This window comes from Microbacterium jejuense, from assembly GCF_019511665.1.
Taxonomy (GTDB): Bacteria; Actinomycetota; Actinomycetes; order Actinomycetales; family Microbacteriaceae; genus Microbacterium; species Microbacterium jejuense_A.
Genome location: NZ_JAEUAW010000001.1, coordinates 1 through 57,671 on the forward strand (window position 1 = coordinate 1; position 57,671 = coordinate 57,671).

Here is a 57,671-nt window from a genome sequence, read left to right on the forward strand (position 1 = left end):
GCCCCGCCCCCGTTCGCCCCGCCCGCGTCCGTGCGGCTGCAGCCCGGCGTCGACCTCGACGCGCAGCGTACGGTCACCGCGACGCTCCTGTGCCTCGACCCCGATCGCCTGCTGGCGCCGTTCCGCCGCGAGGCGGGTCTCCCGCACGCCGGGACGTACCCGGGCTGGGAGTCCGACGGCCTGGATGGCCATACCGCCGGCCATGTCCTCTCTGCCGCGAGCACGCTGGCCGCGGCAGGCGACGCCCCATCGGCCGAGCTTGTGCGGACCCTGGTGCGCGGTCTGCGCGAGTGTCAGCTCGCACGCGGCACGGGCTACATCGGCGGCGTCCGCGACGGCGAGGCGCGCTGGGACGGACTGCGCGCCGGCCGTATCGATGTGGACGCCTTCCTCGACGGCCGCTGGGTGCCGCTGTACAACCTGCACAAGGTGCTCGCCGGGCTCGTCGACGCGGTCGAGCTCACCTCGGTCCCGCTTGCCCGCGAGACGCTCGACGACCTCGGCACATGGTGGCTGGGCGCGGCCGCCGACCTCGACGACGCCACCTTCGACCGTTTGATCGAGTGCGAGTTCGGCGGCATGACCGAGGCGTTCGCACGGCTCGCCCTGATCACGCACGACACGGCGTACCTGCGCCTCGCGCGGCGGTTCGCGCGCCGCGGACTCGTCGAGCCCCTCGCGTCCGGGCGCGACGAGCTGGACGGCCTGCACGCGAACACCCAGATCCCCGTGGTGGTGGGCTTCGCGACGATCGAGCGGGCGGCGCGCGAGCTGGCGCCCGAGCTGCTTCCCGAGGTCGAGGCGCGCGAGGGGGCTGCCGCTCGCGTGTTCTTCGATCGCGTCGCACGGCACCGCAGCGTCGCGATCGGCGGCGACAGCGTGCGCGAGCACTTCGCGTCGGACTTCGCGAGCATGTTCATCGCGCGCGAGGGTCCCGAATCGTGCAACACCCACAACATGGTGAAGCTCGCCGCCGAGCTCCACCTGCTGACCGGCGACGACGCATATCTGCTGTGGGCCGAACGGGCGCGGACGAACCATCTGCGTTCTGCGCAGCATCCCGAACACGGCGGCCTCGTCTACTTCACGCCGCAGCGTCCCGCGCACTACCGCGTGTACTCGCCGGGGACCCAGGGCTTCTGGTGCTGCATGGGCTCGGGGTTCGAAGCGCAGGCGCGGCACGCGGCGCTCGTGTACGCCGTGGGCGCCGACGCGCTGCATGTCAACGCGTTCGTGCCCTCGCGGATCGAGCTCGAGGGAGCCACGGTCACGCTCGGGGTCGACACGGCGTCCGACGCGGCTGTCGTGCACGCGGCGCTCGAGGTCGCCGCAGCGCGGCCGGCGCGGGTTGCGGTGCTGATCCCGGACTGGGTCGACGGCGAGGCGGTCGTGATTGAGGATGCCGCGACCCGGCGCGTCCCGTCCGGCACGCGGGCGACGCTCGAGGTCGATTCCGGGTCCACGGTCGTGCGCTTCTCGCTGCCGCGCCGGCTGCGCTTCGAGCACCCGGCCGACGGCTCGGACTGGGCGTGGATCGTCGACGGACCCGATGTGCTCGCGCAGCGCATCCCCGACGACGACCTCGCGTACCGGGGGAGTGGCGCGCGCATGGGGCACATCGCCACCGGGCCGCTCCGCCCGCTCGCCCAGACGCCGGTGCTCGCTCCCGACGCGCTCGACACCGCGGTGCGGACGGCACCGGGGCGCGTCCGGGTGCCGACCGCCGACGGAGGCTCGGTCGAGCTGGAGCCGTTCGCGGGCATCCACGACGCCCGCTACACCGTGTCGTGGCCGATCGCCGTCACGTCGGTGGGCGAGCGCCGGGCCGCGCTCGAGGCGATCGACGCGGCATCCCTCGGCCTCGAGGCGCGCACGCGCGACGTCATGACCTTCGGCGAGCAGCAGCCGGAGTCCGACCACGGCCTGACGGCGCCGGACGAGCAGATCGGCGTCGACGGCGACACCCGATGGCGCCGCACGCACGGCACCATCGCCCTCACGCTGCGCGACTGGAGCGCCACCGCCGAGTCGTTGCGGGTGTCGTGGCTGGCGACCGACGGTGCCGCGCACATCCGTGTGACGGTGGGGGATGCCGTCGTCCTCGACGAGCCCGTCCCGCCCGGGTCGCCCGCACTCATGCTCGAGGTGCCGCTGCACCTCGAGCCGGGCACCGTGGAGTTGCAGGTACGCATCGACGGCGCCGGCGGAGCGACGCCGCCGCTGCGGGAGCTGCGGCTGCTGGCCGCGGCGTCCGACCGCTGATCAGATCGACGACGGCGGAGCGGTCGATGCGCGCAGGATGAGCCGCGGCTCGACCTGAAGCTGCAACGGCGGCTCCGCGCTGGGTTCGCGGATGAGCTCCAGCAGCATGCGGGTGGCGTGGGCGCCCACGCGCCGCCGGTCGGGTGCGACGGCCGAGATCGGGGGATCGGCATGCGCCGACACATCGTCGTCGTACGCGACGATCGACAGCTGCTCGGGCACCGACAGGCCGCGACCGCGCGCGTTCTGAACGAGGCCGAACAGCGAGTTCTCGTCGCCGTGACTGAAGACCGCCGTCGCTCCGATGCGCTGGACGGTGTCGAGCACGACGTCCGCGCTGCCGCGCTCCCATGTCGGACCGGCACCGAGCTCGTTCGGGCCGAGAATCGTGCTCGCCGAGTCCAGACCCAGCCGGCCGACCGCGTCAGCCCATCCGCGACGGACGAACTCGGCACTCTGAGACCTGCCCCGGCTCACCATCACGAGGCGTCGGTGGCCGAGGTCGCGCAGGTGGCGCAGTGCGCTCATGGCGCCGCGCTCGTGCGCGGAGCGGACCGACGACACCGACCCGAGTCCGCCGCCCGGGGTCTCGCGCTCGACGAAGACGACCGGCACGCTCAGGTCGCCCACGAAGGTGTCGAAGTCGGCGGACTCCTCGCGCTCAGAGATCGAGGGGACCCATAGCAGGCCGTCCACGCCGCTGTCGATGAGTTCGCGGACGAGACGGTACTCCTCAGACAGGTCGTATTCCGAGATCGCCAGCTTCATCTCGCCGCGCCCGCGCAGGGCGTCGCCGATGCCGTCGACCACGAACCGGTAGTAGTACGACGTCGGGATGACCACGCCGATCGTCACAGTGGTCGTGAGGTCGGGCAGGTCGCCCGGTTCGGCAGCGATGATCGCACCGCCGCGGACCTTGGCGAGCAGGCGGTCGGCCACAAGAGCGTCCAGGTCGCGGCGCACGGTCACATGCGAGACGCCGAGGTCGGTCACCAGGCGAGTGACGCTGACAGCGCCATCCTGACGCGCGAGGTCGAGGATGCGAGCGCGCCGCTCCGCTGCGAGCATGTGTCCCCTCCGTTCCCGCCGCGCGCCCAGACTAACGAACTCGGCGCGCTCGCTCATCGTCGTGCCCTCCCACCGCGGGTCACGCGATGAACTCCAGGCTTCTGCGGTCGACGGGGTGACGCGGAGGACGGCCCTGCCCGATGCGTTCCAGCTCGTCCAGCACGGTGTCGGCCAGCCGGTGCGTCTCGGCGTGCATGGCGCCGGCGATATGGGGAGTCAGCACGATACCGGGCGTCGTGAACAGGGCCGAGTCGGGCGGCAGAGGCTCCGGTTCGGTGACGTCGAGGATCGCTCGCAGACCTCCGGCGCGGCAGCGCGCCACGAGCGCCTCGCCGTCGATGAGCGACCCGCGCGCGGTGTTCACCAGCACCGCATCGTCGCGGAGGAGCGACAGTCGGCGCGCGTCGAGCAGGTGCCGGGTCTCGGGCAGCTCTGGAGCGTGCAGCGTCACGATGTCGCTGCGTCGGAGCAGGTCGTCGAGCCCGACCAGCTCGGCGCCCAGGAGCGCGGCCTGGCGCGCGCCCACGAGGGGATCGCTTGCGAGCACATCGACGTCGAACTGTCGCAGCAGCGCGGCGACGCGACGGCCGACTCGCGACAGTCCGACGATGCCGACCGTGCCGCCGAAGTTGACCGACGGTGGGATCCGCTCGCGCCACGGGCCGTCGACGGTTCGCTGCTGCGCGTAGCCCTCCGCATACCGCGCGGTGCGCTTGCCTTCGAGGAGGATGGTGGCGACCGTGAACTCGGCAACGGGGATCGCGTTGGCCTCGGCCGCGCTCGTGACCAGTATCCCGGCATCCCAGAACGCTTGACTGACGTGCCCTTTCACGGAGCCGCCGGCATGCACCACCGCGCGCAGCCGCGGCGCGGCCGCGATCACCTCGGCGCCGAGGTGCGGCGTTCCCCATCCCGTGACGAGCACCTCGACATCGCGCAACCGTGCGATCGCGCCCTCGGAGGCGAGCTCCTCCAGCCGAACCGGTTCCTCGAGGCGCACGAGCGCGCGCAGACGATCGAGGCGCGACGGGTCGAACAAGTCCCCGAACGAAGCGCGGCTCATGGTGAGCAGAGCCCTCGGGCGCCCGGTGTCCGGCGAAGGTGTCATGCGCCGATCTCACCATAAAGGAACAAAAAAGCACAACTCTGAAACCTCAAGTTGAGAAAAGATGAAAAAAGCTTGCGTATCGACTCTCCGGTCCGCATACTGACGGACGAACACACGACGACGTGTCACCGAGGTTCACGGTCTCGCCGTCTGTGCAAGCCGCGGCGCAGCCGCACCACCCCACCTCGGAGGCATCATGCATCAGCGAAAGCGTCGCCTGGCCGCGGCGTTCGTCCTCGTTCCCGCCCTGGCAGGCAGTGCGGTCGCCTGCAGCAGCGCCGGTCCGACCCCGCAGCAGACGGAGTCCGATCAGCCGCAGGCCGTCACCATAACCGTCATGGGAAAGCCCGCGGCGACGAACACCGCCGCGGTCGCCCTCTTCGAGCGGCAGGTCGCCGAGTTCGAGAAGGCCAATCCCGAGATCACGATCGAGGCCTCGGATGTGCCGTGGGATGCCAAGACCTTCGCCACCCGTCTGGCCGGCGGCAACGCACCCACCCTCCTGCGCATCCCGCTGACCGAGCCGCCCGCGCTCATCGAACGCGAGCAGGTCGCCGACCTGTCGGACGTCGTAGACGAGATCGACGGCTTCGACGAACTCAACCCACGGGTGATGCAGTTCCTCGAGCGCGACGGTGCGGTCTACGGGATACCGGAGAAGAGCTACGCCTTCGGGCTCGTCTACAACCGCGACCTGTTCCAGCAGGCCGGGCTCGACCCGGACGAACCGCCGACGACGTGGGACGAGGTGCGCGAATATGCGGCGCAGATCGCCGAGAAGACGGGCAAGACAGGGTTCGGTGAGATCAGCACCAACAACAGCGGCGGCTGGCACTTGACGGGGTACACGTACACGAACGGCGGGCAGATGATCGAACAGGAGCCTGACGGCACGTGGGTCGCTGCCTTCAATGACGACCCCGCCCGCGAGGTGCTCGAGACGTGGCAGAAGATGCGGTGGGACGACGATTCGCTCGGCGACAACGTCCTCGGCAAGCAGGAGGACCTCGTCGCGGAGTTCACAGCCGGCAACGTCGGCATGTGGGTCTCGGCGCCGCCGGACGTGTACCCCAACTACATCGCGCAGGGCGGCGATCCCGACGCGTTCGGTGCGGGGCCGATGCCGCAGGGCGGGGCTGACGCGACCCTTGCGGGAGCGACAGTGCTCATGGTGAGCGCCGATGCCACCGAGGCCGAGAAGCGCGCCGCGGTCAAGTGGATGGAGTATCGCGCGCTGCGCCCGAACTACGACCTCGAGGTCGCCGCCGAGACGGCTGAGGCGTCGGCGGCCGACGGGCTGCCGGTCGGCGTCCCGGTGCTGCCGATCTTCAGCGACGAGACGTACGCCGCCTATCGCGAGGCCATCGACGAATACGTCAATGTGCCGGTCGAGAACTTCGATCCGTATGTCGCGTCGCTCTCGGAGTTCGAGTACGTGCCGGAACCGCCGGTCGCCTCGCAGGAGATCTACGCGGCGCTCGACCCGCTGGTGCAGGCGGTGCTGACCGATCCGAACGCGGATATCGATGCGCTGCTCGATGACGCCGAGAGCCGCGTGAACACCATCCTCGCCCAATACGCCTCATGACGATCGCTCCCGAGCGCCTGGACGACGCGGCCGCCGGCCGCGTCGTCCAGGCGACGCCTGTCAGGCGGCGCGAGGGCAGACGGTCGGGCATGCGGCGACGCGCCGCTGTCGCGGGGCTGCTGTTCCTGCTGCCGTCTCTGCTGATCTTCGCGTACTTCGCGTGGTGGCCGATCCTGCAGAGCTTCACGCTCGCGTTCCAGCAGACGAACCTCGTCGAGCCCGCGGTATGGGTCGGCTGGCGCAACTTCGAGGTGCTGTTCGCCGATCCGCTGCTGCCGAAGGCTGCCGCGAACACTCTGTGGTTCACGGTTCTGTCGCTCGCGATCGGGCTGCCTGTACCGCTCGTGTGCGCCGTCCTCATGTCGGAGCTGCGTCACGGCGGCGCCGTCGCACGGGTCCTCGCGTACCTGCCGGTCGTCATCCCGCCGGTCGTCGCGGTGCTGCTCTTCAAGGTGTTCTTCGCCCCCGGCGAGTCGGGCGTGGCCAACAGCCTGCTGGGCATCGTCGGCATCGGCCCGCTGCCATGGCTGCAGTCCGCGGAGCTCGCGATGCCGAGCCTGGTGATCGCAGCGACATGGTCGGGCGCCGGCACGGCCGTGCTCATCTACCTCGCCGCGCTCACCGGCGTGAGCACCGAGCTCTACGAGGCGTCGGAGCTCGACGGCGCGTCCGTGTGGCGCCGAGTGTGGCACATCACGCTCCCGCAGATGCGCGGGGTCATCCTCGTGCTGCTCCTGCTGCAGATCATCGGGGCGATCCAGGTGTTCACCGAGCCGTACGTCATGACCGACGGCGGGCCCGCCAACGCCACGGTGACGATCATGCTGATGATCTATCGCTACGCCTTTCTCTTCGGAAACTACGGAGTCGCCACGGCCCTCAGCGTCCTGCTGGCGATGGTGCTCGTCATCGTCTCGGCGGTGTATCTGCGCCTGACCAGATCCTGGAGCACGCGATGACCACGACACGCGCCCCTCTTCGCGCCAGGAAGGCTTCGCGCTCCGGTCGGCCGCGGGAACGCGGCATCCTCTCACCCCACGACTGGAAGCGGCCCGGCGTGCGTGGAGGCTGGACGCTCCTTCACGTCGTGCTGGTGGCCGGTCTCGTCGGGTTCGGAGCCGTCCCCGTGGTGTGGATGCTGCGCGCGGCGATCTCGACCCCCACCGATCTGGTGCTGCGGCCCCTGAGCCTGATCCCCGAACCGGCGATGTGGGAGAACATCCCGGTCGCATGGGAGCTTCTCGACATCGGCCACTACCTGTGGAACACGGTCATCCTGGTGCTCGGGTCATGGGTCGTGCAGCTCCTCGTCTCGACCACAGCAGGATTCGCGCTCGCGGTGATCCGCCCCTGGTACGGCGGAATCGTCTACGGCGCCTTCCTCGTGACGCTCTTCGTACCGGCGACCGTGACCCTCATCGCCCTGTACCTGACGGTGCTGGACCTGCCGCTGATCGGGGTGAGCATCACCGACACGCCGTGGGCGGTCTGGCTGCCGGCGGGGGCGAACGCTTTCACGATCCTGCTCGTGAAGCAGTTCTTCGACGAGATCCCACGCGACCTGTTCGAGGCTGCGCAGATCGACGGCGCCGGCTGGTTCACGATCTTCTGGCGCATCGTGCTGCCGATGTCGCGTCCCATTCTGGCCGTCGTGTCGCTGCTGGCCATCATGTCGGCGTGGAAGGAGTTCCTGTGGCCGCTCATCGTGCTGACCGATCCCGGAGCGCAGCCGCTGTCAGTGGCGCTTCCGCGCCTGGCGCAGGCGACGAGCCCGGCCTATCTGATCGCCGGGCTGCTGATCGCCAGCATCCCGCCCATCCTGGTGTTCCTCATCTTCCAGCGCTCGATCGTCCGGGGTATCGGCTTCACCGGGTTGAAGGGCTGAGCGGGCGAGGCGCCTCCACCCGGTCGTTGAGCGAGCGAAGCCAGACGAAAAGCGGTGAGCGCCCGTCCATCCGCGCGACTCGCGGCGTTCCGTCTTCGCTCGTTCCTCGCTGGCTCAACGACCAGGGGGAACGACGGAGCGCCCGCGGGGGCCAAGAACCCCGCGGGCGCTCCGCGTCGTGGCGCGGCGCCTCAGTTCGTGACGCGCGCGCGGAGGTGGGGAGACACGGATGCCGCGAACCCCGCGGCGGTGCGCTCCACGACGGTGCGCGGGTCGGTGTCCCAGACCTCCTGGTTGAAGATCTCGACCTCGATGTCGCGGTCGTAGCCGGTCGCCTCGACGGCGGCGGTCAGCGATGCGAAGTCGATGACGCCGTCGCCCGGGTAGTGACGGCTGAGCAGGGCGTCCGCGGCGAGTGGCGTCTTCCAGTCGCACACCTGGTACGTGGCGATGCGGCCCTCGCGGCCCGCACGCTCGATCGAGGCGAGCACGTCGGGATCCCACCAGATGTGGAAGGTATCGACGGTCGCGCCGACGACGGCGGGATCGAAGTCGGCCGCGATGTCGAGCGCCTGGCCGAGCGTCGAGACGACGCAGCGGTCCGACGCGTACATGGGATGCAGCGGCTCGATCGCGAGGGTGACGCCTGCGGCGGCGGCATCCGGAACCAGCTCTCCGATCGCGTCGCGCACGCGCTCACGCGCACCGATCAGGTCGCGCGAGCCCTCGGGAAGGCCGCCGGCCACCAGCACCAGAATGGCGGTCGACCCGGTCGCGCCCGCGGCGGCGAGCGTCGCGGTCTCTTCGATCGCGACGCGGTTGTCATCGATCGACGCGCGGCGGGCCGGACCCTCGGGCACCGTGAAGAAGCCCCCGCGGCAGTGCGTCGTGAAGCGCAGACCGGAGTCGGCGAGTATCGACGCGGCGGTCTGCAGGCCCACCTCGTTCACGGGCTCGCGCCACAGGCCGATGCCCTGCACGCCGGCCTCGGCCGTCACGCGCAGCGCGGTGGCGAGGTCGGCGTACTTGATGGTCGCCTGGTTGATCGACAGGCGCGGGTCGACGAAGCCGGTCATCCCAGCACCCCCGGAACCTCGATGCCGTTGTGACGCAGCATGCCGTGCCAGCGGATCGCGGCCAGCTCGGGCTGCTCCAGTGCCAGGGACGCGTTCGCGAGCTCGACGATGCGCGACAGGTGCGGCAGGCTCCGCGCCGAGTGCAGCCCGCCGACCATCTGGAACGCGGGCTGGTGGCCGTTGAGCCACGAGAGGAACGCGACGCCCGTCTTGTAGTAGAACGTCGGCGCGGCGAACACCTGGCGGCTGAGCTCCTCGGTAGGGCCGAGGATCTCGAGGTACCCCGCCGGGTCGCCGGCGTCGAGCGCCTGGATCGCCGCCGACGCGACCGGCGTGATGGCCGCGAACGCGCCGAGCAGCGCGTCCGAGTGCCGGCGAGGGGATGCCGCATCCCGAGCGGGCTGGGTCGCGTCGGGCACGTCGGCACCGCCGATGAGGCCGACGTAGTTGAAGTCGTCGCCGGTGAACATGCGCACGGACTCGGGGAGCCGTTCGCGCACCGACACCTCGGAGGCGGCATCCAGCAGGCTCATCTTGACGCCCGCGACCTTGTCGACATTCTCGCCGATGATGTCGAGCAGCACCGCCGACGCCTCGCGCCAGTCCGACGAGCCGAAGTAGCCCTCGAGCACCGGGTCGAACGCCGTGCCGAGCCAGTGCAGCACGACCGGGGTGGTCGCCGACTGCAGCACCTCGCGGTACACGCGGCGGTAGTCGTCGGCCGACTCGGCGACGCGCGCCAGGTGGCGCGACGCCATCAGCACGGGACCCGCGCCCTGCTCTTCGGTGAAGTGCAGCTGCTGCTTGTACGCGTCGATCACCTGCGACACAGAGATGCGCTCGTCGTCGACGTGGTCGGTGTTGACGCCGACGACGACCGAGCCGCCCTCCTCGCGGGCGACCTGCGCCGAACGCGCGATGAGGTCGCGCGTCGCGGCGGCGTCGAGGCCCATGTTGCGCTGCGCGGTGTCCATGGCGTCGGCGACGCCCAGGCCCCACGAGTACACCGCGCGGCGGAAATCGAGCGTGGCATCCCAGTCGACCTCGGCCGGCCGGCCCGGGGTGTTGTCGGCCCACGTCCGGGGCACCACGTGCGCGGCGGCGTACGCCACGCGCGAGCGCAGCGGGCCGTCGGGGCGCGTGTAGCCCGGGGCGTCGTTCAGCTCGGCGGTGGAGAGCACCCCGTCGGACGAGATGAGGGTGAGGTGCGGCATCCCGATCACTCCAGGGTGAGCGCCGGCAGCTCGACCTTGCGGCCCTCGCGGCTGGACTGCAGGCCGGCTTCGGCGAGCAGCACGCCGCGCGCGCCCGAGAGCAGGTCGAACGCGTAGGGGGTGTCGAGCACGTACGACTCGAGGAACTCCTCCCACTGCTGGCGGAAGCCGTTCTGGAACACGTCGTTCGTCGGAACCTCGGCCCAGTCGGCGTCGTAGTCGTGCTCGTCGGCCAGGTCGGGGTTCCACACCGGCTTCGGGGTGGCGTTGCGGTGCTGGATCTTGGCGCCGAACAGGCCCACGACGGCCGAGCCGTGCGTGCCGTCGACGTGGAACTCGACGAGCTCGTCGCGGTTCACGCGCACCGTCCACGACGAGTTGATCTGCGCCACGATGTCGCCCTCGAGCTCGAAGATGCCGTACGCGGCGTCTTCGGCGGTCGCGGTGTAGTGCTCGCCCTTCTCGTCCCAGCGGTCCTGGATGTGCACCGCGGCCTGCGCGTAGACGGTCTTGACGTCGCCGAACAGGTTCTCGAGCACGTAGTTCCAGTGCGGGAACATGTCGACGATGATGCCGCCGCCGTCCTCGGCGCGGTAGTTCCAGGACGGGCGCTGCGCGGGCTGCCAGTCGCCCTCGAACACCCAGTAGCCGAACTCGCCGCGCACCGACAGGATGCGGCCGAAGAAGCCGGAGTCGATGAGGCGCTTGAGCTTCTGCAGGCCGGGCAGGTACAGCTTGTCGTGCACGACGCCGGTCTTGACGCCCGCATCCTGTGCGAGCTTCGCGAGCTCGAGAGCCTCGTCGACCGTCTCGGCCGTGGGCTTCTCGGTGTAGATGGTCTTGCCGGCCGCGATCGCCTTGCGCAGCGCCGCGGCGCGCGCCTTGGTGACCAGGAAGTCGGCGTAGATCTCCCAGCGCGGGTCGGCGAGGGCGGCGTCGAGATCGGTCGTGTAGTCCTCGATGCCGTGCTTGGCGGCGAGCTCGGCGAGCTTGGCCTCGCTGCGGCCGACGAGCAGCGGCTTGACCGTGACGCGCGTGCCGTCGGACAGCTCGATGCCGCCCTGGTCGCGGATCGCGAGGATCGAGCGCACGAGGTGCTGCCGGTAGCCCATGCGGCCCGAGACGCCGTTCATGATGATGCCGATCTCACGCACCTGGGGGAGTGCCTCGGTGCCGGCGGGGGCGAGGGTCGTGTCGGTCACGGGGTCCTGCTTTCTTCTCTGAATGCTCTGGGTACCCGGTGGCGTGCGAGAACCGGGTAAACGCTTTCCAACAGTGTGCCATGAGAGGGGATGCCTCGCAAGCGCTTTCCCGCGGCATCCCGTGTCTCCGCACCGGTGCTGCTCACGCGCGCAGCAGCACGCAGCCGTGGGGCTCCAGTTCCACTCGCACGACGCTGCTGCCGGGGGCGACGCCGCGTGCGGCGTTCGACTGCTCGTGGACGGACTCGACCGCAACGGACTGGCCGGACCACACGTCCACGACGGCGGCGGGCGCGGGGCCCAGCCGGAGCGAGCGTGTGTCGAACGGCTCGGTGCGGGCCTCTCCCGAGACGTCGAACACCGCGACCCAGCGCTCGCCCTCGGGTCCGCGGGCCGACCACACCACGAGTCCGCGCTCGCGCAGCAGCTCGCGGTTGCCGTGCGATTCACGCAGCACCCGCAGCACGTCGTCGTTCGTGAAGAGGGCGACCGTCTCGGGAGCGCTCGTCGGAAGGTCGCCGCCGATCATGAGCGGCGAGCGGGCCATGACCCACAGCGTCACGACGGTGCGGCGCTCGGCGAGCGTCAGCGCGCCCTCGCGGGGCTCGCCGCGCTCGGCGCGCAGGCCGATGCGGCCGAGCGGCAGCATGTCGGCGTCGGGCCAGCCGTCGGGGCCGGCGAACGGCGCCCACCGGGCGAGACGCGCGAAGTTGGGCTCGATGTCGTCCCAGCGGTCCCACACGTCATCGCACACGCGCCACATCGTCGCGTTCGCGCGCAGGTGGTCGAGGTGCGCGGCCGACAGGTCGCGTCCCGGCGAGAGCGAGAGGGCGATCTCGCGGTCGGCGCGCTGCACGGCGAGCGAGTAGGCCTCGATGTCGGGCACCTGGTAGGGCCACAGCATGTCGTCTGCCTTGACGAAATCGATGCCCCACTCGGCGAACTGCGCGACGCAGGAGTCGTAGTACGCCTGCGCGGCGGGGTTCGCATGGTCGAGGCCCACGTAGTGCGGGTTCCACTCGCACACGTTCGTCGGATCGGCGATCTGCGCGGCCGTGGCGTCCGTGCCGAGCACCGGCGTGTCTGCCTGCACCGCGACACGGGGGATGCCGCGCATGACGTGGACGCCGAGCTTCAGGCCGAGCTCGTGCAGGCGCGCGGCGAGCGGACCGAAACCGGCGCCGCCGGCCGAGCTCGGGAACCGCACCGGGTCGGGCTGCAGGCGTCCGCAGGCGTCGATGAGCAGGGGAGCGGACTCGTTGTACCCGTGCGGGCGCGCCGTCGGATCGGCCCAGTCGATGTCGATGACGACGGTGTCCCAGCCGTGGCGCAGCAGGTGCTCGGCCATGAAGGCGGCGTTGGCGAGCACCTCGTCCTCGGTGACGGTGGTGCCGTAGCTGTCCCAGCTGTTCCAGCCCATCGGCGGCGTGGGGGTCTTGCGCAGGGTCATCGGGATGTCTCCTTCTCGCGCCACAGTGCGCGCTGGCCGATCGTCACGGACTCGAGGTCGCACAGCATCCCGTCAGCGGCGACCCGCAGGGCGGCTGCATCCGCCGGCAGGTGAACGCCGCTGTCGGAGCGCAGCGGCAGGATGCGCAGCTCCACGAGCGAGCCGGGGCGGACGCCGAGGTCGGTGAGGTTCGCGACGAGGTCCGACCCGTCCCAGAAGCGGTCTGTGGCGGTCTCGCCGTCCACGCGCAGCTGTGCGACATCGCCCGCCCACCGGATCCGCAGCACGGCATCGTCGGTGTGGGACGGCACCTCGATCGCGTACACGGCTGCGTGCGCGTCGAGCACGGCGTCGCGCGGCGCGGCCTGGCGTCCGTCGCGGCTGCCGTAGTCCCCCGACGGCACGGAGGCGTCCCGCACCCTGCGGACGGGGCAGGATGCCGTCACGCCGAGGCCGTCGACGAGCCCGAGGTCGAGCGCACGCCAGGCTCCGTCGGCGTACTCGCGCACGTCGGGGCGAGCGGCGCTCGACCGCACGGATACGGAGGCCGCGGCATCCCACGTCACCTCGTTCGGCGACACGAGCAGCCGCCGTTCGCCGGCGTCGACGACCCACGCGTCGGCCGCGTCGGCCGCGGTCAGCACCAGCACGTCGAGCGCGCCGCCGAGGCGCAGCGCCCCGGCCCCGGGCTCGACGCGGTGGGCGACGCCGTCGTGCACGATCTCGACCGGGATGCCGGCATCCTCTGCGAGCACAAGGGTGGGCACGGCGCCCGGCAGCACCGTCACGGCCGACGCCGTGGCCCAGTCGACCGTCACGCCGCCGACCTCGAGTCCGAGCGGCCAGCGCGCCAGCGTCCCGGGCGGGATGTCGACGGGCGTGGTCGGCAGCTCGAGCGGCCCACGCGGCGTGCTGACGCGGAACCGCGCGCCGCGGTACGCCGGCAGCGGCTCGTGAGGCTGGTGCCGGCCGATGAACAGGAACCCCGCACCGTCGTCCGCGCGCACGGCCCACCGCAGCGTGTCGGAATCCTCCACGCCGGCGGGTCGCACGTCGGGCAGGTACGACGGCATCGGCGCGAGCCGGTCGCCGAACGCCGCGGCGAACGCGTGCTGCTGCCGCAGCGCCGCGTGGCTCGGCGCTGTACGTCCGGCTTCGCCGATCGGCGCGTGGAAGTCGTAGCCTCGCGGCGTCATGTCGTTGGGGTAGCCGGTCGCCTGCGTCTCTTCGAGGTCGGGGCCCGGGTTCGTGCCGCCCGCGTACATGTAGTACCCCTGCCACGCCGAGCCGCTGCCGAGCTTCGCATGGGCGACGGCGGCGACGTCCAGAGCCCCAGGCCGCGGGCGCCGGTGGTACGCCGTCGCCATGCCTCCGCCGAGCTCGCACGTCGCGGGCGGGAACCACGGCGAGAGGTCGCGCGCCCGCGCCTCGTCTCGCCTGTGCTCCCTCAGCGACCCAGGGCTCCGGTCGCTGAGCGAGGGAGGAACGACCGAGACGAAGCGCGACTCGGGCGATCCGGGGGAGGCGGGCGTGACGGCATCCACGTCTCGCACGTCGGCGCCGATGCCGGGGTCGTCCCAGGTGTCGGAGAAGAAGAAGTGCGCGCGGAAGGTGGGGTCCCAGGGCTCGTCGGGGTCGACCCAGAAGCCGTCGCCGTACCCGCCCCACAGCGGCAGCACCTCGGGGTCGGGCAGCTGCGCGCCGCCCCACGCGGTCGCGGTCCACAGCGGCGCCGACAGGCCCGCCTCGCGCGCGAGGCGCTTGAGCGTGAGCAGATGCCCGGGCTGGTCGTACAGCTCGTTGTCGAGCTGGATGCCGAGCAGCGCGTCGGGTGTTCCGCGATCGCCCAACGCCCCGGCGATGCGCGCGAACCACTCGCGCACGAGCCGAAGGTACGCGGGATCGTCGGTGCGGTGCGCGGCCGGCGCCTGCTGCACCCAGTCCGGAAGGCCGCCGTTGCGCATCTCGCCGTGCACCCACGGCCCGATGCGCAGCACGACCTCCAGGCCCTCGGCGCGGACCGCGTCGACGAACGCGCCGACGTCGTACCGTCCGTCGAACCGGGCATGGCCGCGCACGGGCTCGTGGTGCAGCCACGGCACGTATGTCGAGACGACCGTGATCCCGCCCGCACGCATGAGCCGCACGCGCTCGGTCCAGCGCTCACGCGGGACGCGCGTGTAGTGCAGCTCGCCCGAGACCGGCAGCCACGGCCGTCCGTCGCGGAGCAGGCAGCGGCTCGTGATCCCGATTCCGGGCCGGACGTCCTCGTCATTCGCCATGCGCGGGCGTCGCTCGGCGCGCGCGGGCGCGGTGGCGTCGACGTGCAGCAGGCCCGTCATCGCGGGTCGAGGCGGGCGGTCGCGTCGGTCATCGGGGCTCCCGTGAAGGTCGGCGGGTCGGTTCAGAGCGGAAGATGCTCGAACGTGAGTGACATCGTGGCGGCGCGAGGGAAGAGGCGATGCCGCGGCAGCACGCCGGGCCCGCACGACGCCGTGCCGACACCCGCCTGGGCGAGGTCGACCGAGACGAAGGTGCGGCCCTCGTCGGGCAGCTCCCAGTCGTGCGCGGCAGCAGCCAGGGCGCGCCGGCTGTGCGGCGACACCGTGAGTGCGAACGGCGCGGTGAGCGAGCGGATGCGCAGCGCGCCCTCCCGCAGGCGGATCGTCGCCTCGCTCACGTCGATGCGCGACCCGCTCTCTTGCGGACGCACGTGGTCGACGGTGAGCTCGTCCGCGGGGATGCGCCACCACCCGAAGCGCGCCCCCGAACGCAGGTCGGGATAGCTCGGCACGGGACCGTACCCGACGACATCGACGTCGCCGGGAGCGCCGGGCAGCTCGAAGTCGAGCCCGAGCCGGGCCCACTCGCCCGTCCAGTGTCCGTGCGGCTCGAGCGCGATGTCGAGGCGCACGGCGCCATCGTCGAGCGCCGACCACGTCGCGGTGGCGTCGATCGCGCTGTCGAAGATCGGGGTGCCGCTGCGGGTCCGCACGCGTACCGCGCCGCCTTCGGCGTGGATGCTCACGAGGCGCGAGACCATGCGGTCGATCGCGGCGTCGTGCCACCGTTCGGCCATCGACGGCAGGTCGAGCTCTTCGAGACCGTAGTCGCGGTCGTTGTCGGTCGGCGCGCGCCATACGCCGACGGTCGGACCGTCGAGCGCGAGCCCGCCCAGGGCGATCACGCGTCCGGTGGCCGGGTCGAGTTCCAGCGCTCCGACGCCGCGATCGGATGCCGTCGCGGCGGCGGGCGCAGCCGCCGCGCGGGCGCGGCGCACGACGTCCTGGCCGATGCCGACTTCGTGTCCTGCCGCCGCCCACGCCGTGTCGGCGACGGTCGTGGCCGTCACGGTGAGGACGTCCGATACGGCGTGCTCGCGGGGAGTGCGCGCCGCCTCGGGCAGCTCGACGTCGGCCGCGGAGCGGGCAGGGCACGACGGGAGCGTGAGGATGCCGGCATCCACCCGCTCTCCGTCGACGACGCGCTCCCACGACAGCGCGACGTGGCCGAGGTCGAGCGTGTCGTACCGGTTGGCGACGGCGACGCGACCGCGGTCGGCGGCCACGGTCACGACCACGGGCGCGATGACGGCCGCGTAGTGGATCAGCCCGGGCCGCGGACGGCGGTCGGGGTCGACGAGGCCGTCCATGACGAAGTTGCCGTCGTGCACGGACTCGCCGAAGTCGCCCCCGTAGAGCATGCGGCGGCGGCCCGTGCCGTCGTCGGGGGCGAGGATGCCGTGCTCGATCCACTCCCACACGAAGCCGCCGGCGAGCCGCGGGTACTGCTCGAAGAGGTCCCAGTACTCCTGCATGCCGCCGGGGCCGGTGCCCATCGCGTGGGCGAACTCGCACTGGATCACCGGAAGCGACAGGCGGTGCAGCTCGTCGGCCGTCGCCCGGACGGGCGCGGGGCGAAGGCCCTCTTCGCCGAGCTCGCGGATCCGGTCGTGCGGCGCGTACATGAGCGAGTACACGTCGACGTAGCGGCTCGCGGGGTCGCCCTCGTAGTGCACCAGGCGCGTCGGGTCGAACTCCTTCGTCCAGCGTGCCATCGCCTCGAGGTTGGCGCCGCGATACGACTCGTTGCCCAGCGACCAGAGGATGACGCTCGCGTGGTTCTTGTCGCGGTGGACGGTGCGCCGCATGCGGTCGAGATAGGCCTCGCGCCAGGCCGGTTCGTCGCTCGGCACTCCCTGCCAACCGACGCGGTCGAAGCCGTGCGCTTCGAGGTCGCATTCCAGGATGACCCAGAAGCCGAGCTCGTCGAACAGATCGAGCACGTCGGGGTGCGGCGGATAGTGGGACGTGCGGATCGCGTTGATGTGGTGGCGCTTCATGAGCAGCAGCTCGTCGCGGACCACCTCGGCGTCGAACACGCGCCCGCGCTCGGGGTGGTGCTCGTGGCGGTTGACGCCGCGGAACATGATGGGCGCGCCGTTGACGAGCAGCTGGGCGTCGACGACCTCGACGCGGCGGAACCCGATGCGCAGGCGCGCGGTCTCGGCGGCGGTGCGCACCTCGACGTCGTACAGGCGCGGACGCTCGGCGCTCCACGGCTCGATGCCATCGAGGCGCAACGCCGTGCCGGCGGGGGCGTCGACGCCGAGCTCGGGGATCACGATCCGGGCGGCGCCGTGGCCATCGACCTCGACAGCCGCCTCGAGCACACCGGCGCCGGTCGTCGTGTCGTAGCCGGCGCGCACGAACACGTCGTCGATACCGCCGTCGGGGCGGGCGAGCAGCGTGACGCTGCGGAACACGCCCGGCAGCCACCACATGTCCTGGTTCTCGACGTACGTGGCGTCGCTGAACTGCGCGACCCGCACCGCCAGACGGTTCACACCGGCCGTGAGCACGCCCGACACGTCGAACTCGTGAGTCAGGCGGCTGCCGCGCGTCGTGCCGAGGAGCGTGTCGTTGAGCCAGACCTCGGCCGCGGACTCGATGCCGTCGAAGCGCAGCAGGCGGCGGCGGTGGGCGAGCACGCCGTCGGACGGCACGAACTCGAACCGGTGATCGCCGATCGGGTTCGCGTCGGGCGGGTGCGGCGGGTCGAGCGGGAACGGCATCTGCACGTTGGAGTACGCCGGCGATCCGTACCCCTGCAGGTTCCAGTGGCCGGGCACCTCGACCTCGCCCCAGCTCTCGGCATCCTCGGTGCGCCAGTCCGCCGGCGCGCTGCGCAGCGACGGTGAGACGCGGAACCTCCAGCGCCCGTCGAGCGACTGCTGCGGGGCGTCGGACCGGAGCCGGGCGCGAGGTGCGATGGCGCCCGTCCCGGGCGCGGTGGTGGCGATGTCCACGGTGATTCCTCGTCGGATCGGAGAGAGCGGATGCCGCCGCACGAGCCGTGCGGCGGCATCCCCTCGAGAACTCAGCCGAGCACGCTGTCAGCTTCGGAGAAGAACTGCGACACCGCGTCGTCCACCGTGAGCGTACCCAGGCCCAGCTCCTTGCCGAGGTCCCAGAACTTCTGCTCGAGCGAGCCGTAGCCGGCCACGGGCACGGGCGGGGCGTCGCCGATGCGGTCGGCCTGCGAGTCGATGTAGTCGGCGACCTGCTTGTCGACGCCCTCGAGGGTGGTGCCCGCGAGCTTCGACGACGACGCCGGGTAGCCCAGCGTGGTGCCGAAGATCTCGCCCGCCTCTTCGCTGTTCACGACGAAGTCGAGGAACAGCGCGGACGCCTCGGGGTGCTCGGTGTTCGCCGAGATGGCGACCTGCAGCCCCGCCTGGCGGTAGAGGTCCTTCGCGCCCTTCTTGGCGATCGGCGGAGCGATCATCGAGATCGACGAGGCGCCAGAGTCGGCGAGGTAGCCGCCGAGGAAGTTGCTCCAGCTCATCTCGCTCGCCGTCGCCGCGGCCGCGAAGCCCGACTTCGGCGAGAGCTCCTCGAGCTTCTGCTGCGGGATCACGACGCCGTCGCGGATGCCGTCGCCCGACTCCCAGAAGTCACGGAGCTCGTCCTCGGTGAAGCCGAGCTCGCCGTCGTCGGTGTAGAGGTTCTCGCCGTTCGCGCGCAGCACGAGCTCGAAGGCCTGGATGCGCTGCGTGTAGTCGGTGCCGCCATAGGGATTGCCGCCGGTCGCCTCGGTGACCGAAGCCATCCAGTCGTCGAAGTCCTCGGCGCTCGTGCCGCCCTCCGGAGCCTCGATGCCGGCGGCTGCCAGCAGGTCGTCGTTGACGAAGTTCGCCCACAGGCTGAACCCGGTGGGCAGCGAGTACTGCACGCCATCGAGTGCGCCGGTGCCCAGCAGCGAGTCGTCGAAGGTCGTGGTGTCGATGTAGTCCGACACCTCGGCGAGGTCGAGCAGGTTGCTGGACTGGGCGTACTGGCGCAGGTAGCTGTCGGAGAACTGGAAGACGTCGGGCAGGTTTCCGCCCGCCGCCTCGGTCTGACGCTTCTCCCAGAAGCTCGGGTAGTCGCTGAACGAGGGGTTCACCGTGATGTTCGGGTACTTCTCGTTGAACGCGGCGATGAGGTCGTTGTACCGCGACGCGCGGTCGTCGTTGCCCCAGAACGCGAAGTCGATCGTGACCTTCTCGTCGGGGTCGAAGGCCTTGCCGCTGTCGGCGGCGTCGCCCGAGCCGGAGCATCCGGCGAGGACGAGGGCGGCGCTCGCGGTCAGGGCGCTGACGGCGAGCAGGGTACGGCGTGAGGGCATGGTGGTGCTCCGGTCTCGGTGGGTGGGGTTTCAGGGAAGGGTGACGGTGTGTGGAGCCGCAGCTGAGGCGGCGGGTTGCGCGGGCCGTGCGGGCGAGAGCACGAACGCGACGGCCTGCGGCTCGAGGGCGACGAGCCCGGTGTCGACGCCGGTCTCGGCATCCACTCCATCGATCTCGATCTCGACGCGCGCGTCGCCGTGGTTGATGAGGGTCACGAGGTCGCCGCGGCGCGCGGCCTCGACCCCGGCCGGCAGCCCCTCGACCACGGGACGGACTCCGGATGCCGCCACCACCGCGTCCACGACGGCACCGAGTCCGGCGCCCACGGGCTGCGTGGCCGTGTACCAGGCCTCGCCGGCGCCGAACGCGTGACGGGTCAGGGCGGGGGAGCCCGCGTTCGGGCCGGTGCGGAAGGTCGCCACGGCGTGGGCGGTCGTCGCGTGCACCGACTCGGCGACGAGCCGGCCGCGGTGGACCGCTCCGTCGAACGCGAACTCGACCGTGCCCGCCGCCGCCGCGGCGCGGGCCGCCTGCACGGCCTCGTCGTTCAGTGCGCCGACGCCGCTGCCCCCGGAAGAGGTTCCCGCCAGGGCGCCGAAGTCCTCGAACCGCAGCCCGAGCGCGTCGGCGAGCTGCGTGAGGAATCCGCCGTCGCGGAACTGGTCGTCGCCGTCGACGATGTCGGTGAACGGGCCGGTCAGCAGCGTGCCGCCGCCCTGGACGAACCCGGTGAGCGCTGCCGCGCCCTCATCGCGCAGCAGGTACAGCGCGGGTGCCACGACGAGGTCGTAGCCGAGGCGCGCCTCTTCGGGCGTGATGACGTCGACCTGGATGCCGCGCTCGTGGAACGCGCCGTACCACTCCAGCACCAGGGCGAGGTAGTCGATCTCGGTCGGGTGGTCGCGCTCCTCGACAGCCCACCAGTTCTCCCAGTCGAACACGAGCCCGACGTGCGCGTCGCGACCCGGCGCCGGAAGCGGCGGCAGCGCGGCCAGGCGCGCGCCGAGCTCGGTGACGGCTCCCCATGTGCGGGTCTGAGTGCCGGCGTGGGGGAGCATCGCCGAGTGGAACTTCTCGCTGCCGGCGCGGGACTGCCGCCACTGGAAGAACATGATGCCGTCGGCGCCGCGCGCCACGGACTGCGCCGTCTCGGCCATGAGGGCTCCGGGCCGCTTGCCGGGGTTCGCGGGACGCCAGTTGACGGCGTCCGTCGCCTGCTCCCACAGCAGCCACGGCGTGCCCGGCTTCAGCGACCGGATGAGGTCGCGCTGGAACGCGGCATCCCTCACGCGGTTCGGATTCGCCGGATCGGGGTAGCAGTCGTCGGCGATCACGTCCATGTGCGGCGCCCACTTGCGGTAGTCGGCCGGCTTGAACGGACCCATGAAGTTCGTGGTGATCGGCTGGGTCGCGCCGGCCTCGAGCAGGATCTCGCGCTCCATGAGGTAGCACTCCAGCAGCATGTCGCTCGTGAAGCGGCGCCAGTCGAGCATCGAGGACGGGTTGTGGCTGTACGGCGCGAGGCGCGGCGGGAAGACCTCGTCGAACGCGCCGTACCGCTGGGACCAGAAGCTCGTGCCCCACGCGTCGTTGAGCGCGTCGATCGTCGCGTACCGGTTCCGCAGCCAGACGCGGTAGGCGTCGCGCGCGGCATCCGAGAAGTCCATCCACAGGTGGCAGCCGAACTCGTTGCCCACGTGCCACATCACGACGGCGGGGTGGTGCGCGTACCGCTCGGCGAGGCGACGCACCAGCTCACCGGCCAGGCGCCGGTAGGTCGGCGACGACGGTGCGAAGTGCTGCCGGCTGCCCGGCCAGTACGACGCGCCCGACTCGTCGGCCGGCAGCGTCTCGGGATAGGTCGCGCTGACCCACGGCGGAGGAGAGGCGGTCGCCGTCGCGAGATTCACCGCGATGCCGCCGGCGTGCAGCTTCTCGATCACGGTGTCGAGCCATGCGAAGTCCCACACGTCCTCGGCGGGCTGGATGCGCGACCACGCGAAGATGCCGAGGCTCACGATGTTGACGCCGGCCTCCTTCATGAGGCGGACGTCCTCGTCCCACACCTCCTCCGGCCACTGGTCGGGGTTGTAGTCGGCGCCGTACAGCACGTCGAGCAGCTCCTTCGGTGAATCGGAGGCGGGGATCGGGGGAGTGTGCCGCGTCAGCGGCGGGTGCGGCGCGCCGGGATGGCGACGACCGCGAGGGCCGAGCAGCCCAGACCGGCGATGATGAGCGGCGCCAGCATCCACGTGACGACACCCGTCAGCACGGCAGCGACCGCGAAGTACACGGCGCCGAGCGGGTCGCCCGCGATGACCGCCGGGATGCCGCGGACGGCCGGGCGCCAGCCGGTCTCGGGGGTCCACGCCCCCGCCGCGGCCAGCAGCGCCACCGCGCCGACCACGAGACCGGCCCAGCCGATCACGCCGATGAGCGCACCGCCGGGCAGCGCCCCGGTGTTGGCCAGCACGATGTCGAGCGCCAGCACGACGGCGATGACCGTTGCGGCGAGACCCACGACGACGCCGCCGGGCAGCGCCTTGCGCCAGTCCGCCCAGAAGTCGCGCGTGTGGGACTGCTCGGCGTTCACGTACCGGCGGAGGTGACGGATGCCGGCGGCCAGTGCCGCCGGCAGCGTCACGACCAGCAGACCGCCGACGGTGATGAGCAGACCGGTCAGCAGCACCTCGCCGAACAGCGCGAACGCCCCCTTGGCGCCCGGGTAGCGGGCCGGCTCGCGCTCTTCGAGCGTGGGCCCGCTGCCCGAGGCATCGGCTCGGCGTGCGGCGCGCAGTTGACGGCGGTCCATGGCGGTGTCAGCCCTTCAGGCCCTGGGTGGCGACGCCGTCGACGAGGAACCGCTGGAACACGATGAAGAACAGCAGCACCGGGACGAGGGCGACGAAGGATGCCGTCACGGTGGCGCCGTAGTCGGCACCGCCCGACGAGGCGTCGTTGTAGAGGCGCAGCGCGATGGGCAGCGGGTAGTTCTCGGGGCTCGTGAGGTAGAGCAGGGGTCCGAGGAAGTCGTTCCACTCCCAGATGAAGGCGAAGATCGCGCATGTGATGAGTGCGGGCTTGATCAGCGGCAGGATGATCGACCAGAAGATCCGGAAGTGGCCGGCGCCGTCGATGCGGGCGGCCTCGTCCATGTCGCGGGGCATCTGCCGCATGAACTGCACGAGCAGGAACACGAAGAACGCGCCGGTGGCGAGGAACTTCGGCAGGATCAGCGGGATGTACGTGTCGACCCAGCCGAGCTGGTTGAAGATGATGTACTGCGGGATGATCACGACGTGGAACGGCAGCAGCAGCGTGCCGATCATCGCGGCGAAGAAGATCCCGAGGCCCTTGAACTGCACGCGGGCGAACGCGTACGCGGCCAGGGCCGACGACAGCAGCGTGCCGACGACGGCGGCGACCGACAGGATGAGCGAGTTCAGGAAGAACCGCCACATCGGCACGCCGGCGATGCCCTCCATCACCTTGGCGTAGTTGCCGAAGTACCAGTTCTCGGGCAGCAGGCCGGTGTTCTGCCCGAACTCGGAGTTGGGCTTGAACGTCGACAGGAACAGCCACACGAGCGGGTACAGCACGACCGCGGTGATGGCCAGCAGCACGACGAGCCAGATCACGGTCTGCCACGTCTTGCGCTTCACGCGGCGCCGGGGTGCGGCCGGGGTCGCCGGCATCATCTCCTGCTCGATGGTCTCCATCGTGCCGTCGGTGAAGGATGCGGAGGTCATCGGTCGTCTCCTGCGTAGTGGACCCACGATTTCTGGGTGCGGAAAAGGATGAAGGCGATGATGGCGACGACGATGAGCAGGACCCACGCGATCGCGGCCGCATAACCCATCTGGCCGTCGGAGAAGCCGCGCTTGTAGAGGTAGACGGTGATGAAGTTGGTCATGCCCGCGGGGCCGCCGGTGCCGTTGGAGATGATGTACGCCGAGGTGAACACCTGGAAGGCGCCGATGAGGCCCAGCAGCAGGTTGAAGAAGATCACCGGCGAGAGCATCGGGATCGTGACGGCGCGGAAGCGACGCCAGGCGCCTGCGCCGTCCATCTCGGCCGCTTCGTAGAGCTCCTTGGGGATCTGCTTGAGGCCGGCCAGGAAGATCACCATGGTCGAGCCGAACTGCCACACGTGCAGCAGGATCATCATCGGGAGGATCATGGCGGGGTTGCCGATCCAGCCGCCGATGTCGATGCCGAAGAACGACAGCGAGTTGTCGACGGGACCGTCGGTCGAGAACATGGCACGCCACACGATGGCGACGCTCACCGATCCGCCGATGAGGGACGGGGCGTAGAAGGCCGAGCGGAAGAAGCCGGCGCCCTGGTCGCGGAAGTTCAGCAGCATCGCCACGGCGAGGGCCGCGGCCATCGTGATCGGGGTGCCGATGAACACGTACACGAGCGTGATCTGAGCCGACTGGATGAAGACCGGGTCGTCGGTGAACATCCGGATGTAGTTGTCCAGCCCGATCCACTTCGGCGGCTGGAAGATGTTGTACCGCGTGAACGACAGGTACAGCGAGTACACCATCGGGATCGCGGTCAGGCCGAAGAAGCCGAGAAGCCACGGGCTCAGGAACGCGTAGCCGGCCGCGGTCTCACGACGCGAGCGCGCACGCTGCCCAGGACGCTGGAAGGTGTTCTCGGGGCGGCGGGTGCGCCGCAGCGGGCGCTTGGCGGGGCGATCGGTGACGATGACTCTCGTCGCTGTCGTGCTCACCTCGGCTCCTTTCTAAGACTGACGGCTGCGTCAGGTCGGGTGGGTCGGGGCGCTGCGGGGCCGGCGTGCACCGGCCCCGCAGCGAGGGTGTCACTGGTTGATGACCGTGTCCATCTCGGAGAAGAACTGCGAGACGGCGTCGTCGACCGAGATCGTGCCGTAGCCGAGCTCCTGGCCGATCTCGAGGAACTTCTGCTCGAGCGTGCCGTAGCCGTTGATCGGGACGGGCGGTGCGTCGCCCAGGCGGTCGGTGATCGAGGCCTCGTAGTCCTTGATCTGCTGGGCGATCGGGTCGAGGTTGGCAGCCTCGAGCGCCGTCTCGGAGGCGGGCAGACCGCGGTTGGTGCCGAAGATCTCACCGGACTCGGGCGAGTTGATGAGGAAGTTGACCAGCGTCGCCGCGGCCTCGGGGTGCTTCGTCTTGGCCGACACGGCCTCGAGCATCGAGGGCTTGAGGTACAGGTCCTTCGCGCCCTCCTCGGTGATCGGCGGCGCGACGAGGTTCAGCTCGGTGTATCCCTCGCCGAGGTTCGCGAGGTAGCCGGCGCCGAAGTTGTCCCACGTGAGCTCGGACGCGGTCTTTCCGGCGTCGAAGCCCGACAGCGGCTTGATCTCTTCGAGCGTCTGCTGCGGGATGCCGATGCCGTCGCGGATGTCCTGCCCCTGCTCCCAGAAGGCCTTGAGGTCCTTCTCGGTGAAGTTCGGCTCGCCGTCCTCGGTGAAGAGGTCCTCGCCCTTGGCGCGCTGCTGCACCTCGAAGTTCTGGATGCGACCGGTGTAGTCGGTGCCGCCGTAGATCGAGCCTGCGCCCGCGTCGGTCACCTCGCTCATCCAGTCGGTGTAGTCCTCCCACGTGCCGCCCTCGAAGTCGTCGACGCCGACGGTCTCGAGCAGCTTCGGGTTCGTGAACAGGCCCCACGCGTTGGTGGAGGTCGGGATCGCCGTGGTCTGGTCGTTCACGACGCCGATGTCGAGGATGTTCTGGGGCAGCGGGTCGGTCTCGATGATGTTGCCGAGGTACGGGTTGAGGTCGAGCAGCAGGCCGTTCTCGGAGTACTGGCGCAGGTACGAGTAGTCGAACTGCATGACGTCGGGAAGCCCGCCGCCGGCAGCCTCGGTCTGGCGCTTCTCCCAGTACGAGGGGAAGTCGAGGAACGACGTGTTCACCGTGATGTTGGGGTACTGCTCCTCGAACGCGTCGATGACCTGGTTGTACAGGTCGGCGCGGACGTCGTTGCCCCAGAACGACATGTTCAGGGTGACCTTCTCATCCGGGTCGAGCGTCGGGGTCGCGTCGGGGCTCGCGCTCCCGCTGCCGCCGGCGCAGCCGGCGAGGACCAGCGCGGCGCCTGCGGCAGCTGCGGTGGCCATGAATGCACGCTTCTTGCTGAACATCCTTGTCCTCTCTTGAACGTCTGTGTCCGTCGTTCCGCGCAGACGTTCCGTTGTCTGTGTGTGCGGGGTTGGGCGCATCCCTCGGTGCGGGTCAGCGGTGCTGGAAAGCGCTTGCCCGCAACGGTACCCCGTCGAAAAACGTTTCGCAAGATGTGAGCGCGAGAAATTAGAACGATTCAGTAACGGGGATGCCGGCACGACTGTGCCCGGTCCCAGTCTGCCTCATGACGCCGGGGCGAGAAGGCCCTGACCCCTCGCCCGTCCGCGCGATGCTTCGGGCGACGGACCCTGTGACTACCCGGGCGTGGTCACGCGATGTGCGCCGCCCGAGCGCCGCGCGTGCCGCGTGCTACCGGCTGGGTCGCAGGTCGATGACGGCGCTCGCGAAGCTGGTGCGGTGGGTCGGGTGCGCGGCGAGGTCGGCCGGCGTGATGACCGCGCCGTCCGCGTCGGCCGAGGCGTACACTGCGGCGACGATCTCGATCGACCGCGCGGGGGAGTCCGCCACCGGCGGCAGCGGCGACCCGCTCCGCAGCGCGTCGAACACCTCGCGCAGCAGCGGCTCGTGCCCGCTGCGCTCCTCGGCCTCGGGCAGCGCCCACGTCGCAGCCTCGGCGTCGTCGATGTGCGGCGCAGGCGTGATGCGCCAGTTCTCGTGCCCGTGGCCGTAGAGGTGGTCGACGGTGATCGTGGCCTTCTCGGTGTCGATGCGCACCGTGCTCACCTCGCGCGGCGAGAGCGTGCTCGAGACCATCTGCGCCACGACGCCGCCGTCGAACACGATCGTCGCCGTCGACACGTCCTCGGTCTGCGTCTCGCGGTCGAGCCGCCACAGCCGCCCTTCGACGCGCGTCCAGTCGCCGAGCAGGAAGGCCAGCAGGTCGATCTGGTGGATCGCATGACCGAGGGTCGTCCCGCCGCCCTCCGTCTCCCACTTGCCGCGCCACGGCACGGCGAAGTAGTCCGCGCCGCGGTACCAGAGCGTCTGGCACTGGGCGACCAGCGGACGCCCGAAGGCGCCCGCGTCGAGCAGCCGCTTGACGTGGGCGGCGGCCGTGCCGGTGCGCTGCTGGAAGACGACGGCGAGCTCACGGCCCGCCGCCGTGGCGGCCTCGGTCATCTGCTGCAGCTCGTCCAGCGACGGCGCCGGCGGCTTCTCGACGATGACGTGCGCTCCGGCGGCGAAAGCGGCGAGGGTCTGCGCGGGGTGCGCCCCGGGCGGCGTGCAGATGAGCACGACGTCGGGGTGCTCGGCGGCGAGCAGGCTGTCGAGGTCGTCGTAGACGGCGGGGATGCCGTGCCGCTCTGCGAAGGCGTCGGCGGACGCGCGCGACAGGTCCGTCGCCGCGACGAGCTCGGCGTGCGGGTACGCCGCGACCGCCTCCGCGTGCAGGCGGGCGATCGCGCCGGTGCCGACGATGGCGCAGCGGAGGGTGTCGGTCACGGGTGCTCCCTGTGCGGGTCGGGTTGTGGAGAGTGGATGCCGGGCCCCCGGCATCCACTCTCTCAGGGTATTCCGATCAGGCGGAAAGCGCTATCCGGTCGCGGCGACCGCCCCACTTGGCGGTCCGAATACCGGACTCCGCGCCCCTTTCCGGAGCAGGCGGCCCGGATGCTCCGGAAAACAGCGGATCGTCCGATATTCGGAGCGGCCGAAGAGGGCCGGGCCGGTGCACTGCAAGCCGGGGACAGCGCGGCGGCGGGGCTCCGGCGCAGGAGGGGAAGGGGAGGGATGCCGGCGGCTGCGGTCAGTGCGGCAGCCCGGCCTGGCTCGCGTGCAGGTGGGCGTAGCGTCCGTTCGCGGCGAGGAGGGCGTCGTGACCGCCGACCTCGACGACCTCGCCGTGCTCGAGGACGACGATGCGGTCGGCCTGGCGGATGGTCGACAGGCGGTGGGCGACCACGAGCGTCGTGCGGCCCTTCATGAGGCGGTTGAGCGCCTCTTTCACGAGTTCCTCGGACTCGGGATCGAGCGCTGAGGTGGCCTCGTCGAGCAGCAGGATGCGCGGGTCGCGCACGAGCGCACGGGCGATCGCGAGGCGCTGGCGCTGACCGCCCGACAGCCGCGCGCCGCGCTCGCCGACGACGGTGTCCCAGCCGTCGGGGAGGGCGTCGACGAACTCCGCCGCGTTGGCGTCGCGGAGAGCGGCGCGCAGCCGCTCGTCCGACACGTCGTCGAGGCCGTACGCGATGTTCTCGCGGATCGTGCCCTCGAACAGCACCGACTCCTGCGGCACGACCGACACCGAGCGGCGGACGGTGCGCAGGTCCAGGTCCTGCATGTCGTCGCCGTCCAGCAGGATGCGCCCCGACGTCGGCCGCACGAAGCCCAGCACGAGATTGAGCATCGTCGACTTGCCCGACCCGGACGAGCCGACGAACGCCACCGTCTCGCCGGGCTCGATGTCGAGCGACACGTCGTGCACGGCATCGCGGTCGGCGCCGGCGTACCGGTGCGTCACGTGCTGCAGCTCGAGGTGGCCGCCCACGTGCGAGACGGAGCGCTTGCCCTCGTTCTGCTCGAGGTCGGGCTCCTGCAGCACCTCCGAGATGGAGCGCATCGACTCCAGCCCGCGGGCGCCGACCGGGATCAGCATGAGCAGCTGCGTGAGGCCCTGCGTCAGCAGCGTGAAGTACGACGACAGCAGCACCACCTCGCCCGGCGTGATGGGCAGGATGCCGGTGAGCGCGAAGACCGCCGCGAGCACGAGGCAGCCGAGGCCGAGCAGCTGCATCGCGACCCACGAGATCGACGCGACGTGACCGTTCAGCAGGTCGAGCTCGTAGCCCGCACGGCGCACGCCGTCGGCGCCGGCCTGCACGCGCGAGACGGCGGTGCTCTCCAGTCCGTGCGCGCGGGTCACCGGGATGAGCGACGCCATCTCGCCCACGCGCGCGGCGAACCCCTCGACCTCGCGCCGGAACACCTCGTTGCGGGCGCGGGAGCGGCGGCTGAGGCTGCTGCGCAGCACGAGCGCGATCGGCACCGCGAGGGCGTACACGGGAAGGAACTGCGGCACCGCGATCGCGGTCATGACGATGGCACCGACGAGCACCATGGTCGACGACAGCAGGGGGTGCGTCACCTGCTGCAGCATGAGCTCGACGTTCTCGACGTCGCGGACGACCTTCGTCTGCACGATCGACGAGCTGACGCGGGTGTGGTAGCCGATCGACAGGCTCTGCAGCCGCGCCGCGAGGGCGTTGCGCAGATCCGCGCCGGTGTCGCGCACGACGCGCATGAAGTTGCGCGTGTACACCATGTGCATCGGGTAGTTCTGGATCAGCAGCACGGCCGCCACGCCGAACCAGATGAGCACCGTCGACACCTCGCCGCCGGTGGCCACGAGGTCGATGATCCTCGCCGTCACGACGGGCAGGAACCACAGCGGGATCTCTTTGCACGCGAACGCGAGCACGGCGAGGATCATGCGCCCGGGCCGCCGTGCCAGCAGCTTGAGCACCGAGCGGCCGGGGCGGGGGGTCTGCGCGATGCCGATGACGCGGATCGCGCCGGTAAACGCTTTCTGCGCCATGATGGCAATGGTATCGAGGGACGCCGCCATCCGATGCAGAAAGGCTCACGATGACGTATCACCTGGCCGGGGACTCGACGGTCGCACCCGCCAAGCCCGAAGAGCTGCCCATGACCGGGTGGGGCTCGTACATCGAGCCCGTCGTCGAGGCGCGGGTGCGCAACCTCGCCTACGGCGGCGCGACGACCGAGTCCTTCCTCGCCGACGGCTCGTGGGCGCGCCTGCTCGAGGGCGTCGAGCCGGGCGACACGGTGGTCATCCAGTTCGGGCACAACGACCAGAAGCTCCCCGAGCTCGACGCCCGCGGCGGCTACACGGACCGGCTGCGCCGGATGGTCCGGGATGCCGCCGACCGGGGCGCGTCGGTCGTGCTGTGCACCTCGGTGGAGCGTCGGTGGTTCGACGGCGACAGGGTCACGCCCACCCACGGCGACTATCCCAATGCGGTGCGCGACCTGGCCCAGGAGCTGGACGTGCCGCTCATCGACCTCACGGTGTTCACGACATGGCTCTACGAGGATCTCGGGGCCGCGGCATCCACTTCTCTGCTGTCGCACTTCGCGCCGGGCGAGCACCCGGTCTGGCCGGACGGACTGGCCGACGACACGCACTTCCGTGAGGAGGATGCCCGCCGCATCGCGGCGTTCGTCGGCCGGTCGCTGCGCGCGATCGAGCGGCGGGACGGCGACCTGCCCGCCCGAGGCTCGCAGCTCGTCAGCTGAGCGGACGCCGCCGTGGGGTCAGCCGCCGGTCGACGCGCGCACCACCAGCTCGGGCTGGTAGACCACGTTGCCCAGGCCGGAGCCCGCCGTCCCCGCGATGCGCGCGAGCAGCATCTCGGCCGCCGTGCGGCCCATCTCGCGGGCCGGCTGACGGACCGATGTGAGCGGCACGCCTGCGATCGCGGCGAACTCGATGTCGTCGTAGCCGACGACCGCGACGTCGTCCGGCACCCGCACGCCGCGCGAAATGAGTCCGTGGACGAGGCCGATGGCCAGATGGTCGTTCGACGCGACCACGCCGTCGGGGCGGTCGGCGGGGGAGCGGGCGGCCAGCTGCGCGCCGAACGCGAGGCCGAGCTCGGAGGTCGTGCGGTGGGTCCAGATGCGTTCCAGCGTCGCACCCGGGTGCGCGGCGACGGCGAGCTCGGCGCCGTGCAGCCGCTCCCGAACCTGGCGCACCTCTTCGCGTGCGCCCACGAACGCGAGACGGCGACGACCGCTCGCGAGCAGGTGCTCCGCCGCCAGGCGGCCGCCGGCCACGTCGTCGAACGACACCGAGGGCAGCTCGCCGGTGTCGTCGACCGCGTCGACGAGGACGACCGGGATGCCGCGGCCTCGCAGCCGCTGCAGCCACGGTTCGAGGGGGCCGAACGGGCTGACCAGAGCGCCCTCGACCTGAACGCGCTCGAAGAGCTCGAGGTGATCGCGCTCCTTGGCGATGTCGTCGCTGGAGTTGCCGACGAGGATGCGCAGGCCCGCTGCCGATGCCGCATCCTCGGCGCCGGCGACCATGTCGGCGAAGAACGGGTTGGCGATGTTGATGACGGTCATGCCGAGGAGGCCCGACCGGCCGGCTCGGAGCTGCTGCGCGGCCTGCAGCGGCACATAGCCGAGCTGGTCGGCGGCGGAGCGCACGCGGACCACCAGCCGATCGCTCACCAGATGCGGCCGGTTCAGCGCGTTCGAGACGGTGCTGATCGACACCCCGGCGCGCTCGGCGACATCCCGGATGCCGATGCGCTTCATGACGACATGGTATGCGCTTTCCCTGCGCGAGGGGGTCGAGTGCGGAGCGCTCCCATCGTTATCGCGGCGTTACGAGAAAGCATTTGACGAATCCCACCGGCGCGCCTACTCTTCAATCGAAGCGGTTCGACATCGAAGCGGTTCGACACGAACCCGGAACCCGCTCGGCCCCACGGGCACCGATGCGAGCGGCACCCACGTACACGAAGGAGTGACATGGAACGACGTCATGCTCACCCGACGGCGCCCTTCGCGGGAGCCGCAGCCGAGGGCCCCATCCGATGACCACGCAGGCGCAGGCCCAGACGGTCATCCAGGAGGCGACGGTCCGCGGGCTGGAGACCAACTCCAAGAAGCGGCGCGGGCGGCGTCTGCGGCCCGCCGGCAGCCGGACGTCGTTCACCCTGTTCCTCTGGATCCTGCCCTTCCTCGTCCTGGCGTTCCTGTTCTCGTACCTGCCGCTCTACGGCTGGGTGTACTCGCTGTACGACTACAAGCCCGCGCTCGGCCTCGAGGGCAGCGAGTTCGTGGGCCTGCAGTGGTTCCAGATGCTGGTGAGCTCGCCGACGCAGATGGCGCAGATCGGGCAGGTGCTGCTGAACACCCTCGCCATCAGCTTCCTCGGCATCGCGACATCGATCCTGCCGCTGTTCTTCGCGATCTTCCTCAACGAGATCAAGGCGCCGTGGTTCCGCAACTCGGTGCAGACGCTCACGTCGCTCCCCAACTTCATCTCGTGGGTGCTCGTGTACATGATCGCCTTCTCGCTGTTCTCCAGCTCGGGCCTGGTCAACGACGTGCTCATGGACTCCGGGCTCATCACGACGCCGGTGAAGTTCCTCGACACCGACCAGAACGTGTGGATCACCATGACGCTCTGGAGCATCTGGAAGGGGCTCGGCTGGGGTGCGATCATCTACCTCGCCGCGATCGCGGGCATCGATCAGTCGCTGTACGAGTCGGCCCGCATCGACGGCGCCGGCCGCTTCCAGCTCATGCGGCACATCACGCTGCCGCAGCTGATGCCCACCTACCTCGTGCTGCTCCTGCTGTCGATCGCCAACATCCTCAACAACGGCATGGAGCAGTACTACGTGTTCCAGAACGCGTTCAACAAGCAGTGGATCCAGGTGCTCGACCTGTACGTCTACAACATCGGCATGACCGGCAACAGCCTGTCGATGGCCACCGCGATCGGCATGCTCAAGAGCATCATCTCGGTCGCCCTCCTGCTCACCGTCAACGCGGTCTCCAAGCGCGTCCGCGGCGAATCGATCGTCTGAGGGGCGCTGCCATGACCATGACGAAGACCCTCACGACCGCCAAGCGCGGCGACACGTCGGCCCGCTACCGCGCGTCCGCCGGCGACCACGTGTTCCGCGGCGCGAACTACCTGCTGTTCGCCGTGTTCGCGGTGATCTGCGCATACCCCTTCTACTACCTGATCATCAACTCCGTCAGCGCCAACGACGTGTCGGCGCTCGGCGACGTGCGGCTGTGGCCGGTCGGCTTCCACCTGTCGAACTACGCCCAGGTGTTCTCGCTGCCCGGACTGCCGCTGGCGACCGTCGTCAGCGTGGGCCGCACCGTGCTCGGCACGACCCTGACGGTGCTGGCATCCGGGTTCCTCGGGTTCATGTTCACGCAGACGCGGATGTGGGGCCGCAAGTTCTGGTACCGCTTCCTCATCATCACGATGTACTTCAGCGCGGGCCTCATCCCGGTGTTCATCATCATGAAGACGCTCGGGCTCACCAACAACTTCTGGGTGTACGTGCTGCCGTTCGTGGTGCAGCCCTTCAACGTGATCCTCGCCAAGACGTACGTCGAGTCGATGCCGAAAGAGCTGCAGGAGGCCGCCGAGATGGACGGCGCCAACATCCTGCAGGTGTTCTTCCGCGTCTACCTGCCGAACATGACGCCGATCCTCGCGACCATCGCCATCTTCAGCGCAGTGACGCAGTGGAACAGCTTCCAGGACACGCTGATCTACATCACCGACCAGAGCCTGTATACGCTGCAGTACCTGCTCTACATGTTCATCAACCAGGCCTCGAGCCTCGCGCAGGCGGCGCAGAACGCCGGTGGCAACCTCGGTCAGATCGCCAGCGTAGCCACCGACCAGACACCCACCTCGATACGCATGACCGTGTCGGTGCTCGTCGTGCTGCCCATCATCTTCATCTACCCCCTGTTCCAGCGCTTCTTCGTGAAGGGCATCATGCTGGGCGCCGTCAAGGGTTGACAGCGGCCGAGCACCACCGAGAAAGGAAAGCAATGAAGCTGCGAAAGAAGGTGTCCCTCGCCCTCGTGGCGCTCCTCGCCGCGGGATCACTCGCCTCGTGCAGTGCGGGCGGCGACTCCGACCAGGGCGCGATCGACAAGTTCCCCGAGAAGTGGGACAAGGAGATCACGATCGACGTCTTCGACGGCCTGGCGAACTACATGGGCGTGCAGCAGGGCTGGTTCGCGAAGCTGGTCGAAGACAAGTTCAACATGAAGCTGAACATCATCGCCCCGAACGTCGCCGGGGGCGGTGACACCCTCTACAACACGCGCGTCGCGGCCGGCGACCTCGGCGATCTCATCATCACCGACAAGGGCCAGAAGCTCGACGAGCTCATCGAGGGCGGCCTCGTCGCCGATGCGTCGAACTACTACCCCGCGATGAAGAACCTCGAGACCTACGACACCGCTGTGCAGCACCTCAACGACGGCAAGGACGGCGTCTACGGGTTCCCCTCGACCCTGTCGACCCTGAAGCCCACCGACCCGTCCGAGGGTCTGGACCCCACGTTCGGCGCGTACATGCGGTGGGACTACTACAAAGAGCTCGGCTACCCCGAGGTCGGCACGCTCGAAGACCTGCTCCCCATCCTGAAGCAGATGCAGGAGGCGCACCCCGTCGCCGACAACGGCCAGCCCACCTACGGCTTCTCGCTGTTCAAGGACTGGGACGGCAACATGATGGTCACGGCGAAGCAGCCGGCCACCTACTACGGCTACGACGAGCTCGGGTTCGTGCTCGCCAAGGCCGACGGCTCGGACTACCAGAGCATCCTCGACCCCGACGGCGAGTACATGCGCAACCTCAAGCTGTACTTCGACGCCAACCAGCTGGGCCTGGTCGACCCCGAGTCGACGACGCAGAACTACGACACCCTGTTCTCGAAGATGCAGGCCGGCCAGGTGCTGTTCTCGTGGTGGCCGTGGCTGGGGCAGTCGGCGTTCAACACCGATCCCAACATGCAGGCCGGCAAGGGCTTCGAGATGGTGCCGCTGGGCGATCAGAACATCTTCTCGTACGGCGCCGAGGCGTACGGCGGCAAGCAGGTCTTCGCGATCGGCTCCAAGGCCGAGGACCCTGAGCGCATCGCCGCCTTCATCGACTGGCTGTACTCGTCCGAGGGCGCGTACGCCAACAGCAGCCAGACCGGCGGCACGGCGGGCCCGCAGGGCCTCACGTGGGACGTGAACGACGCGGGCGAGCCCGAGCTGACCGAGTTCGGCTACCAGCAGTTCCTCGGCGGCGGTGCGACCGTGCCCGAGGAGTGGGGCGGCGGCAAGTACGAGGACGGCGTCTCGGCGCTCAACCTCAGCGCGGTGCTGCCGAAGCAGGTCGACCCCGAGACCGGCTATCCGTACAGCTACACGTTCTGGCCGACCTACCAGGCCAAGATCGCCAACCCGCTGACCGAGGACTGGTCGGCCAAGATGGGCGGCGCGACCTCGACGATGGAGTACCTGACGACGAACGACGAGCTGCTCGTCGCTCCGGGCGCCAGCTACGCGGCTCCGGCCGACCCGTCCGACATCGAGGCGCTGCGCAACCAGGTCAAGGAGATCATCAAGCAGTACTCGTGGCAGATGGTCTTCGCCGAGAACGAGTCGCAGTTCGAGTCGCTCCGCGACGAGCTCGTCTCGACGGCGGAGGGCCTCGGCTACGACAAGGTGCTCGAGTTCGACATGGACAACGCGAAGGCGCAGAACGACGCCCGCATCGCGGTGACCAAGGCCTTCGACTGACGCCTGCCTGACACGGAGGGCTCGGGATGCGGCATCCCGAGCCCTCTTTGTCGTCTTTGCGGGCAGGTGGATGCCTCCGACCGCGCTCCTCATTTGAGATGCATGGCCGGATTGCGGAGCCGCGGCGGGCGAGCGGTGCGCATCCGGGCCCCGCTCCTCAGTCGAGGACGCTGCACGCGGGTGGGAGGAGTGGATGCCGCGACCGCCGGCCGACCGCGGTCCCCTGCATCCCGGACCCGAGGATCAGGACTCGTGGCGAGAGAAGACGCTGCGGAAGAGGAACGCCGTGGCGTAGGCGCCGACCGAGAAGCCGACGGTCAGCACGATGAAGCCGAACGGGGGGAAGAGGATCGTGAAGACGACGAGGCTCACCGGGATGAGCAGCACCCCGAGGGTGCGCACGGGCTCGGCGGCCGGCAGCAGCAGGGCGTTCTTGACCGTCTGGCGAACGGGCGCGCGGAAGCGGGCGACCTGCGCCATGCCGTAGAGGAACGCGGCGAACAGGTACAGCGCGCCCAGCAGCGCGACGATGCCCGCCACGCCGCCGAGGATCGACGGCATCGCGAACCAGAACGCGCTGCTGAACCCGAGCAGGGCCGCGGGTGCGAGCAGGCACAGCATGACGAGGGTGGCGCGGCCGAAGTTCGCCCGGAACGCGGGGAGGAAGTCCTTCAGCGGGCGGCCGCTCTCGTCGTCGGAGTACCGGATCGTCACCTCGTACAGCGCGCTCGTCGCCGCGCCGATGGTCACCACGGGGATGCACAGCACGAGGTACAGCAGGTTGAGTGCGACGAACGTCAGGAACGTCGTGAGGCCGCTCAGCGCGCGGCTTTCGGGGTCGATGCGCATGGGGTCGGTGCGTGCGTTACGGGGCGGTCGTGCTTCCGGTCAGTGCCGGCGGCAGCAGCCGCACCGATGGCTTGGCGCCGTTCGCGAGGATCTCGCAGATCATGTCGGTCGCGGCGGCGCCGATCGCCTCGGCGGGCACCGCGATGCTGTCGGCGAGCCCCGGTACCGAGCGGGCGACATCCTCGGGGCACAGCGCGAGCACGGCGAGGTCGTCGCCGCGCTGCCGGCCGCGCTGCGCGATCGTCGCCGCGACGTGCGGGAGCGCGCCCTCGTTGTGCACGAAGAATCCGGTGATCGCGGGGTCGTCGGTCATGACGTCGGCGACCGTCGCGACGGCCTCGGCGGTGCTGGGGCAGGCGTGCACGGTGCCCACGACGCCGCTCGCCTCGCACGCCGCGAGGAAGCCGCGGGCCAGGCGGTCGGCGTACGAGGTGTGGCGGGCCATGACCTCCAGCGGCGATCCGATGAGCGCGAGCCGGCGGTGGCCGAGCGCGACCAGCCGGTCCACGGCCAGCCAGCCGGCGGCCTCGAAGTCGAAGTCGACGCACGGGATCGCGCGGCGGCCCTCGGGCAGGCCGATGAGCACGCTCGGATGCTCCAGGCCCGAGAGCGTGTCGATGCGGGGATCGTCGGATTCCACGTCCATGACGAGAAGGGCATCGACCATCGACCCCTTGGCGGCGCGCTGCAGCGCCTTGGAGTCGTCGCTGGCGAGCAGCAGGATGTCGTAGCCGTGCTTGCGCGCCTGCGTCACCACGCCCGTGACGATCTGCATCACGACGTGGACGTCGACGCCGGTGCGCAGCGGCGCCTGCAGGCCGATGACGTTGGTCGAGCGCGAGGCGAGCGACCGGGCGCCCGCGTGCGGGCTGAAGCCGAGGCTGTCGATGGCCTTCTCGACGCGGTCCCGCGTCTCTTGCGAGATGGCGCGCTTGCCGCTCATGACGTACGAGACGGTCGAGATCGACACCCCCGCCGCCTGCGCGACGTCCGCGATCGTCACCATGAGGTTCCCCGTCCTGCTAGGTCGAACACCTGGGTGGTCCCGGGAGCGAGATCGAAGGTGTCGATCGGACCGTCCGGCCCGTACACATTCATTGTCGTCGTTCGCGCGCCCGCGCGAAGACGCGCGCGCACGAGCCGCCCGGCCGCCCATTCCAGGTCGACGGACACCTCGCCGCGGACCCGGATGCCGCGCACGGCGCCGTCCGGCCACTGCGGCGGCAGCGCCGGCAGGAGGTGCACGCGCACGGCGCCGGTCGCATCGTCGTCGAACGACTGCACGAGCGCCTCCGCGATCGCCGCGGTGAGGCCCAGGTTGCCGTCGATCTGGAACGGCGGGTGGGCGCTGAAGAGGTTGGGGTACAGGCCGCCGCGCTGGCCGCCGGCTGGGCCCACGCCGCCGGAGGCTCCGCTCGACGCGTCAGCGGCGAGTGGAGGGGCGGTGGGGACCGGGTCGGCGGGGCGCAGCGCCATGCGGATGTGCTCGTGCACGGCGGAGCCGTCGCCCAGCCGCGCCTGCATGGCCGCGCGCCATGCGAGGGCCCACCCCGTCGACTCGGGGCCGCGCAGGCGGATGGACTCGGATGCCGCCCGCGCGAGCTCGGGCGTCCGCCCGGGCGTGATCTGCGCGTAGGGGTAGAGCCCGACGAGGTGTGACAGGTGGCGGTGCAGCGGCTCGGCCTCGACGCGTTCGCGGTCCCATTCGAGCAGGTCGCCGCGAGGCGCGATGCGCGGGTCGGGCAGCGCCGCGGTCCGGGCCCCGAGCGCAGCGACCCACGGTTCGTCGACGCCCAGTGCCGTCGCCGCGCGGCGGCACACGTCGGCGAGCTCGCGCAGCAGCGCGACATCCATCGTCGCGCTGACGGCGACGCCGCGCTCGCGTCCGGCGGCGTCGAGGTAGTGGTTCTCGGGCGATGTCGACGGACTCGTCCAGGCGCGCTCATCGTCGCCCTGGATCCACGACAGCGCGAACGCCGCCGTCGATGCGAGCACCGGCCACGCCTCGTCGCGCAGGTACGAGAGGTCGCGCCCGTACGCGTAGTGGTCCCACAGGTGCAGCGCGATCCACACCCCGCCGAGGGCCCAGTTCGCCCACGCCGGGTCGCCGTGACCTGCGCCCACGGGGGCGGCGAACCCCCACGCGTCGGAGTTGTGGTGCGCGACCCAGCCGTCGGCGCCGTACAGCTCGCGCGCGACGACGGGTCCTGTCGTCTCGGACAGCCGCCGCACGAACCGCAGCAGCGGCTCATGGCATTGCGCGAGCCCGGTGGTCTCGGCCGGCCAGTACGCCATCTGCAGGTTGATGTTCGTCGTGTAGGCGCTCGACCACGGACCCGGAAGCTCGGCGTTCCACAGTCCCTGCAGCGTGAGCGGCAGGCCGCCCGGCTGGGATGAGCCGATGAGCAGATACCGCCCGTAGTGGAACGCCAGCGCGGCGAGCCCGGGATCGTCGCGCTCCTGCGCGCGCTCGACGCGCTCGACGGTGTCGATCTCGTCGTCGAGGCCGGGCAGCTCGAGCGCGCACCGGTCGTAGAGGGTGCGGTGTGCCGCCTCGTGCGCGGCACGGAGGACGTCGGGGTCGGACGAAGGGATGCCGGCGGCCAGCGCCGCCGCGCGCTCGATCGCTCCCGCGCCGGGGTCCGGGTCGCCGGGGATCGAGGGCGATGATGCCGTCGCGATCGCGAACAGGTGAGCCGTCGTGGGCGCGGCCACGAGGGTGTCGTGCGCGATCTCGGACTCCCCGAAGTGGCGCACGACGACGGCGCCGTGGCGGCCCGTCGACTCGTCATAGCGGATGGGCTCGTCGGGCTGCTCGTGGCCGGGGGCGACGTCGACGGGGAACCACCAGTCGGCCGCGAGGGCGCCGTCGGAGGCGTGCGGCGCCGATCTCGCGCGCAGCAGCGACCCGACCTTCACGCTGACACGCACCGGGGCGTCGGCGGTGATCTCGTGCATGATCGCGCCGGTCACGAGGTCCGCCCACGTGCGGTGCCGCACCGCCACGCCGTCCCGGACGTACTCGTGCGTCGCGACGCCGGTGGGCAGGTGCAGGCGCCGCGAGTGGGATTCGCTCGTCCCCTCGGACGCGGGGTCCCGGTCGCTGAGCGAGCGCCAGCGAGACGAAGCGTGGCGCGCCGGCCGGATGTCGCTCGTATCGCCCGGGTTGCGCTTCGTCTCGCTCGTTCCTCGCTCGCTCAGCGACCGATGAACGAGGTGTCCGGCATCCACCGCGGGCTCGACGTCCACATCCACCCACCCCAGTGGCAGATAGGCCTGCACCCAGGGCGCCTGCATGCGCTGCAGGAGGGTCTCGGCGCCGTCGAGGTCGTCGCCGTCGAGGGCTTCGCGCACGGCGGCGAGCGCCCCCGAGCCGCGCAGTGCGACGCCCCCGAGCGGGTCGGCGTCGGCGCGGCCGGACCAGGCCGTCAGGTCGTTCAGCCACAGTCGGTCGCCGCCTGACAGACCGGCGCACATGGCCCCGCGGACGCCGTTGCCGATGGGGTACGCCTCGAGCCAGCGGGTGGCGGGGGTCGACGCGCGGAGCACGTGCAACGCCTCGGCGGGAGCCGGCGGTGCCGCAGCATCGCGGCGCGTGGACATCGTCACACCCTTAGTATATGGTCTCGGTGTTGAAGCGCTTCGAAAGTTCGACGGACTGCTCGGAACCGCTCTCCCAAACCGTCAACGATCGAAACTCAGCGAAGAGGTTCCCGCCCCATGGCCCGCACCACGACTCGGCGTCGCGCCGACGCGCTCTCGCCGCTCACGGACGACATCGGCATCGCCTATGGCGGCGACTACAACCCCGAGCAGTGGTCGCCCGAGGTGTGGCGTGAGGATGCCGAGCTCATGGTGCGCGCCGGCGTCAACCTCGTGACCGTCGGCGTCTTCAGCTGGGCGCGACTCGAGCCGAGCCCGGGAGAACGCGACTTCGCGTGGCTCGACGAGGTGCTCGACCTGCTGCACGCGCACGGCATCGCGGTCGACCTCGCCACGCCCACGGCCTCGCCGCCACCTTGGATGGGCGTCCTCCACCCCGAGACCCTTCCCGTCGACCGCGACGGCGTACGGCTCGTCGCGGGCTCGCGCAATCAGTTCACGCCGGCATCCCGCGTCTATCGCGACTACGCCCTCGCGATCGCGACCGACCTCGCCGAGCGCTACCGCGATCACCCCGCCGTGCGCCTGTGGCACGTGGGCAACGAGTTCGGGCAGATCGACTTCGGTCCCGAGGCCGAGCGCGAGTTCCGGCTGTGGCTGCGCGAGAAGTACGGCACGATCGACGCGCTCAACGACGCGTGGGGCACCCTCGTCTGGGCCCAGCGCTACCGCGAGTTCGACGAGATCGTGCCGCCGCGACGCATGCCCTATCTCGTCAACCCCGCGCAGTCGCTCGACTTCCGCCGGTACACGTCGTTCGCGCTGCAGCGTGTCTTCGCGGAACAGCGCGACGCGATCCGCGCCGCCGGGGCGACGCAGCCGGTCACCACGAACTTCATGGGGTTCGAGCCGCTCACCGACCTCTGGTCGTGGGCCGACGAGGTCGACATCGTCGCCGACGACCAGTACCCCGACCACGCGTCGCCCACGGCGTCGAGCGACACGGCCCTCATCCAGGACCTCATGCGCTCGCTCGGCGGCGGGCGGCCCTGGGTCCTCATGGAGCAGGCGGTGAGCGCCACCTCCTGGCGCCCGCACAATCTGCCCAAGTCGGCGGATCGCTCCCGGCTCGACTCGCTGCAGGCCGTCGCCCGGGGGGCCGACGCGATCTGCTTCTTCCAGTGGCGGCAGGCGCGCTCCGGTGCGGAACGCTTCCACTCCGCGCTCGTGCCGCACGCCGGCGCCGACACCGAGGTCTTCCGCGCGGCCTGCGCTCTCGGCGCCGATCTGCGGCGACTGCGACCGGTCACGGGCGGTCGCGTGACGGCATCCGTCGGCGTCCTGTTCGACTGGGAGTCATGGTGGGCGGGCGAGGAGCCCGGCCGCCCGACCAGCCGCCTCGACACGCTCGAGCAGGTGCGCCGCTGGCACCGCGTCCTGTGGCGGCGGGGTATCGCGGTCGACCTGGTGCCGCCGGGCGCCGACCTCTCGGCGTACCGCGCGGTGCTGGTTCCGCACTCGTACATCGTGGAACCGGATGCCGCCACCGCCCTGTGCGCGGCCGTCGAGGCCGGTGCGAGCGTGGTCGTCGGGCCCTTCTCGGGCGTGGCCGACCGCAACGGCGAGGTGCTGCAGGGACGCTCGCCGGTGCTGCTGCGCGACATCGTCGGCGTCGGCGGCGAGGAATGGGTGGGTCTGCCCGACGAGCCGACCCGGCTGATCGTCGACGCGGCGTGGACCACAGCACCGGCCGTCGCGCTGCACGCGGGCGTCCTCGGCGAGCGGCTGCGCGCCGACGGCGCCGAGGTGCTGGCGCGCTTCGAGGGCGGGCACCTCGACGGCGCCCCCGCCATCACCCGTCACGCGGTCGGCGAGGGCACGGCCTGGTACCTGGGCGCGATCGTGTCGGACGATGCGCTCGCCGCCGTCCTCGACGACGCGCTCGACGCCGCGGGCATCGTGGGCGCGACACTTGACCGCGCACTGCCGGACGACGTCGAGGCCGTGCAGCGCGGCGGCGCCCTCTTCCTCCTCAACCACGGCCGGACGGCGGGGCACGTGACGCTGCCCGGTCCACGGCGGGATCTCTTGTCGGATGCGGACGTCGACGGCCGGGTCGCCCTGGCCCCCGGCGCCGCCATGGTGCTCATCGAAAGGCACGCACAGTGAAGTTCACCGATGGCTACTGGCTCACCAGGCCCTCGTTCAGCCCCCTCTACGCGATCGAGGTCGACGACATCCGCCTCGACGAGGCCGCCGGGACCATGAGCGTGTACGCGCCGACCGCGGTGATCCGCGAGCGCGGCGACACGCTCAACCGGCCGATGCTGACGGTGGTGTTCTCGGCGCCGGCGCCCGGCGTCGTCAAGGTCCACCTCGAGCACCACGCCGGCGTCCTGCACCGCGGCCCGGATTTCGAGATCCACGCGACGGAGGGCTTCGTCCCGACCGTGCGGCTCGACGACGAGTGGGGCGTGCTCGAGGCGGGTTCGCTCAGGGTGCGCGTCGCGCGCTCGGGGCCGTGGCGCGTGGAGTTCGTCAGCGACGGCCGCGTGCTCACGACGTCGCTGCCCCGGTCGATCGGGCACATGACCGGCAACGGCCGGCCGCACACGGCGATCCGCCCGAGCGGCGGCGACCCGACGTGGCTGCACCAGCAGCTCACGATCGAGCCGGGCGAGCGGGTGTACGGCCTGGGCGAGCGCTTCGGCGCGTTCGTCAAGAACGGCCAGACCGTCGACTCGTGGAACGCCGACGGCGGCACGTCCAGCGAGCAGTCGTACAAGAACGTGCCGTTCTACGTCACGAGCCGCGGCTACGGCGTCTTCGTCGACAACCCGGGCAACGTGTCGTTCGAGCTCGGCAGCGAGGTCAACTCGCGCGTGCAGTTCTCGGTCGAGGGCGAGTCGCTGGACTACTACGTCATCGACGGCCCCGAGCCCAAGGACGTGCTGCGCCGCTACACGGCGCTCACCGGTCGTCCCGCCCGCGTGCCGGCGTGGTCGTTCGGGCTGTGGCTCACGACGTCGTTCACGGCGAGCTACGACGAAGACACCGTGAGCGCGTTCGTCGACGGCATGGCCGAGCGCGACATCCCGCTGTCGGTCTTCCACTACGACTGCTTCTGGATGCGCGAGTACCAGTGGACGGACTTCGAGTGGGACTCGCGCGCCTTCCACGACCCGGTGGGGCAGATCGCGCGCATGCACGAGCGCGACGTGCACGTGTCGGTGTGGATCAACCCGTACATCGCGCAGCGCTCGGCACTGTTCCGCGAGGCCGCCGAGCACGGGTACCTGCTCAGGCGCGCCGACGGCCCGGGGAACACCGCCGGCTCTGTGTGGCAGTGGGACATGTGGCAGGCGGGCATGGCCCTCGTCGACTTCACGAATCCCGATGCCGCGGACTGGTACGTCGGCAAGCTCCAGGGCCTGCTCGACCAGGGCGTCGACACGTTCAAGACCGACTTCGGCGAGCGGATCCCCGTGGACGGCGTCGTGTGGCACGACGGGTCGGACCCGCAGCGCATGCACAACTATTACGCGAAGCTGTACAACGAGGTGGTGTTCCGCGCGCTGGAGCGCCACAAGGGCGTCGGCAACGCGGTGGTGTTCGCACGCTCGGCGACCGCGGGTTCGCAGCAGTTCCCTGTGCACTGGGGCGGCGACAGCGACTCGACGTTCCTGTCGATGGCCGAGTCGCTGCGCGGCGGGCTGTCGCTCGCGATGTCGGGCTTCGGCTACTGGAGCCACGACATCGGCGGCTTCGAGGGCACGCCCGATCCGGGACTGTTCAAGCGCTGGCTGGCGTTCGGCCTGCTCTCGTCGCACTCGCGCCTCCATGGTTCGTCGACCGTGCGCGTCCCGTGGGCGTTCGACGACGAGGCCGTCGACGTCGCACGCGAGTTCACCAAGCTCAAGATGCGCCTCATGCCGTACCTCGCCGGCGCCGCCGAGCAGGCGCACACCGACGGCACGCCGATGATGCGCCCCATGGTGCTGGAGTTCCCGGGCGACCGCTCGGGCTTCGACGCCGACACGCAGTACATGCTGGGCGAGTCCCTGCTGGTCGCACCCGTGTTCACCGCCGACGGCACGGTCGAGTACTACGTGCCCGAGGGCGAGTGGACGTCCCTCCTCGACGGCTCGATCGTGGACGGCCGCCGCTGGGTCACCGAGACGCACGGCTACGATTCCGTGCCGCTGCGCGTGCGGCCCGGCACGGTGCTGCCCTTCGGCGCCGACGACAGCCGGCCCGACTACGACTGGGCCGACGGCGTCACGCTGCGCTGCTTCGCACTGCCCGACGGGTACGACGCCGTCACGACGGTGCCCGGCCACGACGGCTCGGCGTCCACGTCGTTCCGCGTGCTCCGCGAGGGCCGCACGATCACCGCGATCTCGGACGACGCCCGCGCCGCGTGGGCGCTGCAGGTGGGCGACCGGATCGTCCGGGGCGAGGCATCCACCCTCTCCCTTCAGCTCGACCTCGAGGAGGAGGCACGATGACCGATTCACTGGATGCCGTCACGCCGGTGTTCCGCCAGACCGACCGGCCGCTCGCCGAGCGGGCGCGCGACCTGCTCGACCGGCTCACGCCCGAGGAGCGCATCGCGATGCTGCACCAGGTGGCGCCCGCGGTCGAGCGGCTCGGACTCGCGGAGTGGCACACCGGGTGCGAGGCGCTGCACGGCGCAGCGTGGCTCGGGCGCGCGACCGTCTTCCCCCAGCCGGTGGGACTGGCCGCCACATGGGACGAAGACCTCGTGCGCCGCGTCGGCGAGGTCGCGGCCGTCGAGGTGCGCGCCAAGCACGCCGAGGACCCGCGCGTGAGCCTCAACGTGTGGGCTCCCGTCGTCAACACGCTGCGCCACCCGGGCTGGGGCCGCAACGAAGAGGGGTACTCCGAGGACCCGCACGTGACCGCCGTGTTCGGCACGGCGTACTCGCGAGGGCTTCGCGGCGACCACGAGCGCGTGTGGCGCACGGTGCCGGCGCTCAAGCACTTCCTGGCCTACAACAACGAGACCGACCGCTCGGTGACCTCGTCCGAGATGTCGCTGCGGACGCTGCACGAAGAGGAGCTGCCCGCGTTCCGCGGTGCGATCGAGTCGGGCGTCGCGGGCGGCATCATGCTCGCCTACAACCGCGTCAACGGCGTGCCCGCCCACACGCAGCCCGAGCTCGTCGCCGAGGCGCGGTCATGGTCGGACGAGTCCATCGCGGTGGTGTCGGATGCCGGCGCCCCGACCTTCCTCGTCACCACGCAGCGTGCGCAACCCGACCATGTCCACGCGGCAGCCGCTCTCGTGCGATCGGGACTGGACTCGTTCACCGACAACGAGGCGAACGCGGCACCGACGATCGGCTATGTGACCGAGGCGATCGCCGCGGGTCTCATGACGGCCGAGGACGTCGATCAGGCGGTGCTGCGGCTGCTGGAGCTGCGGATCAGGACCGGCGAGTTCGACGGCGACGCCGACCCGTACGCGGGCATCACGGCCGACGCCATCGACGCGCCCGGCGCGCGCGAGCTCGCGCGCGAGGCGGTGGCACGCTCGGTCGTCGTGCTGCGGAACGACGCCGGCGTGCTGCCGCTGACCTCGGCCGGGAGGGTGGCCGTCGTCGGCCCCCTCGCCGATCTGGTGCTGACCGACTGGTACGCGGGCACGCCGCCGTACGCCGTCGGCATCGGCGCCGCAGCCGCCGAGCGGTTCGGCGAGGCCGAGGTCGTGACGGGGGCCGACACCGTGGCGCTGCGCGCCGCGTCGAGCGGCCGGTATGTCACCGCCACGGCGGACGGCTCGACCGTCGAGGCCTCGTCCGACACGGTCGGCGAGGACGCGCTGTTCGACGTGACGGACTGGGGCGACGGCATCCTCACGCTCCGCTCGCACGCCAGCGGGCTGCTGCTGACGGGAGGCCGTTGGCCGATGCGCGCCGACGCGACGCGCGTGGGGGAGTGGGTCGTGCAAGAGAGCTTCCGCGCGCACCACCACGCCGACGGCACCGTGTCGCTGCTGCACCTCGGCTCGGGGCGATGGGTGCGCACGTTCCGCGACTCGGGGCTGCTGGCCGCCGAGGCCGTGACGCTGGCGGGGGCCGAGCGCTTCGGCGTCCGCGTCGTGCGCTCGGGCGCTGAGGCGGTCGCCGACGCGGCCGCCCGGGCAGATGCCGTCATCGTCGCGGTCGGCAACGACCCGCACCTGAACGGCCGCGAGACCGAGGACCGCCCGCATCTGCGCCTGCCCTCGGCCTGGACCGAGCTGTGGCGCGTCGCCCGCGAGGCCAACCCGCGCACGGTGCTGACCATCGTGTCGAGCTACCCGTACGTGCTCGACGGCGCCGCCGCGGCCGAGACCGTGGTCTGGTCGAGCCACGGCGGCCAGGAACTCGGCCACGGCGTGATCGACGTGCTGTCGGGCGACCGCGAGCCCGCCGGGCGCCTGTCGCAGAGCTGGCCGGCGACCGAGCAGCAGGCCGGCGACCTGTTCGACTACGACACCCTGCGCCAGGGCGCGACGTACCGGCATCAGCCCGGCGCCCCCGCCTTCGCGTTCGGGCACGGCCTCACCTACACCTCGGTGTCGTACGAGTCCGTGACGGTCCGGCATGCCGTCGTCCCGGCGCCTGCGCCGACCCACCGGCATGCGGGCTTCGCGCCGCGCGACGGCGACGAGCCCGTGGGCGTGACCGTCCGGGTCGCCAACACCGGCGGGCGCGACGCCGAGGAGCTGGTGCAGCTGTACGCGCTGCCGCCGCGCGACCTCGGCCTGCCGACGCCGCGCCGCCTGCTCGTGGCGTACGCCCGCGTGCGCCTCGCCCCCGGCGAGACCCGCGACGTCGAGCTGGCGTTCGGCGTCGACCGCCTCGCCGTGTGGGACGACGCCGTGCGCCTCCCCGGCGCCGTCGACGACTGGGTGCACCAGGGTGCGCTGCGCGTGCAGCCCGGCGTGTACACGCTCGCCGCCGGGCCCTCGGCGTGGGACCTCCCGGTCTCGGGGGTGCTGGAGGTCAGCGACTGACGCGCTCCATCCGCGGGTCGGGTTCTCGAGTGCGGCTCGCGACGTTTCGTCTTCGCTCGTTCCTCGCTCCGCTCAACGACCGGAATTCTGGTCGTTGAGCGAGCGGAGCGAGTCGAAACGCCGCGACCCGCTCATCGGACCGGACCACTCTCGCGGCGCCTGCGTAGCGAGGCCCTACGGCGTGAGCTCGGCCGCCAGGATCCGCGTCTCTTCCGGCGTCCAGATGCGGTCGCCGAACACGTGGCGGTGGGTGAGCGACAGCTCGGCGTCCGGCGCGAGCACGATGTGCTCGGCGAACGAGGGCGAAGGCGCGAGGATCGGCGTGGGCTCGCTGCGCACGAACCAGCGGATCGCGGGGCCACCGGTCGAGGTGCCCGCGTAGGCGAGCACCGTGCCACCGCCGTCGACCTCGTCGTGCTCGCCCGAGAACGCCACCCACGGGGCCACGAGGCCCATGACGGCATCGGCGCCGGCGTCGTCGGCGAGCCCGCCGGCGAGCACGCGCCCGCCGGTCCACGCCCGCGGCATGCGGATGACGTACCCGGTGTAGCCGGCGTTGGGGCGGCCCTGGGTCGTGGGGCTGCCCAGTTCGAGCTCGTGCCCGGCGACGTTGCGGAGTGTCGTCGCGAAGTCGAGGATCCACAGCCCGCGCTCCGGGTCGACGCCGTGGAACCGGTGTGTGCGAGTCTCGTCGACCCACGCCGCGCCGGCCCGGGTGATCCACGTCAGCTGTTCGACGAACGACACCGCGGGACCGGCATCCACCACTTCCGTGAAGGCGTCGTGACGCATGCGCCCGACGTTGTCGAGCTGCACGTACCCGCTGCCCTGTCGGTACGTCGGTCCGCCCCAGAAGTTCTCGCCCGACACGTGGGTCCACGTGAACTGCAGGCCCTTGTGCCAGCGGTGGTCCCACGGGCGGTAGGCGGTCAGGGGAGCGCCGTCGAGCGTGCGGAGCGGGTGCAGGAACGGCTTGGGGCCCTCTGACGCGGCACCGCCGGCATCGAACGCGTAGCGGGCGATGTCGACGCCCCCGGTGGTGACGACGGCTTCCGCGTCGTCGATGCGCAGGGCCAGGTCGGTCATGCGTCCATTGTCGCCGACGGTGGCGGAAAACGCATTCCGAAAAAACCTCTTGTCACGCGCCCGACCGTCCGGTTACAGTGACCGATAGTTTCATCGAGGGTTAGTTTTATCCCTGATCTTGGTGTCGGCGTCGACACCGGTTGTCACCGCAGAGAGGCGGAGGATGGCTCTGAAAGAAGCGCCCCAGCAGGCGGCGCCACCCCCGCCGCGGACGGTGGAGGCACGGCCGCCGCGCAAGCGCAAGACGTTCTGGCAGCACGTGAAAGACAGCCGCATGCTGCTGCTGATGTGCGTCCCGGCGATCCTGTACTTCGTCGCGTTCAACTACGGGCCGCTGCCCGGCATCTGGATCGCGTTCACCAACTTCAACTACACGGACGGCATCTTCGGCAGCCCGTTCGTGGGGTTCAAGAACTTCGAGTTCCTGATCAAGTCGGGGCAGCTGTGGGTGCTCACGCGCAACACGATCCTCTACAACGTCGCGTTCATCGTGCTGGGGAACATCTTCCAGATCGCGATCGCCATCATGTTCAACGAGGTGCGCCTCAAGTACTTCAAGAAGGTCACGCAGGGCGTGATGTTCCTGCCGTACTTCATCTCGGTCGTGCTCATCGGCGTCATCGCGTTCAACCTGCTGAACTACGACACGGGCGCTCTCAACACGCTGATCAAAGAGACCGGCGGCGACCCGATCAAGATCTACAGCATGGCCGGCATCTGGCCGATCATCATCATCCTGGTGTTCCTGTGGCAGAGCACGGGGTACGGCTCGATCGTGTACTTCGCGGCCATCATGGGCATCGACAAGGGGCTGTTCGAGGCCGCCGCCATCGACGGCGCGTCGGCGTGGCAGCGCATCCGCTACGTCATCCTGCCGAGCCTCAAGCCGACGTTCATCATCCTGCTGCTGTTCTCGCTGGGCGGCATCATGCACGGCAACTTCGGCCTGTTCTGGAACCTCGTCGGCAACAACGCCGCACTGTTCCAGACCACCGACATCATCGAGACCTCCGTCTATCGGATGGTCATGTCGCAGAACAACTTCACGACCTCGACGGCCGTGGGGCTGTATCAATCGCTGTTCGGCTTCGCCATCGTGCTGCTGGCGAACTGGATCGTCAGAAGGATGAACAAGGACTATGCCCTCTTCTGATCTGCTGCTGCCGTCGGCGACCGAGACGCTGACCACCGTCTCCGGCAAGCGGCCGAAGCAGCGCTGGTGGACGCGGTCCAACCGTGCGCGTCCGGTCAAGCTCGCGCGCAGCGACTACGTGCTGCGCGGCATCTCGTACGTGTTCATCACGGTCTTCTCGCTCTTCTGCCTGCTGCCGTTCGTGCTGATCCTGTCGGCATCGTTCTCGAGCGAGTCCGCGATCCGCGAGAGCGGCTTCGGCCTGTTCCCGAAGGACTTCACGCTCAACGCGTACGAGTACATCTTCGCGGCGCCTCAGCAGATCCTCGGCTCGTACATCGTCACCATCACGATGACCGTGACCGGCACCGCAGTCGGGCTCATCATCATCGCGATGACGGGGTATGCGCTGTTCCGGCAGGACTTCCGGTTCCGCAACCACATCACGTTCTTCATCTACTTCACGACGCTGTTCTCGGCGGGCCTCGCGCCGACCTTCCTGTGGGTGAGCCGCACGCTGGGGCTGCGCGGGAGCTATCTGGCGGTGTGGCTGCCGCTGCTCATGACGCCCTGGCTCATCATCCTGATGAAGAACTTCATGCGGACGGTCCCGTACGAGGTCATCGAGTCGGGCAAGGTGGACGGCGCCGGCGACTTCCGGATCTTCTGGCAGCTGACGCTCCCGATGATGAAGCCGGCCCTGGCCACCGTCGGGCTGTTCCTCGCCCTCGGCTACTGGAACGAGTGGTACCTCTCGTCGCTGTATCTCGGCTCGACCGTCGAGTTCAAACCCCTGCAGTACTACCTCTACAACATCATCAACACGGCCAACGCCCTGCGGAACTCGGTCGCCGGCTCGAACGTGAGCATCACCGACCTGCCGAGCAACACCCTCAAGATGGCCAGCGCCGTGCTCGCGACGGGACCGATCCTGCTCGCCTACCCCTACGTCCAGCGGTACTTCGTGAGCGGCATCACGGTCGGCGCCGTGAAGGGCTGAGCACCCCCGCTGACTCGGGCGGTCCCGCTGCGGCGGGAACCGCGGATCGGGATGCCGCCACCCGGCGACGCCCCTGCACGTCCCCACCCAAGAGATGAGAGCCGAAGGAGCCTCACATGTCACACCGCATCATCAAGGGAGTCGCCGCCCTGGCGGCACTCGGCCTGGGCGCCGGCGCGTTGGCGGGATGCACCGCCGACAGCAGCGACGACTCGGGCAAGCCGACCGAGATCACCATGCTGGTTCTCGGCGACAAGCCCACCAACGGCCGGCTGGAGGCCATGCTCGACAAGCTGAACGAGAAGCTCGTCGATGAGGTCAACGCCAAGCTCGACCTGTTCTACGTCGAGTGGGCCGACTGGCAGACGCAGTACAACCTCCAGCTGCTGTCGGGCGACGACAACGTCGACCTCATCACGACGGCGACGGACTGGCTGTATGCGTGGGAGAACGCCGAGAAGGGCGCGTTCCTGCCGCTGACCGAGGACATGCTCAAAGAGAACGCGCCGAAGACGTGGGCGCAGGTCGACGCGGACGGCGACTGGGACCTCACCAAGCTCGACGACCAGATCATGTTCATCCCCGAAGACAACTACACCCAGTACACCAACCACGGTTTCTTCTACCGCGGCGACTGGGCCACCGAGGCCGGCTTCCCGAACGGCGAGATCACGAAGTTCGAGGACTTCACGACGTACTTCGAGTGGATCAAGGCCAACAAGCCCGAGGCCTATCCGTGGGATGTCGCCGGCGCGGCGAACGGCGAGGCCGCCCTCACCGGCTACCTCCAGGGCCACACCGACTGGGGAACGCTCCAGGGCGTCAGCGCGGGCAACTACGCGCCGTTCCAGATCTCGGCGTCGGACCCGTACACGATCACGTCGTGGTACATGGACAGCGACGAGCTGATCGAGGCCGCCGAGCTCACGAAGGAGTGGAACGACCTCGGGGTGTGGCGCGAGGACGCGCTGAACTACGACGGCGACACGCGTGAGGAGTTCTACGCCGGGCTGTCGGGCACCGACCAGCACCACACGCAGACCTTCATCGGCCAGATCGTCAACAACATGACCACGAAGCAGCCCGGCTCGGACCCCAAGATGTTCTACTGGGGGCAGGAGAACGGCAACGTCTTCAAGGACATCAAGACGCACGGCGCCATGGCGGTCAGCGCGAACTCGAAGAACCCCGAGAAGGCCCTGCAGGTCTACGACCTCATCCGCAACGACGAGGAGGCCTACGACCTGCTCAACTTCGGCATCGAGGGCACCGACTACGTCCTGACCGATGACGGCAAGCTGACCTACCCCGAGGGCTACGACTCGTCGACCGACTCGCTGGGCTCGAACTTCTGGGCCGGCCGCATGGACGAGTTCGAGTACACGAAGCTGACGGACGCTCCGAACAAGGACGAGATCTACGCGTCGCTCGACGAGGTCGCGAAGGACTACCCCTACTCGACGCTCATCGTCGACAAGTCGGCCATCGACCCGACTCTCGCGGCGATCGGCGGCGTGCTGTCGGAGTACATCCCGCAGCTGGAGTACGGCAAGTTCGACGACCCGGCCGCGGCGGTCGCCGAGATGCGCCAGAAGCTGAAGGACGTGGGCTTCGAGGACGCCCGAGCCTCGTTGCAGTCCGACCTCGACACGTGGGCAGAGGACCACGAGGTCGACTGATCCCGTCTGCCGGCCGGGCGGGTCCGCACACCGCGGGCCCGCCCGGCCGCCACTCCACGAAAGTGAGCACCAGCATGGCTGGCATCTTCGCGCCGGATTCGACGCTGATGCGGTTCCTGACCCGCATCGCCGATCTGATGATCCTCAACGTGCTGTTCCTCGTGAGCTCGATCCCGCTGGTGACGCTGCCGGCGTCGCTCACGGCGCTCAGCTTCGTGTCGCTGCGGATCGCGAGCGACACCGACCGCACGATCACGGGCGACTTCGTCCGCTCCTTCCGGCAGAACTTCCGCCAGGCCACGGTCCTCGGACTGCTGGTCGCGGCCGCCGGGGCGGGCCTGACGGCCTGGTACGTCGTGGTGACGCAGCTCGTGACGGACGGCATCGCGAGGTTCGTGCTGCTGGCGGCCTGGTTCGTGCTGGTCTTCGTCGCCCTGATGTGGGCGCTCTACGTGTTCCCCTATCTCGCCAAGTTCGAGGGCACCACCCGCGAGGTGCTGCGCAACGCGCGGCTCATGTCGTTCCGGCATCCCCTCGCCCCGCTCACCGTCATCGTGCTCAGCGTGCTCGCCGCCGTCGTCACGATCTTCTCGCCGCAGGCCACCGGCTACGGTCTGCTCTGGCTGCTCATCGGCTTCGCCGCGATCGCGTATCTCGGCGCCCTCCTCTTCGCGCGCGTCTTCGAACGGTACGCGCCGACCCCGACCGTCTCGTCCGCCCTCGAAGAAGAGGACTGAACCGCATGCGCAGCTTCGCCGTAGAGCACTGGGCGTTCGCGCTCGCCGACGACCGCGACGCGTGGTCCAAGCGTCACGACGACTCGGCCTGGCGCGCGGTCCGCGTGCCCCACGACTGGAGCGTCGAGCTGGGGTTCGACCGCTCCGCCTCCAGCGGCACCGGGTATCTGCCGGGCGGCATCGGCTGGTACCGGGCGCACGTCTCGCTGCGCGAGTTGGCGGCGAAGCCGGGGCAGCACGTGCGACTCGCGTTCGAGGGGGTCTACAAGAACGCCGACGTGTGGGTCAACGGGTACCACCTGGGCGGGCGCCCGTCCGGCTGGGTGCCGTTCTCGTTCGATCTCACCGAGCTGCTCGAGTACGCACCCGACGACGACCTCGTCATCGCGGTCCGTGTCGAGCACACCGACATCTCGGACGCGCGCTGGTACAACGGCTCCGGCATCACGCGGATGGTCGCACTGCAGGTGCACGAGGCGGTGCGGCTCGGCGAGCACGGCACGGTCGTGACGACGGAGTCCCTGGATGCCGCAGCCGCGACCCTGCGGATCACCCATGCGCTCGCCTCCGACGCCGGCACACCCGTCGCCGTCCGCGTCCGGCACGAGCTCCGCTCGCTCACGTCGGACCGCGTGCACGAGTTCGCCGCCGACGCGGTGGTCCCCGCCGCGGGGCGGACCGACCTCACGCTGCAGGCCACCGTCCTCGATCCCGAGCCCTGGTCCGACACCGCCCCGCACCTGTACCGGCTGACCACGACCCTCGTGTGGGACGCCGATGGCGAGGAGCATCGCGCGTCGTACGAGCTCGTGACCGGCATCCGCACCATCGCGTTCGATGCCGACACCGGGTTCTCGGTGAACGGCGAGCCGCGCGTGCTGAAGGGCGTGTGCCTGCACGAGGACGCGGGAACGCTCGGCGTCGCGGTGCCGGCCGCGGTGTGGCTGCGGCGCCTGCTGTCGCTGCAGCGCATGGGCGCCAATGCCGTGCGCATGGCGCACAACCCGCACGCGCCCGAGCTGTACGCACTGTGCGATGCGCTGGGGCTGTTCGTCATCGACGAGGCGTTCGACGAGTGGGAGAACCCCAAGAACAAGTGGTGGCAGGGGCACAACGTGTACCCGCCCCGCCACGAGGGCTACGCCAAGGACTTTCCGCAGTGGCACGAGCGCGATCTCGTCGCCATGATCGAGGCGCACCGGCACCACCCGTCGATCATCGCGTGGAGCATCGGCAACGAGGTCGACTACCCGAACGATCCGTACGCGAGCCCGCTGTTCGACGAGATGACGGGCAACAACGACGCGAACAAGCCCGCCGCCGAGCGCGTGTACGACCCGAGCCGTCCCGACGTCCGTCGCCTCACGACGATCGCCCGGAGGCTGGCCGGCATCACGCGGCGCGCCGACCCGACGCGGCCGGTCACCTTCGCCGCCGCCTTCCCCGAGCTGTCGAGCCGCACGGGGCTCTTCGCCGAGCTCGACGTCGTCGGCTACAACTACAAGGAGCACCTCTACGCCGACGACCATGAGCGTTTCCCCGCCGTGCCGTTCCTCGGCAGCGAGAACGGGCACGGCTACGCGCAGTGGCGCGCCGTCACCGACCACGACTTCATCGCCGGCCAGTTCCTGTGGACCGGGATCGACTACCTGGGCGAGGCCCACGGGTGGCCCATCCACGGATCGGGTGCCGGACTGCTCACGCTGGCCGGCTTCGAGAAGCAGACGTGGCACCTGCGGCGCAGCTGGTGGTCGGACGAACCTGTCGCGCACCTCGTGACGCGTCCGCACGCCGAAGGCGCGGGAGCCGACTTCTGGTCGCACCCGGTCGGACGCGCATGGGATGCCGCCGACCCCCGCCCGGTCGAGGTCCTGGCCTTCGCGAACGGCGACGACCTCTCGCTGTCGTGCGACGGCGACGAGCTCCCGCTTGTGCGCGACGACGCCCACGGCTACTGGACGGCAGTGGCGCACCCCCGCGCGGAGGCGCTCGTCCTGGAGTCCCGGCGGGGCGGGGAGGTCGTCGCCCGCGACGAGCTCGTCGCCCGCGGTGAGGCCGTTCGCATCGAGGCGGAGGTGTGGATGCCGCCGGCCGATGCCGTCGCGGCGTGCACGGCCGCCGGCATCCCGCTCCACGGCGTGCTGCAGATCGAGTGCGTGCTGCGCGACGCGGCGGGCGCGATTGCGCGGGACGACCGGATCGTCGAGGTCGTCGTCGACGGCGGCGACCTGCTCGGTGTCGAGAACGGGGATCTGGCGGATGTCACGCCGTACGCGACCGCCGCGCGGGCGACGCGGGACGGGCGCCTGATCGTGTACGTCCGCCCGCACGGGACGGTGACGGCGCGGCTGCGGGCGGAGGGGCTGCCCGACGGCCGGGTCGTGCACGGCGCGTGACATACTGGCGGGATTCGACGGTGCAGGAGTGAGCATGGGGGTGCTTCGACGGACGTCGCGCGACATCCGCAGCGATTCGCGGCTGGACGTCCTGCATGCGGTGCTGTCGGCCGGTGAGACGACGCGCAACGAGCTGACGCAGACGACGGGGCTCAGCCCGGCGACGGTCGCGACGGTCGTGGGCGACCTCATCGGCGAGGGGATCGTCGTCGAGACGAAGGTGACCGCGGGGCGCATCGGGCGTCCGACGGCGACGCTCGCGATGAACGCCGCGCGCGGCCGCGTGGTCGGCGTCGACGTCGCCGAGACGTACATCCGCGCCGTCGTGTTCGACGCCGCGCTCAACCAGCTCGCGCACGCCCAGGTCGCGCGCGACGAGCACGTGCTGGACCCGGACTCGGTCGTCGAGGGCATCGGCCGCGCCGTGGAGCTCGTGCTGGCCGAGGGGGACGTGCGACGGGACGAGGTGCTCGGCGTGGGCGTCTCACTGCCCGGTCTCGTGCAGGGTCCGAACACCGTGTCGGTCGTGGTGCCGAACTGGACGTGGCACGAGGTCGAGCTCGACCGCCTGCGCGAGCGCGTGGGCATGCCGCTGGTCATCGACAATCCGCTCAAGGCCATGGCGACCGCCGAACTGTGGCTCGGCCGCGGGCGGTACGTCTCGAGTCTCGCCACCATCAACCTCGGCACCGGCGTCGGCGCGGGGGTCGTGCTCGAGCGCCGCATCCTGCGGGGGGCGACGAACTCCGCGGGCGAGTGGGGCCACTCGCTGCTCGTGCTCGACGGGAGGAGGTGCCGCTGCGGGCGCCACGGCTGCGTCGAGGCGTACGTCGGGGTGCCCGGCATCCAGCAGACGCTCCGCGAGATCGACCCGGGCCACGCCCTCGTCCGGCTCGAGGCGCAGAGCGACTTCATCGCCGCGCTCGCGCGCGCGGCCGACAGTGCGGAGCCCGACTCCGCCGTCGACGAGACGATCGCGCGCACCGCCTACTACCTGGGCTCGGCGCTCGCCGACCTCGTCGCGGTCGTCAATCCCGAGGTCGTCGTCCTCACCGGCTGGACCACGTGGGCGCTCGGCGACAAGCTGCTGCCCGCCACGCGCAGGCACCTGCAGGAGCAGGCGCCCGGCTGGTCTGCGCGCGACCTCCTGCTCGAGATCTCGACGGTCGAGGGCAACTCCGTGGCCACCGGAGTCGCGACGACCGCCCTGGAGCGCTATCTGGCCGATGTCGGCCTGCTGACCACGCAGATCCCCATCGCCCTGTGAGTCGCTTCGCGCGGCGCGGGAATATACCGCGTTCGCGCCCGTTTGGGTAGGGCAATCCCGGTGGAATCGCCCCGCGGTAGCGTCATGGACACCTCAGACCGGGCGCCGCACCCCCGTAGGCGTCCGAGAGACGAAGGAGGAATCATGCTCTGGACAATTCTCGGCCTGATCATCATCGGCCTCATCGCCGGTCTCATCGCTCGCGCCCTCATCCCGGGCAAGCAGAGCATGGGCATCCTGCTCACGATCGTGCTCGGCATCGTCGGCTCGTTCGTCGGCGGCTTCCTGGGATTCCTGCTGTTCGGCAGCGACCCCAACGGCGGCTTCCTGCAGCCCTCGGGCATCATCGGGTCGATCCTCGGCTCGATCATCGTGCTCGGCCTGTACGTGCTGTTCACCCGTCGCCGCGGTGCCGTGCGCTCCTGATCCGTCCCTACGAAGAAGCCCTCTCGCCGATCGGCGGGAGGGCTTCTGCGTAGGCGGCGTCGGCCTCAGGCGCCTTCGAGCGCCTGCGACACCACGTCGCGGGCCTCGGCCTGCACCTGGGCGAGGTGCTCGGGGCCGCGCAGCGACTCGGCATAGAGCTTGTAGACGTCCTCGGTGCCCGACGGACGCGCGGCGAACCACGCGTGCTCGGTCTGCACCTTGAGTCCGCCGATGGCCGCGCCGTTGCCCGGCGCGTGCGACAGCTTGGCGGTGATGGGCTCGCCCGCCAGCTCCGTCGCGGTGACAGCTTCGGGGGCGAGCTTGCCGAGCGCCGCCTTCTGCGCGGGGGATGCCGGGGCATCCACCCGCTGGTAGGCCGAGGCTCCGAACTCGGCCTCGAGCTCGGCGTACCGCTGCGAGGGCGTCTTGCCGGTCACGGCGATGATCTCGGACGCCAGCAGGCACAGCAGGATGCCGTCCTTGTCGGTCGTCCACACGCTGCCGTCGAACCGCAGGAACGACGCCCCCGCGGACTCCTCGCCGCCGAACGCGACGGAGCCGTCGAGCAGCCCGGGCACGAACCACTTGAACCCGACCGGCACCTCCAGGAGCGGCCGCCCCAGCGATGCCGCGACGCGGTCGATGATCATCGAGCTCACGAGGGTCTTGCCGACCGCGGCGTCCGTCGGCCATTCCGGTCGGTGCGAGTACAGGTAGTCGATCGCCACCGCGAGGTAGTGGTTGGGATTCATGAGTCCCGCATCGGGCGTCACGATCCCGTGGCGGTCGGCGTCGGCGTCGTTCCCGGTGAGGACGTCGTATTCGTGGCGACGGCCGATGAGCCCGGCCATGGCCGACGGCGACGACGGATCCATGCGGATCTTCTCGTCCCAGTCGAGCGTCATGAAGCGCCATGTCGGGTCGACGTCGGGGTTGACGACGGTGAGATCGAGCCCGTGCATCTCGCCGATGAGGGCCCAGTACTCCACCGACGCACCGCCCAGCGGGTCGGCGCCGATCCGCACGCCCGCGCGGCGGATCGCCTCGAGGTCGATGATGTTCGCGAGGTCGCGCACATACGCGTCGCGGAAGTCGTAGTCGCCGAGCCGGTCGCCGTCGATGTCTTTGAACGGCGTCCGGTTCACCCCCTCCAGGCCGGCGGCGATCAGCTCGTTGGCGCGGTCCGCGATCCACTCGGTGGCGTCGGTGTCGGCAGGTCCGCCGTTCGGCGGGTTGTACTTGAAGCCGCCGTCACGGGGCGGGTTGTGGCTGGGCGTGACGACGATGCCGTCTGCGCGGCCAGGGTCGGCGGCATCCCTCCCGCGGTTGTACGTGAGGATCGCATGGCTGAGGGCGGGCGTCGGCACCCACGAGTCGCGGGCGTCGACGCGCACGTCGACGCCGTTGGCGACCAGCACCTCGATGGCGCTGCGCTCGGCCGGCAGCGACAGTCCGTGCGTGTCGCGGCCGAGGAACAGCGGCCCCTGGATGCCCTGCGTGCGG

At 70.4% G+C, this 57,671-nt stretch carries 40 protein-coding genes (1 of these 40 running past the window's edge); 18 read left to right on the forward strand and 22 right to left on the reverse strand.

What is annotated here, in order from left to right; translation table 11 throughout:
- Nucleotides 1-2,262: beta-L-arabinofuranosidase domain-containing protein (locus JNB62_RS00005; RefSeq protein ID WP_220298835.1), on the forward strand; the 2,262-nt coding region annotated here is incomplete at its 5' end.
- On the opposite strand, the gene JNB62_RS00010 is transcribed toward JNB62_RS00005, so the two are convergent.
- Nucleotides 2,263-3,330, reverse strand: coding sequence for a LacI family DNA-binding transcriptional regulator (locus JNB62_RS00010; protein ID WP_220298836.1), 1,068 nt, complete (start codon nt 3,328-3,330; stop codon nt 2,263-2,265).
- A gap of 79 nt (nt 3,331-3,409) precedes the next feature.
- Nucleotides 3,410-4,438, reverse strand: a complete 1,029-nt coding sequence (locus JNB62_RS00015) for a hydroxyacid dehydrogenase (RefSeq protein WP_220298837.1) — start codon at nt 4,436-4,438, stop codon at nt 3,410-3,412.
- 196 nt (nt 4,439-4,634) lie between these two features.
- On the opposite strand from JNB62_RS00015, the gene JNB62_RS00020 reads away from it, so the two are divergent.
- The 3 genes from JNB62_RS00020 to JNB62_RS00030 all read left to right on the forward strand — a co-directional run bounded on the left by JNB62_RS00020 (nt 4,635) and on the right by JNB62_RS00030 (nt 7,911).
- A complete protein-coding gene (locus JNB62_RS00020; protein WP_220298838.1) occupies nt 4,635-6,026 on the forward strand; it encodes an ABC transporter substrate-binding protein in 1,392 nt (463 codons plus the stop codon).
- On the forward strand, nt 6,023-6,985 hold the full coding sequence (locus tag JNB62_RS00025) for a carbohydrate ABC transporter permease (protein ID WP_220298839.1): 963 nt from the start codon (nt 6,023-6,025) through the stop codon (nt 6,983-6,985). The genes JNB62_RS00020 and JNB62_RS00025 overlap by 4 nt, the downstream gene beginning before the upstream one ends.
- A 98-nt stretch (nt 6,986-7,083) precedes the next feature.
- Nucleotides 7,084-7,911: a carbohydrate ABC transporter permease gene (locus tag JNB62_RS00030; RefSeq protein ID WP_308291680.1), complete on the forward strand. Its 828-nt coding sequence runs from the start codon at nt 7,084-7,086 to the stop codon at nt 7,909-7,911.
- Nucleotides 7,912-8,102: 191 nt separating this feature from the next.
- Here JNB62_RS00030 and JNB62_RS00035 read toward each other — a convergent pair whose 3' ends face one another.
- The 14 genes from JNB62_RS00035 to JNB62_RS00100 all read right to left on the reverse strand — a co-directional run bounded on the left by JNB62_RS00035 (nt 8,103) and on the right by JNB62_RS00100 (nt 29,195).
- A complete protein-coding gene (locus JNB62_RS00035; protein ID WP_220298841.1) occupies nt 8,103-8,987 on the reverse strand; it encodes a sugar phosphate isomerase/epimerase family protein in 885 nt (294 codons plus the stop codon).
- Nucleotides 8,984-10,201, reverse strand: a complete 1,218-nt coding sequence (locus JNB62_RS00040) for a dihydrodipicolinate synthase family protein (RefSeq protein ID WP_220298842.1) — start codon at nt 10,199-10,201, stop codon at nt 8,984-8,986. The genes JNB62_RS00035 and JNB62_RS00040 overlap by 4 nt, the downstream gene beginning before the upstream one ends.
- A gap of 5 nt (nt 10,202-10,206) precedes the next feature.
- Nucleotides 10,207-11,403 (reverse strand): Gfo/Idh/MocA family protein, encoded by a 1,197-nt coding sequence (locus JNB62_RS00045; protein ID WP_308291681.1) that lies wholly within the window; start codon nt 11,401-11,403, stop codon nt 10,207-10,209.
- Between the two features lie 142 nt (nt 11,404-11,545).
- Nucleotides 11,546-12,853 carry a glycoside hydrolase family 27 protein gene (locus JNB62_RS00050; RefSeq protein ID WP_223230842.1) on the reverse strand — a complete coding sequence of 436 codons (1,308 nt, stop codon included), beginning with the start codon at nt 12,851-12,853 and terminating at the stop codon, nt 11,546-11,548.
- Nucleotides 12,850-15,195, reverse strand: coding sequence for a beta-galactosidase (locus JNB62_RS00055; RefSeq protein WP_220298843.1), 2,346 nt, complete (start codon nt 15,193-15,195; stop codon nt 12,850-12,852). Before JNB62_RS00055 ends, JNB62_RS00050 begins: the two co-directional genes overlap by 4 nt.
- A 62-nt stretch (nt 15,196-15,257) precedes the next feature.
- Complete coding sequence (locus tag JNB62_RS00060; RefSeq protein WP_308291682.1) at nt 15,258-18,161, reverse strand: glycoside hydrolase family 2 TIM barrel-domain containing protein; 2,904 nt, start codon at nt 18,159-18,161, stop codon at nt 15,258-15,260.
- Nucleotides 18,162-18,232: 71 nt separating this feature from the next.
- Nucleotides 18,233-19,522: an ABC transporter substrate-binding protein gene (locus tag JNB62_RS00065; RefSeq protein ID WP_220298844.1), complete on the reverse strand. Its 1,290-nt coding sequence runs from the start codon at nt 19,520-19,522 to the stop codon at nt 18,233-18,235.
- Nucleotides 19,523-19,552: 30 nt separating this feature from the next.
- Nucleotides 19,553-21,634, reverse strand: coding sequence for a beta-galactosidase (locus tag JNB62_RS00070; protein ID WP_220298845.1), 2,082 nt, complete (start codon nt 21,632-21,634; stop codon nt 19,553-19,555).
- 53 nt (nt 21,635-21,687) lie between these two features.
- Entirely contained in the window at nt 21,688-22,335 is a 648-nt protein-coding gene (locus tag JNB62_RS00075; RefSeq protein WP_220298846.1) for a DUF624 domain-containing protein, read from the reverse strand.
- Nucleotides 22,336-22,342: 7 nt separating this feature from the next.
- The gene (locus JNB62_RS00080) at nt 22,343-23,221 is read right to left on the reverse strand and encodes a carbohydrate ABC transporter permease (RefSeq protein WP_223230857.1); all 879 of its coding nucleotides are present in this window, start codon (nt 23,219-23,221) and stop codon (nt 22,343-22,345) included.
- Nucleotides 23,222-23,268: 47 nt separating this feature from the next.
- Nucleotides 23,269-24,264 carry a carbohydrate ABC transporter permease gene (locus tag JNB62_RS00085; RefSeq protein WP_220298848.1) on the reverse strand — a complete coding sequence of 332 codons (996 nt, stop codon included), beginning with the start codon at nt 24,262-24,264 and terminating at the stop codon, nt 23,269-23,271.
- Between the two features lie 90 nt (nt 24,265-24,354).
- Complete coding sequence (locus tag JNB62_RS00090) at nt 24,355-25,659, reverse strand: ABC transporter substrate-binding protein (RefSeq protein ID WP_220298849.1); 1,305 nt, start codon at nt 25,657-25,659, stop codon at nt 24,355-24,357.
- A gap of 349 nt (nt 25,660-26,008) precedes the next feature.
- A complete protein-coding gene (locus JNB62_RS00095) occupies nt 26,009-27,103 on the reverse strand; it encodes a Gfo/Idh/MocA family protein (protein WP_220298850.1) in 1,095 nt (364 codons plus the stop codon).
- 304 nt (nt 27,104-27,407) lie between these two features.
- Nucleotides 27,408-29,195: an ABC transporter ATP-binding protein gene (locus JNB62_RS00100; RefSeq protein ID WP_220298851.1), complete on the reverse strand. Its 1,788-nt coding sequence runs from the start codon at nt 29,193-29,195 to the stop codon at nt 27,408-27,410.
- 50 nt (nt 29,196-29,245) lie between these two features.
- Here JNB62_RS00100 and JNB62_RS00105 point away from each other — a divergent pair, with 50 nt between their 5' ends.
- On the forward strand, nt 29,246-29,917 hold the full coding sequence (locus JNB62_RS00105) for a rhamnogalacturonan acetylesterase (protein ID WP_220298852.1): 672 nt from the start codon (nt 29,246-29,248) through the stop codon (nt 29,915-29,917).
- Nucleotides 29,918-29,935: 18 nt separating this feature from the next.
- Here JNB62_RS00105 and JNB62_RS00110 read toward each other — a convergent pair whose 3' ends face one another.
- Complete coding sequence (locus JNB62_RS00110; protein WP_220298853.1) at nt 29,936-30,943, reverse strand: LacI family DNA-binding transcriptional regulator; 1,008 nt, start codon at nt 30,941-30,943, stop codon at nt 29,936-29,938.
- Between the two features lie 281 nt (nt 30,944-31,224).
- Between JNB62_RS00110 and JNB62_RS00115 the strand changes: the two genes are divergently transcribed.
- Genes JNB62_RS00115 through JNB62_RS00125 form a run of 3 tightly spaced genes read left to right on the forward strand, consistent with a single transcriptional unit; the run spans nt 31,225 to nt 34,969 of the window.
- Complete coding sequence (locus tag JNB62_RS00115) at nt 31,225-32,226, forward strand: ABC transporter permease (RefSeq protein ID WP_220298854.1); 1,002 nt, start codon at nt 31,225-31,227, stop codon at nt 32,224-32,226.
- 11 nt (nt 32,227-32,237) lie between these two features.
- Complete coding sequence (locus JNB62_RS00120) at nt 32,238-33,188, forward strand: carbohydrate ABC transporter permease (protein ID WP_220298855.1); 951 nt, start codon at nt 32,238-32,240, stop codon at nt 33,186-33,188.
- A gap of 32 nt (nt 33,189-33,220) precedes the next feature.
- The gene (locus JNB62_RS00125) at nt 33,221-34,969 is read left to right on the forward strand and encodes an ABC transporter substrate-binding protein (protein WP_220298856.1); all 1,749 of its coding nucleotides are present in this window, start codon (nt 33,221-33,223) and stop codon (nt 34,967-34,969) included.
- Between the two features lie 243 nt (nt 34,970-35,212).
- Here JNB62_RS00125 and JNB62_RS00130 read toward each other — a convergent pair whose 3' ends face one another.
- Genes JNB62_RS00130 through JNB62_RS00140 form a run of 3 tightly spaced genes read right to left on the reverse strand, consistent with a single transcriptional unit; the run spans nt 35,213 to nt 39,421 of the window.
- On the reverse strand, nt 35,213-35,818 hold the full coding sequence (locus JNB62_RS00130) for a YesL family protein (RefSeq protein ID WP_220298857.1): 606 nt from the start codon (nt 35,816-35,818) through the stop codon (nt 35,213-35,215).
- A 16-nt stretch (nt 35,819-35,834) separates the two neighbouring features.
- Complete coding sequence (locus JNB62_RS00135) at nt 35,835-36,824, reverse strand: LacI family DNA-binding transcriptional regulator (protein ID WP_220298858.1); 990 nt, start codon at nt 36,822-36,824, stop codon at nt 35,835-35,837.
- Complete coding sequence (locus tag JNB62_RS00140) at nt 36,818-39,421, reverse strand: glycosyl hydrolase family 95 catalytic domain-containing protein (RefSeq protein WP_220299181.1); 2,604 nt, start codon at nt 39,419-39,421, stop codon at nt 36,818-36,820. The genes JNB62_RS00135 and JNB62_RS00140 overlap by 7 nt, the downstream gene beginning before the upstream one ends.
- A 117-nt stretch (nt 39,422-39,538) precedes the next feature.
- On the opposite strand from JNB62_RS00140, the gene JNB62_RS00145 reads away from it, so the two are divergent.
- The 3 genes from JNB62_RS00145 to JNB62_RS00155 are packed head-to-tail and all read left to right on the forward strand — an operon-like array spanning nt 39,539 to nt 46,445.
- Nucleotides 39,539-41,590 carry a beta-galactosidase gene (locus JNB62_RS00145; RefSeq protein ID WP_220298859.1) on the forward strand — a complete coding sequence of 684 codons (2,052 nt, stop codon included), beginning with the start codon at nt 39,539-39,541 and terminating at the stop codon, nt 41,588-41,590.
- Nucleotides 41,587-43,929 (forward strand): alpha-xylosidase, encoded by a 2,343-nt coding sequence (gene yicI / locus JNB62_RS00150; RefSeq protein WP_220298860.1) that lies wholly within the window; start codon nt 41,587-41,589, stop codon nt 43,927-43,929. The genes JNB62_RS00145 and yicI overlap by 4 nt, the downstream gene beginning before the upstream one ends.
- The gene (locus JNB62_RS00155; protein WP_220298861.1) at nt 43,926-46,445 is read left to right on the forward strand and encodes a glycoside hydrolase family 3 C-terminal domain-containing protein; all 2,520 of its coding nucleotides are present in this window, start codon (nt 43,926-43,928) and stop codon (nt 46,443-46,445) included. Before yicI ends, JNB62_RS00155 begins: the two co-directional genes overlap by 4 nt.
- Before the next feature lie 174 nt (nt 46,446-46,619).
- Here JNB62_RS00155 and JNB62_RS00160 read toward each other — a convergent pair whose 3' ends face one another.
- Nucleotides 46,620-47,531, reverse strand: a complete 912-nt coding sequence (locus tag JNB62_RS00160) for a DUF6807 domain-containing protein (protein WP_220298862.1) — start codon at nt 47,529-47,531, stop codon at nt 46,620-46,622.
- 163 nt (nt 47,532-47,694) lie between these two features.
- On the opposite strand from JNB62_RS00160, the gene JNB62_RS00165 reads away from it, so the two are divergent.
- The 7 genes from JNB62_RS00165 (at nt 47,695) to JNB62_RS00195 (ending at nt 56,168) form a co-directional block, all read left to right on the forward strand.
- Entirely contained in the window at nt 47,695-48,684 is a 990-nt protein-coding gene (locus JNB62_RS00165; protein ID WP_220298863.1) for an ABC transporter permease, read from the forward strand.
- Entirely contained in the window at nt 48,671-49,663 is a 993-nt protein-coding gene (locus JNB62_RS00170) for a carbohydrate ABC transporter permease (RefSeq protein WP_220298864.1), read from the forward strand. The genes JNB62_RS00165 and JNB62_RS00170 overlap by 14 nt, the downstream gene beginning before the upstream one ends.
- Before the next feature lie 116 nt (nt 49,664-49,779).
- Nucleotides 49,780-51,342 carry an ABC transporter substrate-binding protein gene (locus JNB62_RS00175; RefSeq protein ID WP_220298865.1) on the forward strand — a complete coding sequence of 521 codons (1,563 nt, stop codon included), beginning with the start codon at nt 49,780-49,782 and terminating at the stop codon, nt 51,340-51,342.
- Nucleotides 51,343-51,416: 74 nt separating this feature from the next.
- A complete protein-coding gene (locus tag JNB62_RS00180; protein WP_220298866.1) occupies nt 51,417-52,079 on the forward strand; it encodes a YesL family protein in 663 nt (220 codons plus the stop codon).
- A gap of 5 nt (nt 52,080-52,084) precedes the next feature.
- The gene (locus JNB62_RS00185; protein ID WP_220298867.1) at nt 52,085-54,475 is read left to right on the forward strand and encodes a glycoside hydrolase family 2 TIM barrel-domain containing protein; all 2,391 of its coding nucleotides are present in this window, start codon (nt 52,085-52,087) and stop codon (nt 54,473-54,475) included.
- A 34-nt stretch (nt 54,476-54,509) separates the two neighbouring features.
- Entirely contained in the window at nt 54,510-55,742 is a 1,233-nt protein-coding gene (locus tag JNB62_RS00190) for an ROK family transcriptional regulator (protein WP_220298868.1), read from the forward strand.
- Nucleotides 55,743-55,886: 144 nt separating this feature from the next.
- A complete protein-coding gene (locus JNB62_RS00195; RefSeq protein ID WP_220298869.1) occupies nt 55,887-56,168 on the forward strand; it encodes a GlsB/YeaQ/YmgE family stress response membrane protein in 282 nt (93 codons plus the stop codon).
- A gap of 65 nt (nt 56,169-56,233) precedes the next feature.
- Here the strand turns inward: JNB62_RS00195 and pgm are convergent, their stop codons facing one another.
- On the reverse strand, nt 56,234-57,671 hold the 3' portion of the coding sequence (gene pgm / locus JNB62_RS00200; protein WP_220298870.1) for a phosphoglucomutase (alpha-D-glucose-1,6-bisphosphate-dependent). It continues 206 nt past the right edge of the window; the window shows 1,438 of its 1,644 coding nt (coding positions 207-1,644); its start codon lies beyond the right edge, outside the window; it ends in the stop codon at nt 56,234-56,236.

Bases quoted from the DNA above. Each gene is read 5' to 3' on its own strand.
- JNB62_RS00010 (WP_220298836.1), bottom strand. From the start codon at position 3,330: ATGCTCGCAGCGGAGCGGCGCGCTCGCATCCTCGACCTCGCGCGTCAG.
- JNB62_RS00015 (WP_220298837.1), bottom strand. From the start codon at position 4,438: ATGACACCTTCGCCGGACACCGGGCGCCCGAGGGCTCTGCTCACCATG.
- JNB62_RS00020 (WP_220298838.1), top strand. From the start codon at position 4,635: ATGCATCAGCGAAAGCGTCGCCTGGCCGCGGCGTTCGTCCTCGTTCCC.
- JNB62_RS00025 (WP_220298839.1), top strand. From the start codon at position 6,023: ATGACGATCGCTCCCGAGCGCCTGGACGACGCGGCCGCCGGCCGCGTC.
- JNB62_RS00035 (WP_220298841.1), bottom strand. From the start codon at position 8,987: ATGACCGGCTTCGTCGACCCGCGCCTGTCGATCAACCAGGCGACCATC.
- JNB62_RS00040 (WP_220298842.1), bottom strand. From the start codon at position 10,201: ATGCCGCACCTCACCCTCATCTCGTCCGACGGGGTGCTCTCCACCGCC.
- JNB62_RS00050 (WP_223230842.1), bottom strand. From the start codon at position 12,853: ATGACCCTGCGCAAGACCCCCACGCCGCCGATGGGCTGGAACAGCTGG.
- JNB62_RS00055 (WP_220298843.1), bottom strand. From the start codon at position 15,195: ATGACGGGCCTGCTGCACGTCGACGCCACCGCGCCCGCGCGCGCCGAG.
- JNB62_RS00065 (WP_220298844.1), bottom strand. From the start codon at position 19,522: ATGCCCTCACGCCGTACCCTGCTCGCCGTCAGCGCCCTGACCGCGAGC.
- JNB62_RS00075 (WP_220298846.1), bottom strand. From the start codon at position 22,335: ATGGACCGCCGTCAACTGCGCGCCGCACGCCGAGCCGATGCCTCGGGC.
- JNB62_RS00080 (WP_223230857.1), bottom strand. From the start codon at position 23,221: ATGATGCCGGCGACCCCGGCCGCACCCCGGCGCCGCGTGAAGCGCAAG.
- JNB62_RS00090 (WP_220298849.1), bottom strand. From the start codon at position 25,659: ATGTTCAGCAAGAAGCGTGCATTCATGGCCACCGCAGCTGCCGCAGGC.
- JNB62_RS00100 (WP_220298851.1), bottom strand. From the start codon at position 29,195: ATGGCGCAGAAAGCGTTTACCGGCGCGATCCGCGTCATCGGCATCGCG.
- JNB62_RS00105 (WP_220298852.1), top strand. From the start codon at position 29,246: ATGACGTATCACCTGGCCGGGGACTCGACGGTCGCACCCGCCAAGCCC.
- JNB62_RS00110 (WP_220298853.1), bottom strand. From the start codon at position 30,943: ATGAAGCGCATCGGCATCCGGGATGTCGCCGAGCGCGCCGGGGTGTCG.
- JNB62_RS00115 (WP_220298854.1), top strand. From the start codon at position 31,225: ATGACCACGCAGGCGCAGGCCCAGACGGTCATCCAGGAGGCGACGGTC.
- JNB62_RS00120 (WP_220298855.1), top strand. From the start codon at position 32,238: ATGACCATGACGAAGACCCTCACGACCGCCAAGCGCGGCGACACGTCG.
- JNB62_RS00125 (WP_220298856.1), top strand. From the start codon at position 33,221: ATGAAGCTGCGAAAGAAGGTGTCCCTCGCCCTCGTGGCGCTCCTCGCC.
- JNB62_RS00130 (WP_220298857.1), bottom strand. From the start codon at position 35,818: ATGCGCATCGACCCCGAAAGCCGCGCGCTGAGCGGCCTCACGACGTTC.
- JNB62_RS00135 (WP_220298858.1), bottom strand. From the start codon at position 36,824: ATGGTGACGATCGCGGACGTCGCGCAGGCGGCGGGGGTGTCGATCTCG.
- JNB62_RS00140 (WP_220299181.1), bottom strand. From the start codon at position 39,421: ATGTCCACGCGCCGCGATGCTGCGGCACCGCCGGCTCCCGCCGAGGCG.
- JNB62_RS00145 (WP_220298859.1), top strand. From the start codon at position 39,539: ATGGCCCGCACCACGACTCGGCGTCGCGCCGACGCGCTCTCGCCGCTC.
- JNB62_RS00155 (WP_220298861.1), top strand. From the start codon at position 43,926: ATGACCGATTCACTGGATGCCGTCACGCCGGTGTTCCGCCAGACCGAC.
- JNB62_RS00160 (WP_220298862.1), bottom strand. From the start codon at position 47,531: ATGACCGACCTGGCCCTGCGCATCGACGACGCGGAAGCCGTCGTCACC.
- JNB62_RS00165 (WP_220298863.1), top strand. From the start codon at position 47,695: ATGGCTCTGAAAGAAGCGCCCCAGCAGGCGGCGCCACCCCCGCCGCGG.
- JNB62_RS00170 (WP_220298864.1), top strand. From the start codon at position 48,671: ATGCCCTCTTCTGATCTGCTGCTGCCGTCGGCGACCGAGACGCTGACC.
- JNB62_RS00175 (WP_220298865.1), top strand. From the start codon at position 49,780: ATGTCACACCGCATCATCAAGGGAGTCGCCGCCCTGGCGGCACTCGGC.
- JNB62_RS00180 (WP_220298866.1), top strand. From the start codon at position 51,417: ATGGCTGGCATCTTCGCGCCGGATTCGACGCTGATGCGGTTCCTGACC.
- JNB62_RS00185 (WP_220298867.1), top strand. From the start codon at position 52,085: ATGCGCAGCTTCGCCGTAGAGCACTGGGCGTTCGCGCTCGCCGACGAC.
- JNB62_RS00190 (WP_220298868.1), top strand. From the start codon at position 54,510: ATGGGGGTGCTTCGACGGACGTCGCGCGACATCCGCAGCGATTCGCGG.
- JNB62_RS00195 (WP_220298869.1), top strand. From the start codon at position 55,887: ATGCTCTGGACAATTCTCGGCCTGATCATCATCGGCCTCATCGCCGGT.